50 protein-coding genes and 1 pseudogene (2 of these 51 only partly in view) are annotated in these 56872 nt (G+C 60.1%); 19 read left to right on the top strand and 32 right to left on the bottom strand.

The features are described 5' to 3' along the window. On the bottom strand, window positions 1-787 hold the 5' portion of the coding sequence (gene cls / locus K5R88_RS20955; RefSeq protein ID WP_207284992.1) for a cardiolipin synthase. The gene continues 653 nt to the left of window position 1, outside the view; only the first 787 of its 1440 coding nucleotides appear in the window; the start codon lies at window positions 785-787; its stop codon lies off the left edge, out of view. A gap of 132 nt (window positions 788-919) precedes the next feature. Between cls and K5R88_RS20950 the strand changes: the two genes are divergently transcribed. Then, window positions 920-1441 (top strand): DUF3617 domain-containing protein, encoded by a 522-nt coding sequence (locus K5R88_RS20950; protein ID WP_008027488.1) that lies wholly within the window; start codon window positions 920-922, stop codon window positions 1439-1441. Between the two features lie 79 nt (window positions 1442-1520). Here the strand turns inward: K5R88_RS20950 and K5R88_RS20945 are convergent, their stop codons facing one another. From K5R88_RS20945 to folE2, 7 genes are read right to left on the bottom strand one after another with little or no spacing between them, the layout of a single operon-like run. Beyond that, window positions 1521-2426 carry a His/Gly/Thr/Pro-type tRNA ligase C-terminal domain-containing protein gene (locus K5R88_RS20945; protein WP_226298291.1) on the bottom strand — a complete coding sequence of 302 codons (906 nt, stop codon included), beginning with the start codon at window positions 2424-2426 and terminating at the stop codon, window positions 1521-1523. A gap of 22 nt (window positions 2427-2448) precedes the next feature. Then, window positions 2449-3786, bottom strand: a complete 1338-nt coding sequence (locus tag K5R88_RS20940; protein ID WP_226298290.1) for a dihydroorotase — start codon at window positions 3784-3786, stop codon at window positions 2449-2451. Between the two features lie 2 nt (window positions 3787-3788). Then, window positions 3789-4349 carry a gamma carbonic anhydrase family protein gene (locus K5R88_RS20935; protein WP_223450098.1) on the bottom strand — a complete coding sequence of 187 codons (561 nt, stop codon included), beginning with the start codon at window positions 4347-4349 and terminating at the stop codon, window positions 3789-3791. Next, entirely contained in the window at window positions 4346-5221 is an 876-nt protein-coding gene (locus K5R88_RS20930) for a metal ABC transporter substrate-binding protein (protein WP_226298289.1), read from the bottom strand. The genes K5R88_RS20935 and K5R88_RS20930 overlap by 4 nt, the downstream gene beginning before the upstream one ends. Before the next feature lie 11 nt (window positions 5222-5232). Then, window positions 5233-6099, bottom strand: a complete 867-nt coding sequence (locus tag K5R88_RS20925; protein WP_008041350.1) for a metal ABC transporter permease — start codon at window positions 6097-6099, stop codon at window positions 5233-5235. Then, window positions 6099-6767 (bottom strand): metal ABC transporter ATP-binding protein, encoded by a 669-nt coding sequence (locus K5R88_RS20920; protein ID WP_226298288.1) that lies wholly within the window; start codon window positions 6765-6767, stop codon window positions 6099-6101. The genes K5R88_RS20925 and K5R88_RS20920 overlap by 1 nt, the downstream gene beginning before the upstream one ends. Then, complete coding sequence (folE2, locus tag K5R88_RS20915) at window positions 6764-7660, bottom strand: GTP cyclohydrolase FolE2 (protein WP_226298287.1); 897 nt, start codon at window positions 7658-7660, stop codon at window positions 6764-6766. The genes K5R88_RS20920 and folE2 overlap by 4 nt, the downstream gene beginning before the upstream one ends. Window positions 7661-7745: 85 nt before the next feature. Between folE2 and K5R88_RS20910 the strand changes: the two genes are divergently transcribed. Further along, on the top strand, window positions 7746-8942 hold the full coding sequence (locus K5R88_RS20910) for an N-acetylmuramoyl-L-alanine amidase (RefSeq protein WP_226298286.1): 1197 nt from the start codon (window positions 7746-7748) through the stop codon (window positions 8940-8942). Here the strand turns inward: K5R88_RS20910 and K5R88_RS20905 are convergent. Further along, window positions 8939-9316, bottom strand: a complete 378-nt coding sequence (locus K5R88_RS20905; RefSeq protein WP_226298285.1) for a glutamine synthetase — start codon at window positions 9314-9316, stop codon at window positions 8939-8941. The genes K5R88_RS20910 and K5R88_RS20905 overlap by 4 nt on opposite strands. Before the next feature lie 144 nt (window positions 9317-9460). Here K5R88_RS20905 and zigA point away from each other — a divergent pair, with 144 nt between their 5' ends. After that, the gene (zigA, locus tag K5R88_RS20900) at window positions 9461-10669 is read left to right on the top strand and encodes a zinc metallochaperone GTPase ZigA (RefSeq protein WP_226298284.1); all 1209 of its coding nucleotides are present in this window, start codon (window positions 9461-9463) and stop codon (window positions 10667-10669) included. Further along, complete coding sequence (locus K5R88_RS20895; protein WP_223538713.1) at window positions 10669-11319, top strand: DUF1826 domain-containing protein; 651 nt, start codon at window positions 10669-10671, stop codon at window positions 11317-11319. Before zigA ends, K5R88_RS20895 begins: the two co-directional genes overlap by 1 nt. Window positions 11320-11323: 4 nt before the next feature. On the opposite strand, the gene K5R88_RS20890 is transcribed toward K5R88_RS20895, so the two are convergent. Then, a complete protein-coding gene (locus tag K5R88_RS20890) occupies window positions 11324-11680 on the bottom strand; it encodes a hypothetical protein (RefSeq protein WP_008027465.1) in 357 nt (118 codons plus the stop codon). Between the two features lie 27 nt (window positions 11681-11707). On the opposite strand from K5R88_RS20890, the gene K5R88_RS20885 reads away from it, so the two are divergent. Then, window positions 11708-12673 carry a CobW family GTP-binding protein gene (locus K5R88_RS20885; protein ID WP_226298283.1) on the top strand — a complete coding sequence of 322 codons (966 nt, stop codon included), beginning with the start codon at window positions 11708-11710 and terminating at the stop codon, window positions 12671-12673. Here K5R88_RS20885 and K5R88_RS20880 read toward each other — a convergent pair. After that, a complete protein-coding gene (locus K5R88_RS20880; protein ID WP_008027461.1) occupies window positions 12670-13083 on the bottom strand; it encodes a DUF3301 domain-containing protein in 414 nt (137 codons plus the stop codon). The two genes, K5R88_RS20885 and K5R88_RS20880, sit on opposite strands and share 4 nt — an antisense overlap. 120 nt (window positions 13084-13203) lie before the next feature. On the opposite strand from K5R88_RS20880, the gene pdxY reads away from it, so the two are divergent. Further along, window positions 13204-14076: a pyridoxal kinase PdxY gene (gene pdxY / locus K5R88_RS20875; protein ID WP_008041336.1), complete on the top strand. Its 873-nt coding sequence runs from the start codon at window positions 13204-13206 to the stop codon at window positions 14074-14076. A gap of 107 nt (window positions 14077-14183) precedes the next feature. Here the strand turns inward: pdxY and K5R88_RS20870 are convergent, their stop codons facing one another. Next, a complete protein-coding gene (locus K5R88_RS20870) occupies window positions 14184-14666 on the bottom strand; it encodes an acyl-CoA thioesterase (protein ID WP_008027457.1) in 483 nt (160 codons plus the stop codon). A 201-nt stretch (window positions 14667-14867) separates the two neighbouring features. Here K5R88_RS20870 and K5R88_RS20865 point away from each other — a divergent pair, with 201 nt between their 5' ends. Next, window positions 14868-16631: a cation:proton antiporter gene (locus K5R88_RS20865; protein ID WP_008027455.1), complete on the top strand. Its 1764-nt coding sequence runs from the start codon at window positions 14868-14870 to the stop codon at window positions 16629-16631. Between the two features lie 21 nt (window positions 16632-16652). Here the strand turns inward: K5R88_RS20865 and K5R88_RS20860 are convergent, their stop codons facing one another. From K5R88_RS20860 to uvrD, 4 genes and pseudogenes are all read right to left on the bottom strand, one after another. After that, the gene (locus K5R88_RS20860) at window positions 16653-17060 is read right to left on the bottom strand and encodes an SMI1/KNR4 family protein (RefSeq protein ID WP_003187120.1); all 408 of its coding nucleotides are present in this window, start codon (window positions 17058-17060) and stop codon (window positions 16653-16655) included. A gap of 137 nt (window positions 17061-17197) precedes the next feature. After that, on the bottom strand, window positions 17198-18070 hold the full coding sequence (locus K5R88_RS20855; RefSeq protein WP_192229995.1) for a Tim44 domain-containing protein: 873 nt from the start codon (window positions 18068-18070) through the stop codon (window positions 17198-17200). A gap of 178 nt (window positions 18071-18248) precedes the next feature. Beyond that, window positions 18249-18690: pseudogene (locus K5R88_RS20850) on the bottom strand (EamA family transporter). Window positions 18691-18846: 156 nt separating this feature from the next. Continuing rightward, complete coding sequence (gene uvrD, locus K5R88_RS20845; RefSeq protein ID WP_008027451.1) at window positions 18847-21030, bottom strand: DNA helicase II; 2184 nt, start codon at window positions 21028-21030, stop codon at window positions 18847-18849. 258 nt (window positions 21031-21288) lie between these two features. Here uvrD and K5R88_RS20840 point away from each other — a divergent pair, with 258 nt between their 5' ends. Then, window positions 21289-24156, top strand: coding sequence for an EAL domain-containing protein (locus K5R88_RS20840; RefSeq protein ID WP_008038172.1), 2868 nt, complete (start codon window positions 21289-21291; stop codon window positions 24154-24156). A 59-nt stretch (window positions 24157-24215) separates the two neighbouring features. On the opposite strand, the gene K5R88_RS20835 is transcribed toward K5R88_RS20840, so the two are convergent. Further along, on the bottom strand, window positions 24216-24530 hold the full coding sequence (locus K5R88_RS20835; RefSeq protein WP_008038170.1) for a hypothetical protein: 315 nt from the start codon (window positions 24528-24530) through the stop codon (window positions 24216-24218). Window positions 24531-24882: 352 nt separating this feature from the next. On the opposite strand from K5R88_RS20835, the gene hexR reads away from it, so the two are divergent. Further along, window positions 24883-25749 carry a transcriptional regulator HexR gene (gene hexR, locus K5R88_RS20830; RefSeq protein WP_008027445.1) on the top strand — a complete coding sequence of 289 codons (867 nt, stop codon included), beginning with the start codon at window positions 24883-24885 and terminating at the stop codon, window positions 25747-25749. Window positions 25750-25937: 188 nt separating this feature from the next. Further along, on the top strand, window positions 25938-26147 hold the full coding sequence (locus K5R88_RS20825; protein ID WP_008030742.1) for a PA3496 family putative envelope integrity protein: 210 nt from the start codon (window positions 25938-25940) through the stop codon (window positions 26145-26147). Here the strand turns inward: K5R88_RS20825 and K5R88_RS20820 are convergent. Then, window positions 26089-27051: a LysR family transcriptional regulator gene (locus K5R88_RS20820; protein WP_008038154.1), complete on the bottom strand. Its 963-nt coding sequence runs from the start codon at window positions 27049-27051 to the stop codon at window positions 26089-26091. The two genes, K5R88_RS20825 and K5R88_RS20820, sit on opposite strands and share 59 nt — an antisense overlap. A gap of 190 nt (window positions 27052-27241) precedes the next feature. On the opposite strand from K5R88_RS20820, the gene K5R88_RS20815 reads away from it, so the two are divergent. Both K5R88_RS20815 and oadA read left to right on the top strand, forming a co-directional pair. Next, a complete protein-coding gene (locus K5R88_RS20815; protein WP_008030739.1) occupies window positions 27242-28657 on the top strand; it encodes an acetyl-CoA carboxylase biotin carboxylase subunit in 1416 nt (471 codons plus the stop codon). Window positions 28658-28668: 11 nt separating this feature from the next. After that, window positions 28669-30477 carry a sodium-extruding oxaloacetate decarboxylase subunit alpha gene (gene oadA, locus K5R88_RS20810; protein WP_008038148.1) on the top strand — a complete coding sequence of 603 codons (1809 nt, stop codon included), beginning with the start codon at window positions 28669-28671 and terminating at the stop codon, window positions 30475-30477. A 77-nt stretch (window positions 30478-30554) separates the two neighbouring features. Here oadA and K5R88_RS20805 read toward each other — a convergent pair whose 3' ends face one another. From K5R88_RS20805 to K5R88_RS20795, 3 genes are all read right to left on the bottom strand, one after another. After that, window positions 30555-32888 carry an autotransporter outer membrane beta-barrel domain-containing protein gene (locus K5R88_RS20805; protein WP_226298282.1) on the bottom strand — a complete coding sequence of 778 codons (2334 nt, stop codon included), beginning with the start codon at window positions 32886-32888 and terminating at the stop codon, window positions 30555-30557. A gap of 378 nt (window positions 32889-33266) precedes the next feature. Next, window positions 33267-34103, bottom strand: a complete 837-nt coding sequence (locus tag K5R88_RS20800; RefSeq protein WP_008030736.1) for an amino acid ABC transporter permease — start codon at window positions 34101-34103, stop codon at window positions 33267-33269. Continuing rightward, window positions 34100-34921, bottom strand: a complete 822-nt coding sequence (locus tag K5R88_RS20795; RefSeq protein ID WP_008038142.1) for an ABC transporter substrate-binding protein — start codon at window positions 34919-34921, stop codon at window positions 34100-34102. Before K5R88_RS20795 ends, K5R88_RS20800 begins: the two co-directional genes overlap by 4 nt. A 110-nt stretch (window positions 34922-35031) precedes the next feature. On the opposite strand from K5R88_RS20795, the gene K5R88_RS20790 reads away from it, so the two are divergent. After that, complete coding sequence (locus K5R88_RS20790; protein WP_226298281.1) at window positions 35032-35931, top strand: homocysteine S-methyltransferase family protein; 900 nt, start codon at window positions 35032-35034, stop codon at window positions 35929-35931. Window positions 35932-36043: 112 nt separating this feature from the next. Here the strand turns inward: K5R88_RS20790 and K5R88_RS20785 are convergent, their stop codons facing one another. From K5R88_RS20785 to K5R88_RS20775, 3 genes are read right to left on the bottom strand one after another with little or no spacing between them, the layout of a single operon-like run. Continuing rightward, complete coding sequence (locus K5R88_RS20785; protein ID WP_008030727.1) at window positions 36044-36715, bottom strand: GNAT family N-acetyltransferase; 672 nt, start codon at window positions 36713-36715, stop codon at window positions 36044-36046. Window positions 36716-36732: 17 nt separating this feature from the next. Further along, window positions 36733-37179, bottom strand: a complete 447-nt coding sequence (locus tag K5R88_RS20780; RefSeq protein ID WP_226298280.1) for a GNAT family N-acetyltransferase — start codon at window positions 37177-37179, stop codon at window positions 36733-36735. Window positions 37180-37188: 9 nt separating this feature from the next. Further along, a complete protein-coding gene (locus tag K5R88_RS20775; RefSeq protein ID WP_226298279.1) occupies window positions 37189-37812 on the bottom strand; it encodes an FMN-binding negative transcriptional regulator in 624 nt (207 codons plus the stop codon). A 90-nt stretch (window positions 37813-37902) separates the two neighbouring features. On the opposite strand from K5R88_RS20775, the gene pdxR reads away from it, so the two are divergent. Then, window positions 37903-39453: a MocR-like pyridoxine biosynthesis transcription factor PdxR gene (gene pdxR / locus K5R88_RS20770; RefSeq protein WP_226298278.1), complete on the top strand. Its 1551-nt coding sequence runs from the start codon at window positions 37903-37905 to the stop codon at window positions 39451-39453. A gap of 27 nt (window positions 39454-39480) precedes the next feature. Here pdxR and K5R88_RS20765 read toward each other — a convergent pair whose 3' ends face one another. The 7 genes from K5R88_RS20765 to aspA all read right to left on the bottom strand — a co-directional run bounded on the left by K5R88_RS20765 (window position 39481) and on the right by aspA (window position 52303). After that, window positions 39481-44067 carry a dermonecrotic toxin domain-containing protein gene (locus K5R88_RS20765; protein ID WP_226298277.1) on the bottom strand — a complete coding sequence of 1529 codons (4587 nt, stop codon included), beginning with the start codon at window positions 44065-44067 and terminating at the stop codon, window positions 39481-39483. Between the two features lie 152 nt (window positions 44068-44219). After that, window positions 44220-45320: a polyamine ABC transporter substrate-binding protein gene (locus K5R88_RS20760; RefSeq protein WP_008038136.1), complete on the bottom strand. Its 1101-nt coding sequence runs from the start codon at window positions 45318-45320 to the stop codon at window positions 44220-44222. 5 nt (window positions 45321-45325) lie between these two features. Further along, entirely contained in the window at window positions 45326-46363 is a 1038-nt protein-coding gene (locus tag K5R88_RS20755) for a histone deacetylase family protein (RefSeq protein WP_223450083.1), read from the bottom strand. Window positions 46364-46612: 249 nt separating this feature from the next. Continuing rightward, a complete protein-coding gene (locus K5R88_RS20750; RefSeq protein WP_008030718.1) occupies window positions 46613-47605 on the bottom strand; it encodes an AraC family transcriptional regulator in 993 nt (330 codons plus the stop codon). Window positions 47606-47768: 163 nt separating this feature from the next. Continuing rightward, window positions 47769-48773, bottom strand: a complete 1005-nt coding sequence (locus K5R88_RS20745; RefSeq protein WP_223450082.1) for an asparaginase — start codon at window positions 48771-48773, stop codon at window positions 47769-47771. 152 nt (window positions 48774-48925) lie between these two features. Continuing rightward, the gene (locus tag K5R88_RS20740) at window positions 48926-50377 is read right to left on the bottom strand and encodes an alanine/glycine:cation symporter family protein (protein WP_008030716.1); all 1452 of its coding nucleotides are present in this window, start codon (window positions 50375-50377) and stop codon (window positions 48926-48928) included. Window positions 50378-50878: 501 nt separating this feature from the next. Beyond that, complete coding sequence (aspA, locus tag K5R88_RS20735; RefSeq protein ID WP_008030715.1) at window positions 50879-52303, bottom strand: aspartate ammonia-lyase; 1425 nt, start codon at window positions 52301-52303, stop codon at window positions 50879-50881. A gap of 180 nt (window positions 52304-52483) precedes the next feature. On the opposite strand from aspA, the gene K5R88_RS20730 reads away from it, so the two are divergent. The 5 genes from K5R88_RS20730 to K5R88_RS20710 all read left to right on the top strand — a co-directional run bounded on the left by K5R88_RS20730 (window position 52484) and on the right by K5R88_RS20710 (window position 56263). Beyond that, a complete protein-coding gene (locus tag K5R88_RS20730) occupies window positions 52484-53401 on the top strand; it encodes a LysR substrate-binding domain-containing protein (RefSeq protein WP_008030714.1) in 918 nt (305 codons plus the stop codon). 296 nt (window positions 53402-53697) lie between these two features. Beyond that, a complete protein-coding gene (gene purE, locus K5R88_RS20725; RefSeq protein ID WP_008030713.1) occupies window positions 53698-54189 on the top strand; it encodes a 5-(carboxyamino)imidazole ribonucleotide mutase in 492 nt (163 codons plus the stop codon). A gap of 11 nt (window positions 54190-54200) precedes the next feature. Beyond that, window positions 54201-55283 carry a 5-(carboxyamino)imidazole ribonucleotide synthase gene (locus K5R88_RS20720; RefSeq protein ID WP_008030711.1) on the top strand — a complete coding sequence of 361 codons (1083 nt, stop codon included), beginning with the start codon at window positions 54201-54203 and terminating at the stop codon, window positions 55281-55283. Between the two features lie 110 nt (window positions 55284-55393). After that, entirely contained in the window at window positions 55394-55639 is a 246-nt protein-coding gene (locus tag K5R88_RS20715) for a GlsB/YeaQ/YmgE family stress response membrane protein (RefSeq protein ID WP_008030708.1), read from the top strand. Window positions 55640-55726: 87 nt separating this feature from the next. Further along, entirely contained in the window at window positions 55727-56263 is a 537-nt protein-coding gene (locus K5R88_RS20710; protein WP_008030706.1) for a DUF3299 domain-containing protein, read from the top strand. A gap of 28 nt (window positions 56264-56291) precedes the next feature. On the opposite strand, the gene K5R88_RS20705 is transcribed toward K5R88_RS20710, so the two are convergent. Then, window positions 56292-56872: the 3' portion of a D-hexose-6-phosphate mutarotase gene (locus tag K5R88_RS20705; RefSeq protein ID WP_226298276.1), read on the bottom strand. The gene runs 319 nt beyond the window's last position; only the last 581 of its 900 coding nucleotides appear in the window; the start codon falls outside the window, past its right edge; the stop codon is at window positions 56292-56294.

Genomic DNA, 56872 nt, shown 5'->3' with positions numbered 1-56872 from the left:
GCACCCGCACGTGGGTATCGCGCCAAGGGGCGAGGGGTGGTTTCTCGCCCATGTATTCGTCGCCCACGTTATGTCCGCCAACGAAGCCCAACACGCCGTCCACCACGACGATCTTGCGATGGTTGCGGAAGTTGACCTGAAAGCGATTGAGCCAGCCACTACGTGTCGCGAAGGCTTTGACCTCGACACCGGCATCGCGCAACGGCTGCACATAACTGTGGGGCAGGGAGTGGCTGCCGATGCGGTCGTACAGTAAATAAACGGCGACGCCTTCAGCGGCTTTTTTCAGCAACAAGGTTTGCAGGCGTTGGCCCAGACGGTCGTCGTGAATGATGAAAAACTGGATCAGCACGGCTTCCTTTGCCTGGCTGATGGCCTCGAAAATCGCCTCGAAAGTGGCGTGGCCGTTGATCAGCAGGCTGACTTCGTTGTTCGCAAGGCAGGGCATGCGGCCCAGTTTTGGCATCGCCCTCAATGATGCGTAGGCGTTGGAGGCACGGGCGGTCAGTGCTTCTTCGACCCACGGGCGCCAGTTCAAATCGGAGATGGCCTTGCGCATTTCCTCGTTGGCCTGCCGCCGTGCCTTGATGTAGCCATCGAAGGTGCTGCGGCCAAAGACCAGATAGGGAATGAGCGTGAAGTAGGGAATGAACAGCAGCGACAAGGCCCAGGCGATCGAGCCCTGAGCGGTCCGAACGGTCAACACGGCATGAATGGCGGCGATCATGCCTAACGAGTGCAGCAGGGCGATCAGGTAACCGAAAATATGCGGTCCAAAGTAATCCATGGGGGCAGCCTTGCTCCTGAAGATTCAGTGCTTAACAGACCATGTTCCGTGCAGAATGTCGCTATTTAATTGGCCCATGAACCGAAGCTCGTGGCTGACGTCTAACGGCCACTATCGATCAGGAGTTACTCAATGAACGTTCGTCTGCTGGGTTTGGCCGTAGCTTTAGGTTTAGCACTTCCGGTGGCCGCTCAGGCGCAGATGCTGCAGCCGGGTTTGTGGGAATTGACCTCGAGCAACATGAAAGTCGATGACCAGAACCTGCCGGATCTGCAACTGATCCTCGGTCAGATACAGAGCCAGATGACGCCTGAACAGCGCGCGCAGCTGGAGAAGCAGGGCATCACCATGGGCGGCAAGGGGATCCGGGCTTGCCTGACGCCGGAGCAAGTGAAGACCGACAACATTCCGCTGACGGATCCGCAATCGGGCTGCAAGCAGGAAATCACCGAGCGCACCGGTAACCAGTGGAAATTCCGCTTCAGCTGCCCGAAAGCGCAGGGTGCGGGTGTCGCCACATTCCTCAGTGATCGTGAGTTCACCACCAAGGTGAATGGCACGTTCAACGCCACCGGCATTCAGCAGAAGGGTAGCCTTGATACTCGCGCGGTGTGGTTGGGGCAGGATTGCGGGACTGTTAAACCAAGAGCTTAAAAGCTTCGCGGGCAAGCCTCGCTCCTACGGGGACGGTATAAAACCTGTAGGAGCGAGGCTTGCCCGCGAAGGCGTCATTTCAGACACCCGCAATCCCCGTTGATCTCAGCCAATCACACACCGCCTCAATGGCCATCCGGCCAAAATCCTCCCCGGTGCGACTGCGCACGCTGACAAACCCGCCTTCTTTTTCTTTCTCCCCGATCACCACCAGATACGGCACTTGCTGGCTGTGTTCGCGAATCTTGTGGCGGACCTTCTCGTTGCGCAGGTCCGCACGGGCGCGTACGCCGCTTCGGCGCAAGGCCTCGGTCACCCACTGTGCGTAATCCGTTTGGCGATCATCCATGCTCACGACCATCACGTGCGGCGGTGCCCGCCAGTCGTCCAGTTCCTCCTGGCAAGACCAGCACGTGCCATAGATCCGCTGTGGCGCAAGGCCGCTGATGTGATCGAGTGCGAATGCCTGCAACACTCTGGTTGCCGGAGCATGCGGGCCCATCGACACACATTCGAAGTCCCCGAGCAGGTAGGTCGCAGGTTTTTCCATGTACTTGGAGCGCGGTGACGGCTCGCGCCGGCGGATCGAATGATTGGTCGCCGCCAGGGTCTTCATGCGCGCTTCGATGCCCGCAAGGTCGTCCAGGTTTAACGGTCGTTCAAAGGCAAACTCATAATAGAACCCGTCACCCAGCGCCGATCCGGTCTGCAATTGCGCTTTTGGATAGAGCTGTTTCACGGCCATCGCCAGCATCAATGCGCAGGAGCGGCGCAGTATCTCCAGGCCATCGGGTTCTTGAGGCGTGACGATGCTGACGCGGGCATCGGCCTCGATCAAGAACTGACAGTCCACCAATACGCCGTCCACCCGGCCGGCGACGGCTGCTTTGGCAAGCCCGGGACCAATGCTCGCGGCGAACTCGTACACCGACAACGGTTGGTCGTATTCACGCAATGAACCATCGCTCAGAGTGATGTGGATCATGTCGGTGCTCTCGAGTGCTGCACTAGCGTGTAAACCGTAGCGGTAAACCCTGGCAGCTGTCATTAAGACATTTGTCGTGCCACGCCATTTGCCCCGATACCAACGTAGTGCTCACGCTGTGGCGAAAGCGCCGTTGCGCGAAGGGCGTCCAGCCGCATTGAGACAGGATCGGCTGTTGGGAGACGGCAACGCCACCAGGTTCGGGTTTGATCAACACCAGGTCGGCCCAATACCCTTCGCGCAAATAGCCTCGGTCGGGAATCGCAAACAGATCGGCGACACGGTGACTGGTCTTGGCCACAAGGGTGGTGATCGGTAGAACGTCATCCGCCACCAACTCCAGCAGGGCGGGCAGGGCGTGTTGCACCAATGGCAAGCCGGACGGTGCCTGGCAGTAGGGACGTTGCTTTTCGTCCCAGGTGTGAGGCGCGTGATCGCTGCCGATGACGTCCAGTCGATCACTCATCAGGGCCCGGCGCAAGGTGTCTCGGTCGGCCTGAGTCTTGATCGCCGGGTTGCATTTGATCAAGTTGCCGAGCGTTGCGTAGTCGCGATCGTCGAAGAGCAGGTGGTGCAGACAGACTTCGGCGGTAATGCGTTTTTGTGTCAGTGGCTTGTCTTCGAACAACGCCAGTTCGCGGGCGGTGGTCAGGTGCAATACATGAAGCCGGGTGCCATGTCGCTTGGCCAGATCCACGGCCATCGAGGACGAACGGAAGCAGGCCTCAGCATTGCGGATCAGCGGATGGGCTGCGGCGGGAATATGCTCGCCGAACAGCGCTCGCAGGTTCACCGCATTGGCGTCGATGCTGGGCGTGTGTTCGCAGTGGGCCAACAGAATGGTCGGCACTTCAGCGAATAGCCGCTCCAGAACCTTGGGATCATCTACCAGCATATTGCCCGTGGACGCGCCCATGAACACTTTTACGCCGGCCACTTCGCAAGGATTGAGCGCGGCGACGGTGTCGAGATTGTCGTTGCTCACGCCGAAGTGAAAGCCGTAGTTGGCCACCGAATTGATCGCTGCGCGGCGCTTCTTGTCGGCCAATGCTGCCAGCGTCAGGGTCGCCGGATTCGTGTTGGGCATGTCCATGAAACTGGTGATGCCGCCGGCCACCGCTGCTCGCGATTCGGTGTAGAAACTGCCCTTGTCGGGCGAACCGGGATCGCGGAAGTGCACCTGATCATCGATCATTCCAGGCATCAACCACTGGCCGTCAGCATCGATTTCGACGGCAGCATTTTCCCCTTCGATGCTGCTCGCGATCTTGACGATGCGACCATGGCCGACCAACAGATCACCGTCGAACTCACGTCCTTCATTCACCAGCCGGGCATTGCGAATCAGCACGTTGTTCATGGTCAGAACTCGTTTTGCAGGGCTTTGTAGCCGCGCACCAGATCGACGTTGGTGCGCGCCACGTCTTCGGAAAACTCCGAGGCGCTGACGCTCACCGGCGGGAATTGCGACAAGTCAGTCTTGGGCCCGATGCGGGTGGTAGAGGGCACGTAGAAGTCGGCAGGCAAGTCGCGACCGTCGACCACCGAGTTGTGCCGCACCACGCAGCCATCACCGACGGCGCAGTTGAACAGCACGCTGTTGAACCCGATGAACACCCGGTCGCCCACGGAGCACGGTCCATGAACGATGGAGCGGTGGGCGATCGAGCTGAACTCGCCGATCGTCACCGCCGCACCGGACTTGGAGTGGATCACCACGCCGTCCTGGATGTTCGAGTTGGCGCCGATGGTGATCGGCTCCATCTCGCCCGAGGCGTCGACTTCGTCCGCGCGAATCACCGCGTAGGGACCGACGAAAACGTTCTCGCCGATCACCACTTTGCCGCAGATGATCGCGGTCTTATCGACGTAGGCGGACTCCGCAATCAGCGGCAAATCACCTGAGGGATTCTTGCGGATCATGGCTTGCTCAAAGCCTCGTACAAGGTGTTGAGGTTGTACTCGAACAACCCGGTAAAGGTGCTCGCCGGACCGGTGGCGGCGAGCGCATCGGAGTACAGCGTGCCGCCGATGTGCGCGCCGCTTTCATCGGCAATCTGCTTGAGCAGGCGGGCGTCCTTGATGTTCTCCATGAACACCGCTTTGACCTTGGCCTGGCGAATCTGGGTGATCAGCGCAGCGACTTCGGCGGCGGAAGGTTCGCGCTCGGTGGACAGACCTTGCGGCGCCATGAAGTCGATGCCATAGGCCTGACCGAGATAACCGAATGCGTCGTGGGACGTGACGATCTTGCGGTTGCCCGGTGGCAGCGAACCGAGCTTGGCTTTGGCTTCGGCGAGCAGCGCGTAGATCTGTTTCAGGTAGGCCTGGCTGTTGCGTACATAGTCGGCTTTGTTCGCCGGGTCGGCGGCGATCAGCGCCTTGGTGATGTTGCTGATGTACAGCTCGGTGTTCGCCAGGTTGTGCCAGGCGTGAGGGTCGGGGACGGTCTCGCCATCTTCATCCAGCGAGCGTGGGATGACGCCGTGGCTCGCGCTGATGACCGGGGCTTTGGTCTCGGTGCTGGTCACCAGGCGGTCCAGCCACGGCTCGAAACCCAAGCCGTTTTTGATGATGAGTCTGGCCTTGAGCAATGCCTTGGCATCATCCGGGGTTGGCTCATAGGTGTGAGCATCGGCGTCGGGGCTGACCATGTTGGTGATCTGGATGTGCTCGCCACCGACCTGATGGGTCATGTCGGCGAGGATGCTGAAGCTGGTGACCACCTGCAGTTTTTCCGCCGCAGACAACGACATCGACAGCATCAAACTGAACAGCACGAGTAAAGCGCGCATCGGGAAACACCTCATTGGGATGTGAGCAAGGGCGGGCGGCGCAGCAAGCCGTGCACCGGTCCGAACACCACGGACAGCAGGTACCCGCCGCCAGCCACCAGCACGATCGCCGGGCCGCTGGGCAGCGAGTAGTAGAACGACAGCAACAAGCCGAGCCACACCGAGAGGCAGCCAAGGAGTCCGGCGATGGCCATCAACACGGGCAAGCGTCGACTCCAGAAACGCGACGCGGCGGCGGGCAACATCATCAGACCGACGACCATCAACGCACCAATGGCTTGAAATCCGATCACCAGATTCAGCACCACCAATGTCAGGAATACGCCGTGTGCCAGGGGACCAAGACGGCTGACGGTTTGCAGAAACAGTGGGTCGAGGGTGTCCAGCAACAACGGTTTGTAGATGAGCGCCATGGCGATAAGGCTGAGCCCTGAGACCCACAACATGCCGGTCAACGTCGGACCGTCGACCGCCAACGCCGAGCCAAAAAGCAGGTGCAGCAGGTCCAGGCGTTTGCCGGCGATGCCGAGGATCAGCACGCCGCTGGCGAGTGAGATGGGGTAGATCGCAGCGAGGCTCGCGTCTTCTCGCAGGCCGGTGCGGCGAGTGATCCATGCCGCGAGCCCGGCCATGCTCAAGCCCGCACCGAGGCCGCCGAAGGTCAATGCCGGCAAGCTCAGCCCGGCAAACCAGAAGCCGAGCGCGGCGCCGGGCAGGATGCCGTGAGCAACCGCGTCACCGATCAGACTCATGCGTCGCAGAATCAGAAACACCCCGAGCGGTGCCGTGCTGCAGGCCAACACCAATCCACCGAGCAGTGCTCGGCGCATGAACACGAACTCGTGGAACGGTTGCCAAAGATGGGCAGCGGCGAGCATCAGGCCACCTGCGTCTGTGGTTGTTGGCGGATAAGCTCGGTGCTCGAACCGAGGACGCAGCCGCTGCTTTTGATCAGCAGCGTTTGAGGAATGTGTAGGCGCACGGCGGCGAGGTCATGACACACGACCACCAGGGTTCGACCTTCGGCGTGCCAGGCGTGGATGTTTCTCCACAACAGTGATTGACCGAGTTCGTCGAGGGCAGCATGAGGTTCATCGAGCAACAGCAAGGGCGCTTCGGCGAGGCTCAATCGGGCGAGCAGGGCGCGCTGCAATTCGCCGCCGGAGAGGGCCATCAATGGGCGCTGTTCCAGACCGGTCAGGCACCAGTTTTCCAGTGCGGCTTTAAGGCGTTGGCTTCGGACTTCGGGGGATTGCTTGCTGCCCCAGAAACCCGCGGCGACCAACTCTTGCAGACTGATCGGGAATTGCCGGTCGAGGTGCTGTTGCTGGGGAAGGAACGAGAGTGAGCCTTTGCGTGGAACATCCAGGATCACTTTGCCGGTCAGTGGTTTTTGCAGGCCGGCGATGACTTTCAGCAGGCTGCTTTTGCCTGAGCCGTTGGCGCCGATCACGGCGGTCAGGCTGCCTTGGTTCAGTTCGAAATCTACCGGCGGCGTGAGCGGTTGGCCCGGTGCACCCCAGCGCAACGCCTCGCAGCGAATCATGCGGCCTCCCAATTCCATCGGCTTTCGGCGACGGCGTCGTGGGCGTGCAGGCTCTCGGCGTGGACGACTTTCAAGTGGAAGGCATTGATGCCGGGCGAGCGCCTCAACGCCAGATTCAAACGGCGAGCGGCGTCTTCGCAGAACATCAGGTTTTGACCATTGGCCAGCGCGAAGGCTTGTTCGTCGGCACGCTTTACCGCGGTTTGCACGGCGGTGCCGAGGGCTGCTTCGGCGTCGTTGATCAGCGCAATCAGTGGCAGGTCATCAAGATAATCATCGAGGCGCAGCCTCAACTGCGCATTGCTGCGTTGGCTGTGAGGCGTGGCAACGATGCCTTTTGTGGAGCCGAGCCAAGCCAAAACATCGGCGTGTTGCAGTGGTTGGTTGGCAAAGTCGTCGACGAATTGCTGCTGAATCAACTGCCGCGCCAGTGCAGCTGAACAGGGGCAAGTTGAGGAATAAGGGATGTCGATGTTTAGTTCCACGTGGAACATCGCGTTTTTCAAACGCGCATTGATGCTGACTGGATAGGATTTCCAACCGGACAATGGACTGATCAGCGCTGGTCGTTTGAGCAGTAGATCTGCGTGAATGTTCAGGTAAGCGCTGTTGGATAGACCTTCATGGGTATCGAGAAATCGCTGCAGGACACGCCGCAACAGGGCGGGCGTCAGGCGTTCCTGTTCGAGCATTTCCAGCGCCAGGTACAGCCGCGACATATGAATGCCGCGCGCTTCTCCATCATCGAGGCTCACGCCCGCATCGGCCTTCGCGCTCAATCGCTGGCCATCGAATAAAACTGGAAGAGCAATGCCGCACATGCCCACCCATTCAAGTGGCAGGGCTTGGCGTGAGGCCTGCGCGGCGATATCCGGCAGAGTCAGCGCATTCATGAGCAGGTCCATCGTGGAAGTCGGTTCGACATGTTATGTTATTACATTAAAATCGACTACGCCTTTTTCACGAGCGGCTTTCACCATGCACAGACGTCACTTGCTCAACTTGATCCTGGCCAGCGCGGCCTTCGCATTGCCCTTCGGTGTTGGCGCCACGCAAATTCGCAACGCGCGGCTCTGGCGCTCGGATGACAAGTTGCGCCTGGTGTTCGATCTGAGCGGGCCGGTGCAGTACAAAACCTTTTCACTGAGCGCGCCTGAGCGGCTGATCATTGACCTCAGTGGCGCCGACCTCAGTGGCGACTTCAGTCAGCTGGTACTTGGCAACACGGTGATTCGCTCGATCCGCTCCGGGCACTTTGGTCAGGGCGATACGCGGATCGTCCTCGACCTCAGCGGCCCGGTGCAGCTCAACAGCTTTTTGTTGCCGCCGCAGGACGGGCAGGGTCATCGGCTGGTGCTCGACCTGAAGACAGCGGCACACTTGCAAATAGCCGCCGCGCCCGTGGCAGCCATCGACAAGGCTCACCCAAAACGGGACATCATCGTGGTGGTCGACCCCGGCCATGGCGGCAAAGACCCGGGCGCGGTCGGCGCCAAAGGTGAGCGTGAGAAAGACGTGGTGCTGTCCATCGCTCAGCTGCTGGCCAAACGGCTGAAACGGGAGAAGGGCTTCGACGTGAAACTGGTGCGCAACGACGACTTCTTCGTCCCGCTGCGCAAGCGCGTGGAGATCGCCCGCAAACACAATGCCGATATGTTCATCTCGGTGCATGCCGATGCGGCGCCGCGTCTCACGGCTTCTGGCGCGTCGGTGTATTGCTTGTCTGAGGGCGGAGCGACGTCGGCCACGGCGCGCTTCATGGCGCAGCGAGAGAACGGCGCGGACCTGTTGGGCGCCACCAGCCTGCTCAATCTCAAGGACAAGGACCCGATGCTGGCCGGGGTGATTCTCGACATGTCGATGAACGCCACCCTTGCCGCGAGTTTGCAGTTGGGCAGCACCGTGCTCGACAGTCTGGCGGGCATCACCACGTTGCATCAGAAGCGCGTGGAGCAGGCAGGATTTGCCGTGCTGAAATCGCCGGACGTGCCTTCGATCCTGGTGGAAACCGGCTTCATTTCCAACGCTCGCGACAGTCAGCGGCTGGTCACGGCGCGGCATCAGCAGGCCGTGGCTGACGGATTGTTCGAAGGATTACAGCGCTACTTCCAGAAGAATCCGCCGGTCAACAGTTACATCGCCTGGCAGCAGGAACAGCAAAAAGCGCAGGCCTAGCAGCCGGTGATCCGGCTGCAAGTGAACCTGGCACTGCTGCCACCGGAACTGGAAAACCGGGTGATGGTGGTCCAGCCAACCCGACGGTTGTAGCCCACCCAGGCTTCGCCGTCGGAAGCGATCCCTGTGAAGAATGTCAGTTGCCCGTAGCGACTGTTGGTTTGCGCCCAATAGCGCTTGCCCGCCCGTTCGAAGCCTCGCAAGTAGATCGTGCTGCCGACGGTGTTGACGCTGTAAGCGTTGCCGTCGGCATCCACGCAGGCCAGCAGGTTAGCGCTGCGGGTACAGCTGGCCAGGCTCGGGATTTGCGCCCAGGCGTCTACGGCGAGCAGCAACGAAACGCTCATCAGCGTTAATTTCAAGGCAGTGCGCATGGGGTTTCTCTCGGGGCGAACGGGCTTCAGCATCCTGCCCTTTGTCACTGCCGGCAAGAGGGGAGTGGTCTAATTGCACTGTTATACTATAACATTGAATTAAGCCCGACACTGCGACCGGGCATCTCCTGTGAGGACTACCTGATGCCCAATCGTCTCCCCGTGACCGTTTTGTCGGGCTTTCTCGGCGCCGGCAAAAGCACGCTGCTCAACTACGTGCTGCGTAACCGCGACAACCTGCGAGTCGCCGTGATCGTCAACGACATGAGCGAAATCAACATCGATGGCAGCGAAGTTCAGCGTGATGTCACCCTGAACCGCGCCGAAGAAAAACTCGTGGAAATGAGCAACGGCTGCATCTGCTGCACCTTGCGCGAAGACCTGCTCGAAGAAGTCAGCCAACTCGCCAGGGACGGCCGCTTCGATTACTTGCTGATCGAATCCACCGGCATTTCGGAACCCCTTCCCGTGGCGGAAACCTTCACTTTCCGCGACGAAGAAGGGCAAAGCCTGGCCGACATTGCACGTCTCGACACCATGGTCACTGTGGTCGATGGCATGAACTTTCTGCTCGATTATCAGGCCGCCGAAAGCCTCGCCTCGCGTGGCGAAACCTTGGGCGAAGAGGACGAGCGCTCGATCACCGACCTATTGATCGAGCAGATCGAATTCGCCGACGTGATCCTGATCAGCAAGATCGATTTGATCAGCAGCCGCGAGCGTCAGGAGCTGATCGCGATCCTCGAGCGTTTGAACTCGCAAGCCGAAATCATCCCGATGGTCATGGGCGAAATCCCGCTGAAAAAGATCCTCAACACCAGTCGTTTCGACTTTGAAAAAGCGGCGCAGGCGCCAGGCTGGTTGCAGGAGCTTCGCGGCGAGCACGTGCCGGAAACCGAGGAATACGGCATCGCTTCCACGGCGTATCGAGCACGCAGGCCGTTTCATCCACAGCGCTTTTTCAGCTTCATCGACCGTCCGTGGGTGAACGGCAAATTGCTGCGCTCGAAAGGTTTTTTCTGGCTGGCGAGCAAACCCATGGACGCGGGCAGTTGGTCTCAGGCGGGCGGTTTGATGCGTCATGGTTTTGCCGGACGCTGGTGGCGTTTCGTGCCGAAAACCCAATGGCCCCAGGACGAAGAGAGCACCGCCGGGATCATGGAAAACTGGACCGCCGCCACTGGCGATTGCCGGCAGGAACTTGTGTTCATTGGCCAGAACATCGACTTCAACTTACTCACTGCGGAACTCGACGACTGCCTGCTGAGTGATGAAGAAATGGCGTCCGGCGTCGAGGGCTGGCGATTGTTGCCAGATCCGTTTGGCCCCTGGCATGAAGAGGAAGCCGCGTGATGCTGGCGCCGACCTTGAAGTTACGACCGGTCATTAGTCAGGTTCAGGGCGAGACGCCGCAAGCCCTCGCACGGATTCTGGACGACGGCGTGAACCTCGCCATTTGGCAGCGCCGACTCCCGGTGCACATCGCCGATTTCGGCCGTTTGTTGCTGTCGCTGAACGAGCCATTGGCCGAGTCGCTGGTTTTGGAAATGCCCGCTGACGACACCGAGCCCAATCTGCAAGGACTGGCCTCGGGCTTCAACGATCTTGAGGGCTACGAAGGCTTTATCGCCGACGTTTCCTGGTTGGTCAGCGCATTCGCCTGCCTGTTGGGCGCCAAGCGTATCGGCGTGCGTCTACGGGTTCTGGACAAGGCCATGTGCCCGCGTTTTCACGTCGATCATGTGCCCGTGCGCTTGATCACCACGTACGCCGGAATCGGCAGCGAATGGTTGAAGGAAGGGGCGATGGATCGCCGCCAATTGAGCAAACCCGAAGCCGAACCCACGGATGATTCGCTGATCCAGCACATCGGCAGCGGTTACGTGGCTTTACTCAAGGGCGAGAAATGGCACGGCAACGAAGGCTTTGGCCTGATCCACCGCTCGCCGCAACCCGCGCCGGGCGAGCGCCGTTTGATCCTGACCCTCGACTGGTTGGGTTAGCGGATCAAGGCTTGAGCCAGTTGCCCTGGCTCTGGCCTTCGCAAAACGGCTTCAGGTACGCCGCGTCGGTGGCCACGCCGTAATAGTGAATATCCTGTCGGTAAGGCATATTGGCGACTTGGGCGTTGCTGCACACACCGAATGCGCCGCCGGGGCATTGGTCGACGTATTGCACGTCGACTTTCTGGCCTGCAAGGTTGGGCTGGCAGAACCCGTCGGCGAAGAGCTTTTCCGGGATGTTGCGGTTCTGCTGGCAGACTTTTACGTCGAGTCGCTCAGCCGTGCTATGTACTACGCAAGCCTGGGCCAGCGCCTCGCCGCAAACCAGCGCCAGAAGCAACGTCCAGCCAATCAACCGCATCCTTTACCTCCTCAGAAAACACCGACCATGTTGCAGAACATTCCCACGCACGTCATTGCCGGCCCCTTGGGCGCAGGCAAGACCAGTTTGATCAAGCATCTGTTGGCGCAGCGGCCGGCGAACGAGCGCTGGGCGGTGCTGATCAACGAGTTCGGCCAGATCGGCCTCGACGCTGCGTTGCTGACCCGGGACGCCGATGGTATCGCACTGGGTGAGGTGGCCGGGGGCTGTTTGTGTTGCGTCAATGGTGCGCCGTTTCAGATCGGCCTCGGACGTTTGCTGCGCAAGGCGCGGCCGGATCGGTTGTTTATCGAGCCGTCCGGGCTGGGCCATCCGGCGCAGTTGCTCAGGCAATTGCAAGAGGCGCCGTGGTTGGGTGTGCTGGCCGTTCAGCCCAGCGTGCTGGTGCTGGATGCCCAAGCGCTCGCCGCCGGCAAACCGCTGCCTGTGACGCAGCAGGAGGCGTTGGGCAGCGCCGGGCTGTTGCTGCTGAACAAGTCGGAAAACCTCGACACAGGCGATCGGCAGCGAATCGTTGCGCAGTTGCCGGCGCGGCGCGTGTACTGGACGCAACAGGCGCGGTTGCCATTGAGCGAGTTGCCCGGCCTGGAGGCGAAGGCTGTGGCGGGTGTGGATAACTTCATCCAACCCAAAGGAATGGCGCAGATGCCGACCGTCTGGACCGATCCCGAGGTGCCGATTTGCTTGAGTCAGGAGCAGGAGGGTGGCTGGAGCATTGGCTGGCGCTGGCATCCGAGCCAGACATTCGATTCCGCGCGCGTTGGCCGATGGCTTGAAAGCCTTACGTGGCGACGTGCCAAGCTGGTTATCCACAGCAGCGACGGCTGGGTTTCAGCGAATGCCCTGGATAACTCGACGCTGGATTGGCAGTCCAGCGAATGGCGTCGGGATTCACGGATCGAGCTGATCTTCAGCGAGCCGCAGGAGATTGATTCATTGCAGAGCGCACTGGCCGACTGCCGGTTGAATTAAGGACGCCATTTTGTGTGTTCTTGCCGCCACTGACTAAGCTCAATCACTTCAGCGCGTGGCTTCGCCACGTCGACCACCGGAGGCGTGTCGTCGAACGGCATCGGGTAGGGCGCCAGTTCGATCTGCGCGCTGTGGGCGCCGAACTGGGTGATGGTGCCGTTGTGGCGGGTTTCGCCAGTCACCGTGAACTCGAAGTTATACACGCGGGCCAAGCGTCGCCGCCCGTTGGCATCCTTGATGAAGGCGATTTTTTTCAGCGCCACGTTGCCGTCCAGCAACTCGATCCCGAGCTTTACGCAATGCAGCTTGACCCGCTCCAGCGCGCGCTCGCGCAAGCCATGGTTGTGCCACAGCCACGCGCCGCCAGTGGCGAGCAGCATCAGCACGAAGATATTTCCGAGGGTCAGCATCAACAGGGTGCTCCAACTAGATAGTGTCAGCTTAACTGCGTCGCCGGTCTGTCGTACAGGCTGCGTTTAGTCGCATACTGCGCGGCTTGAATTTCAATCGGTTTACGGAAAACTCACCGCATGAAACGTACGCCCCATCTGCTCGCCATTCAGTCCCACGTGGTGTTCGGCCACGCTGGCAACAGCGCCGCGGTTTTCCCGATGCAGCGGGTCGGGGTGAATGTCTGGCCGCTCAATACCGTGCAGTTCTCCAACCACACCCAATACGGGCAATGGGCGGGCGACGTGCTGGCACCGCAGCAGATTCCCGAATTGGTCGAGGGCATCGCAGCGATTGGCGAGCTGGGCAATTGTGATGCGGTGTTGTCCGGTTACCTCGGCAGTGCAGCCCAGGGCCGGGCGATCCTGACGGGCGTGGCGCGTATCAAGTCGATGAATCCCAAGGCACTGTATCTGTGCGACCCGGTGATGGGCCATCCAGAAAAGGGTTGCAGCGTACCGGCCGAAGTCAGCGATTTTCTGCTGGAAGAAGCGGCAGCCATGGCGGACTTCATGTGCCCGAACCAGCTGGAGCTGGACAGCTTCTCGGGCCGCAAGCCGCAGTCGCTGTTCGATTGCCTGGCCATGGCGAAAGCGTTGCTGGCGCGTGGTCCACAGGCGGTGCTGGTCAAGCATCTGGCCTATCCCGGTAAACCGGAGGATGTGTTCGAGATGTTGCTGGTGACAAGCGAAGGCAGCTGGCACCTGCGACGTCCAATGCTGGCGTTTCCGCGTCAGCCGGTGGGCGTTGGCGACCTGACATCCGGCCTGTTTCTGGCGCGTGTACTGCTGGGAGACAGCTTGGTGGCGGCGTTCGAATTTGCTGCGTCGGCGGTGCATGAAGTGCTGCTGGAGACCCAGGCGTGCGCCAGTTATGAGTTGGAGCTGGTGCGGGCGCAGGACCGGATTGCGCATCCGCGAGTGCGGTTTGAAGCCACCGCGATCAGCCTTTAAAAGCTTCGCGGGCAAGCCTCGCTCCTACAGTTTGTATGCGATCCCTGTAGGAGCGAGCGGTGCGGCGATCCGACTTGCCCGCGAATGCGATTTAACGGTCAAACGTATCAGGCGTCGCCCTTGATCTCCTGATACCGCTTTTCCAGCTCCTGACGAATCTGCCGACGCTGCTGGGCCTGCATGTAGCGGCGTTTGTCTTCGCTGTTCTGCGGTTGCAGCGGCGGTACGGCGGCGGGTTTGCGGTCGTCATCCACCGCGACCATGGTGAAGAAGCAGCTGTTGGTGTGGCGCACCGAGCGCTCGCGGATGTTTTCGGTCACCACCTTGATGCCGACCTCCATGGAGGTGTTGCCGGTGTAGTTGACCGACGCCAGGAAGGTCACCAGTTCGCCGACATGGATCGGCTCGCGAAAAATCACCTGATCCACCGACAGGGTCACCACGTAGCGGCCGGCATAGCGGCTGGCGCAGGCGTAGGCCACTTCGTCCAGGTACTTGAGCAAGGTGCCGCCGTGGACATTGCCAGAGAAGTTGGCCATGTCGGGAGTCATCAGTACCGTCATCGACAGCTGGGCGTTTCCGGGTTCCATAACGTTCTCACGGTTCAAGGCAGGTTTCGGAGGAGTGCACCTCTGCGGGTGCCTGTTCGGTTTTTTCAAACCACAGTTATCGGGACGCCGGGCGGGTGATCGCCGTCACGCCGGATCGATCTGTTTCCATATATTGCACCGCCTTTCTGACGGAAGTCGCGGTGTTAACCTCCGAAAGTCGACCTTAAGGAGCCCCACGCCATGCATGCCATCAGTTTTATTCAGGATCTGGCAGTGATCATGCTGGTCGCAGGCGTGGTGACCGTACTGTTTCACCGCCTCAAACAACCGGTCGTCCTCGGCTACATCGTCGCCGGGTTCATCATCGGCCCGCACACGCCACCCTTCGGGCTGATCCACGACGAAGAAACCATCAAGACCCTCGCCGAACTCGGGGTGATTTTCCTGATGTTCTGCCTCGGCCTGGAGTTCAGCCTGCGCAAACTGTTCAAGGTCGGCGCCACGGCGTTTATCGCGGCGTTCCTGGAAATCGTGCTGATGATCTGGATCGGCTACGAAATCGGCCGCTGGTTCGACTGGAACACCATGGACTCGCTGTTCCTCGGCGCGATCCTGGCCATCTCTTCGACCACCATCATCGTCAAGGCACTCAATGACCTGAAGATGAAAAACGAGCGTTTCGCGCAGCTGATTTTCGGCGTACTGATCGTCGAGGACATTCTCGGCATCGGCATCATTGCCTTGCTGTCGAGCATCGCGGTCAGTGGCACGGTCAGTTCCGGCGAAGTGTTTTCCACGGTCGGCAAGCTCTCGCTGTTCATGATCGTCGCGCTGGTAATCGGGATTCTGCTGGTGCCGCGCCTGCTGGCCTACGTGGCCAAATTCGAAAGCAACGAGATGCTGCTGATCACCGTGCTGGGCCTGTGTTTCGGCTTCTGCCTGTTGGTGGTCAAGCTGGAATACAGCATGGTGCTCGGCGCGTTCCTGATTGGCGCGATCATGGCCGAGTCGCGACAGTTGCTGAAGATCGAGCGCCTGATCGAGCCGGTTCGCGACCTGTTCAGTGCAATCTTTTTCGTCGCCATCGGGCTGATGCTCGACCCGATGATCCTGCTGCAATACGCCTGGCCAATCGCAGTCATCACCGTCGCTGTGGTGCTCGGCAAGATGTTGTCCTGTGGCCTCGGTGCCTTTATCGCCGGCAATGACGGACGCACCTCACTGCGCGTGGGGATGGGGCTTTCGCAGATTGGCGAATTTTCTTTCATCATCGCGGCACTGGGGATGACCCTGCAGGTCACCAGCAACTTCCTCTACCCGGTCGCCGTGGCGGTGTCGGTGATCACTACGCTGCTGACGCCGTATCTGATCCGCGCGGCTGATCCGCTGTCGATCAAACTGGCTGGCGTGATGCCGCAGCGGTTGGGCCGCGTATTGGGGATGTATGGCGAATGGCTGCGCAGCATCCAGCCTCAGGGCGAGGGCGCGCTACTGGCGTCGATGATCCGGAGGATTCTGTTGCAGGTGGGGGTCAATCTGGCGCTGGTGATTGCGATTTTCTTCTCGGGCGCTTTTTTTGCCGAGCGGATGTCGCCCTATTTGCAGGACTGGATCAGCGACCCAAGCTGGCAGAAGGCGTTGATCTGGGGAGGGGCATTGCTGTTGTCGCTGCCGTTCCTCATCGCCGCCTATCGCAAGCTCAAGGCGCTGTCGATGTTGTTGGCGGAGATGGGCGTGAAACCGGAGATGGCCGGCCGTCACACGCAGCGAGTGCGTCGGGTGATCGCCGAGGTGATCCCGATCCTTTCGCTGTTGGTGATCTTCCTGCTGTTGGCAGCCTTGTCGGCCAGTATTCTGCCGACCAACAAGTTGCTGGTGTTGATTGTCGTGGTCGCGGCCGCCGTGGCGGCGCTGCTCTGGCGCTGGTTCATCCGCGTGCACACGCGGATGCAGGTGGCCTTGCTGGAAACCCTGGACAATCACAAGGAATCTTCGGGGCATTGACCACGCGGCGCGTCAGACGGCTCAGCTTTCCAGCCAGACGTCTCGTGCCCAGTGCCACACCGATTCCCAGGTTTCTTCGGCGATCAGCTCTTCTTCGGCTTGCCACAGCACTACAGTGCCGTCTTCTTCGACGCAGTAGTAGTCGTCACCGTCCTGGCAGATCGGGATCAGGCTGCGATCGACACCGGCGTCCCAGGCGTTGGCGGCAACGTCCGGCAGGTAGGTGTGGGATTGCGGGTCGGTGACGGTCACCGGCTCCAGGCTGCCGTAGACCACGTCGCTGACGGTCAGCAAAAATTCTCTGAAAACAAATGGGATGTCGATGAACAGTTGTTCTTCGATTTCGACCAGCAGATCTTCGTCGGGCAGCTCCAAGGGGACCGGTACCGGTTCGTTGGCTTCACGCAGTTGTTCGATGATTTCTTCCACGTCCGGGATCCTCTTGCTTGTATGGCGCGGTTTAGTTGGGGCGGTTTATACAGTAGCTCGCTATAGATGCAACCGTGAAATAGAAAACCCCGGCCGAGGCCGGGGTTTTTGTTGCGACACATTTAACGCAGGTCGGTTCAGCCGTTCTGGCGGATACCGGCAACCAGCCAAGGCTGGTTTTCACCCTGTGGACGTTCCATGTTCCAGCTTTCGCTGAACACTTCGCCCTGGTCGAAACGCGAGGTTTTCGACACGCCGCTGAAGGTCAGGGTGGCGATGGTCTTGTCGGCGCGATCATCGACGCCATCCAGTTGAACATTGAGGTTATCAATGTAGGTGGACTGGAAACCCTCACCCAGATCGGCACGTTCGCGCTTGAGGAACTCAAGCAGCTGCGGGGTCACGAACTCGGCGATCTTGTCCATTTCGTTGGCGTCCCAGTGTTGCTGCAGGGACTGGAAGTGGTTGCGGGCCGCTTCAATGAAGTTCTTTTCATTGAACCAGGCTGGCGCGTTGATGACCGGACGAGCGGCAGCCGGAGCGGCCGAACCACCGAAGATCGAACCCATGGCGCTTGGTTTCTGCTCGAACACTTCACGCTGCATCGGGGCGCCAGCCGGAGCCAGGTGCTCCTGTTGCTTGCGACGACGAGCGGCGATGAAACGGAAGACCAGGAAGGCAATGACGGCCATGATCAGGATGTCGAAGATCTGCATGCCTTCGAAGCCGCCGCCCATGAACATGGAAGCCAGCAGGCCACCGGCCGCGATACCGGCCAGAGGGCCGAGCCAGCGCGAAGCACCGCCGGCCTTGGCGGCAGCGCCAGCGGCACCGGCCGCGCCCGCAGTGGCAGCAGCGCCACCTGCAGCAGAAGAAGGAGCCATTTGGCTGGTCTGGTGAGTCGGCGCAGCGCCGGAGCTCTTGCCGCCACCAAAGCGCTTGGCGTTGGCGTCGAGGCTCATCGTCAGGCCGATGCACAACGCCATGGCGATGCTAAGAAAACGTTTCATAAAGGGAATTCCCATTTGTGGATGGCACGCGCGCCATGTTGCACAGCTGAAGTGTTACTGGCTAGCGGCAGAGTGTTTCGGGCTTTTGCCTGACAGGTCGTGTTCAGCTTCAGTCAGGGCAATAAGGCCTGTTAACTTCGGTCCGTAGGACGAGTGGATAGGTTCTGTAGGAAGGGGCCTAGCGTCGTAGCGCAAGCATGACCACACCGGCCGTGATCAGGCCGATTCCGCCCCATTGGCGCAGGTCGAGTTTTTCACCCAGCAAGATCACGCCGAGCACCGCCACCAGCACCACACTGAGTTTGTCCACCGGAGCGACCAGCGAGGCCGGCCCCAGTTTCAATGCGCGGAAGTAGCAGATCCACGAGGCGCCGGTGGCCAGTCCCGACAGCAGCAGGAACAAGTAGCTCCTGGCCGAGATCGATCCTAATGACTGATATTGGCCCGTTGCGTACAAAATCAAGGCCAGGCTGACCAACACCACCACGGTGCGCAGCAACGTGGCGAAGTCGGAGTTGACGTTTTCGATGCCGATTTTGGCAAAGATCGCGGTCATGGCGGCAAAAGCTGCCGACATTCAGGGCCCAGAATGTCCAGGAAGAAAAGAAACCTGAGCCCATGGTTCGCGCCTTTATAAGATCAACCTGCCGAAGTGGATTAACCACAAACCCCTGTGGGAGCGAGCCCCCTCGCGATAGCCGCACCACGGTTTTCCGGATAAACCGCGGCGCCCTCAATCGCGAGCAGGCTCGCTCCTACAGAAAAGCCGATAACCCTTAGATCGCTTCCAGTTTGGCGTAGCCCAACATCAGCCACTTGCTGCCTTCGCTGAAGTTCACCTGCACCCGGGCCTGCGCGCCGGCACCTTCGAAGTTCAGGATCACGCCATCGCCAAACACCGAATGCCGTACGGTCTGACCGAGGCTGAACCCGGTGTCGGGAATCTCGCTGCCGCCAAACAGGCTGCTGGAACTCTGCTGCTGGCCGCCGCCAAACGGGCGGCTGACACTGTTGGACAGGCGCACTTCCTGAATCAGGCCTTTCGGCACTTCACGTACGAAACGCGAGACCTTGTTGTAGGTTTCGCTGCCATACAGGCGTCGGGTTTCAGCATAGGTCATCACCAGGTTCTGCATCGCCCGGGTAATGCCGACGTAGGCCAAACGACGTTCTTCCTCAAGACGACCCGGCTCTTCCAGGCTCATCTTGTGCGGGAACAGGCCTTCTTCCATGCCCACCAGGAACACGTAAGGGAATTCCAGGCCTTTGGCGCTGTGCAACGTCATCAGCTGAATGCTGTCTTCGTGCTCATCGGCCTGAGTATCGCCAGCCTCCAGCGACGCGTGACCGAGGAACGCCGCCAGTGGGGTCAGGTCTTCGTCTTCTTCAGCGTTTTCGAAGTTGCGTGCGGCGCTGACCAGTTCCTCAAGGTTTTCTACCCGAGCCTGGCCTTTTTCGCCTTTTTCCGCTTCGTGATAGGCAATCAGACCGGACTGCTCGATGACGGTCTGGGTCATCAGGTGCAGCGGCATTTCCATGCACTTGGCGGCGAGGTTCTCGATCAGCTCGATAAACGCGCCAAGCGCACCCGCTGCGCGACCGGTCAGGCCTTTATTGGCAACCAGCAAGCGCATGGCTTCCCACATCGACACATCACTGTGGCGCGCATGGTCGCGAATCGCTTCAACGGTTTTCTCGCCGATGCCGCGCGCCGGAACGTTGATCACCCGCTCCAGCGCTGCATCGTTGCCACGACCTTCCAGCAAACGCAGGTAAGCCATGGCGTTCTTGATTTCAGCCCGCTCGAAGAAGCGCTGACCGCCATAGATGCGGTACGGGATACGCTCGCGCAGCAAGGCTTCTTCCAAAACGCGGGATTGGGCGTTGGAGCGGTACAAAATCGCAATATCGCTGCGAGCCAAGCCGGTTTTCAGCGCGCTTTCGATGGTTTCCACCACGTAGCGTGCTTCATCGTGTTCGTTGAACGCCGCGTACAGATTGATCGCTTCGCCTTCGCCGCCGTCGGTCCACAGCTCCTTGCCCATGCGCCCGGTGTTGTTGGCGATCAGGGCGTTGGCTGCCTTGAGGATGCCGGCGGTGGAGCGGTAGTTCTGCTCCAGACGAATGGTCTCGGCGTCCGGGAAATCGTCGGAGTACTGATAGATGTTCTCGATTTTCGCGCCGCGCCAGCCGTAGATCGACTGATCGTCGTCGCCCACCACCATCAGGCTGTCGCCGCCCTTGGCCAACAGTCGCAGCCAGGCGTACTGCACGGCGTTGGTGTCCTGGAACTCGTCCACCAGGATGTGCCGGAAGCGCTTCTGATAGTGCGCCAGCAAACCCGGGTGATCGCGCCACAAGTCGAGGGCGCGCAGCAGCAATTCGGAGAAATCGATCACGCCAGCGCGCAGGCACGCGGCCTCGTAGGCCTCATAAATGCTGCGCATGGTGGCCAGGAACAGGTCGCCGCTGGCTTGAATGTGTTGCGGACGCAGACCTTCGTCTTTCTGCCCGTTGATGAACCACTGCGCCTGACGGGCTGGCCAGCGTTGCTCGTCCAGCCCCAATTCGCGAATAACGCGTTTGACCAGGCGTTGCTGGTCGTCGCTGTCGAGAATCTGGAAGGTCTGGCTCAGGCCGGCTTCCTGCCAGTGCGCCCGCAGCAAGCGGTGCGCCAGGCCGTGGAAAGTGCCGACCCACATGCCGGCCGGGTTAATACCCATCAACTGCTCGATGCGATGACGCATCTCGGCAGCGGCCTTGTTGGTGAAGGTCACCGACAGGATTGAGTGGGGCGAGGCGTTTTCGACCTGGATCAACCAGGCGATACGGTGCACCAGCACTCGGGTTTTACCGGAACCAGCACCGGCCAGGACCAACTGACGACCCACGGAGGCAGCTACGGCCTGGCGTTGGGCATCGTTGAGGGAGTTCAGCAGAAGGGAGAGATCATCGCGCATCGGGGCATTCTAGGGGGCGGCGCCACACCGGGCAAACCCCGCTTTGCTTTAGCCGATGAAAGATACGCGAAGGACGACCGGTCGGTCACTGGCTGCAGGCGTTGGTGGGGCTCGCTTCCAGCGTTTTCAGGGGGTAAAAGGGCTCCGGACTTTTGCAGAAATTATGATCTGGAGCAGTTTGGTAAGGGCATTGGCTTGTGTATGCTCCGTCCACGTTTCGGGCTCATGCTCATCATTATAAGAACAAGAACATTGCCTATGACCCTCAGCTCCGACCTGTCGGGCCCCACTGTGGAGCCCCGGGTTATCCGCAAACAGTACGCCATGGAAATGGCGGTCGAGCGCACGCGCCTGCTTTATCAAGGCTCGCTGCTGCCGACGCTGTTCATGCTGATCAATGGCCTGGTGTGTGCGGGATTGCTCTGGAGTCCGCAGCGCTACTTCCTGGTCAGCGTCTGGCTGGTGTGGCTGTTGTCGCTGGTGGCGCTGCGGGTGATTCAGGTCGCCGCTTTCGATTCGGCCATTCCCAATCGCCAGGCCCATCCGGTCTGGCGTCGCATGTTTTTGCTCGGTTCGGCCATGACCGGCCTGACCCTGGCCGGCGCCGGCATTGCCCTGGTGCCCGCCGACAATTTCATCCAGCAAGCCTGGGTGTTCGGCCTGATCGGCGCGGCAGCCCTCTCGGCCAGCGTCGCTTATGCCGTCAGCCTGCCAGCCTTCCTGTCCTTCACCTTGCCGTGCCTGTTACCGGCCATCGCCTACCTGTTCTGGGGCGGTGACGAGCAGGAGCAGGGCTGGGGCTGGTTCGGCCTGATTTTGCTGGGAGCGTTGAGCGTGGTCGCCTGGCAGGTCAATCGGCTGATTGATCGCGGGTTGTTGCGCCGCTTCCAGAATCAGGCATTGATCGAGCACTTGCAGCAGGCCCAGAGCCGCAGCGACCAGCTGAACCATGATCTTGCCAAAGAAATCGATCAGCGCCGTCGTGCCGAAGACGAGTTGCGAGAAATTCAGATTGGGCTGGAAAGCCGCGTCGCCCAGCGCAGCCTGGAGCTGGATGCTGCCAACCAGGCCCTGAGCAAAAGCGAGGCGCGCCTGGCGCTGGCGTTGAAGGCCAGTGAACTGGGGCTGTGGGACTGGAACCTGCAAACCGACGAAGTCCATCACACCCATATTCAGGAGTTGTTCGGCCTGGAGCCGGAATTCGTGACGGCCATGTTGCGTCACCTCAAGCCGCGCCTGCATCCCGAGGACTTGCCGTCGCTGAGGCGCGCACTGGTCGAGCACCTGAAGGGCCGCAGCGAGGACTATCAGATCGAATACCGCGTGCGCCATGGCGATGGTCATTGGGTCTGGATCGAGGACCGCGGTCGAGCGGTGGAGCGCAGTGACGGCGGTCGGGTGATCCGCATGGTCGGCACCCGCCGCGACATCAGTGCCAGCAAGATGCTGGAAGCCCAGCAGCAACTGGCGGCGACGGTGTTCGAGGCCGCCAGCGAAGGCATCATGATTTTCGATCCGAATTACGCACTTATTGCGGTAAACCAGGCGTTCAGCCGCTTAACGGGCTACGACATCGACGACATGCTCGGGCGCAACGTCGTGGAGCTGCCGTGCAGTCGCGATGCCCGTCGCCACTACGGGGCGATTCATCAGGCGCTGGAGCAACACGGCAGTTGGCAGGGCGAGCTGGTGGAAACGCGCAAGAACGGCGAGTTGTATCCGCAATGGCTGCAATTGAACGCCGTGCGCGATACGCGGGGAAATGTCAGCCATATCGTCGGCTTCTTCGCCGATCTCTCGGCGCGGCGCGAATCCGAAGAGCGCATGCGCTACCTGACTCACTACGATGAACTGACTGGCCTGGCCAACCGTTCGTTGTTCCGCGAAAGGTTGCGTGAAGCCCATCAGCGCGTGCGCCAGGGCGGGCGCAGTCTGGCGTTGTTGCACATCAATCTTGATCGCTTCAAGTTGCTCAACGACAGCCTTGGCCATGAAATCGCCGATCAGCTGTTGCAGAAAATGGCCCGGCGGCTGGTCAACGCACTGCCGGAAGCAGACACCATCGCCCGATTGTCCGGCGATGAGTTCGCCGTGCTGTTCGACGCTTACGGCAACCTTTCGAGCCTGGCGCGGGTGGCGACTCGCCTGTCGGCCAAGCTGCGTTTGCCGGTGACCGTCGAGGGGCATGAGCTGGTGGTCAGCGCGTCCATGGGCATCAGCATGCTGCCGGACAACGCACGGGAAATCTCCGCGCTGGTGAGTCAGTCGAACATGGCCATGCAACACGCCAAACACTTGGGCGGCAACAATTTCCAGTTCTACACCGACAGTCTGCAAGCCAGCACGCTTGAGCGCTTGCAGCTGGAAAACCAGCTGCGTAAAGCCATCGAAGAAAAACAACTGAAAGTGTTTTACCAACCCAAGCTTTGCCTCGCCACAGGCCGGCTGAATGCCGCCGAGGCATTGGTGCGCTGGGATCACCCGACCATGGGCCGCGTGCCGCCGTCGGACTTCATCGGCCTGGCCGAGGAAACCGGGCTGATCGGCCCGATCGGCGAGTTCGTGTTGCGACAGGCGTGCTGGCAAGCCTGCGAATGGCAGCGTCAGGGGCTGGAACCGATTCGGGTATCGGTCAATTTGTCGGTGCATCAATTGCGCCAGGGCAAGCTGGTCAGTCTGGTGCGTCAGGTATTGGAAGAAACCGGGCTGGCGCCGCACTACCTCGAACTGGAGCTTACCGAAAGCCAGTTGCTGGACAGCGTTGAGCACATCATCGCGACGTTCCAGCAGCTGCGTGATCTTGGGGTGAAGCTGGCCATCGACGATTTCGGCACCGGCTATTCGTCCCTGAGCTACCTCAAGCGCATCCCGGTGGATTACGTGAAGATCGATCAGGCATTCATTCGCGGCCTGGGGGAGGGGAGCGTGGATGCGGCGATCACCCGGGCGATCATTGCGATGGCCCACGGGTTGTCGTTGAAGGTGGTGGCTGAAGGCGTGGAGCGGTCGGAGCAGCTCGAGTTTTTGCAGGCTGAGCGCTGCGATGAAGTGCAGGGGTATTTGATCAGTCGCCCGATAGAAGCGGGTGGGTTGGCGGACCTTCTGCGAGCGCAATCCGCCTACTGAAGGTGTGTCGCACAATCACACCTTCCCGCCACTAAAATGACGGGAAGGTGTTTATAGGCTTAGTTTGTAATCAGAACTTTATCGATGTGGTGAATTTTTTCACCTTTATAAAAGATGCTCACGCCGGAAACATTAGAGTCCCCCAGTGCTTTATATTCGACAACTTTGTCTGTTTCAACTTGCAGCGAAATTTCGTTGGAGTTTTCAAGAATCAACTCCAGTCGCAGATCAAAGGATTTATCCTGAAGATCGGTCATTACCAGCTTGGGGGTAATGCCTGTGTGTGCAACGGTTACGGTGCCGAAAGCGCGGAAAGAAGCTGCGCCAGGCATACGGTCAATTTGTGCGGTCCAGTCTTTGGTTTTAATGCTCATAGTGTGTAACTCCTTTAATTAAGTTTGATTGCTTCCTGCACGATCAAGGTAACTAGGTGAAGTTGTTTTTGGAAGAGGGTTGTTATTTGCATTTGTAAGTTTGAGTGTTTTGTTTTTTGCACTTGTAGCAACTAAGACCCTGCTGCTTTGAGTGAGTCGATCAGGGAGGGTTGTTAGCCTAAGGGTGTGCTTCGGTTGCGCTGCGGCTCTGATAATGAGTGCTACATGAAGCGCGCACGCCTGAAAACGAGGGATTCGGTTGCGCATTGAGCAGGCAAAAAGCCAATTCATGTAGTATAACTACAAGCTTGCTACATCCCCGGCGCCTGCCAATAACAAAGAGTCCAGCCCCTTGAATCTGCTGCAACACATCGCCCAGTCACGCCACCTGTTACGCAAGTCGGAGCTCAAGGTCGCCGACCACGTGCTGCTTGACCCGGCGGCGGTGATGCACAGCTCCATGGCCGACCTGGCCCACAGCGTGGGCATCAGCGAGCCGACCATCGTGCGGTTCTGCCGCGCCATCGGTTGTTCCGGGTTTCAGGATCTGAAACTGAAACTGGCGCAAAGCCTGGCGGCCGGTGCGAGCTTCGGCCAGTTCGCGATCCATGAAGACGATTCGGTCGCCGACTACAGCCTGAAGATTTTCGACACCACACTGCACACCCTGATGGAGGTTCGCGAGAAGCTCGACCCGGTGGAGTTGCAGCGAGCGGTATCGCTGATGTCCCAGGCCCAGCGTGTCGAGTTTTATGGCTTTGGCGCATCAGGCGCGGTGGCGGCGGATGCCCAGCACAAATTCTTCCGTTTGCTGCTGACGGCAGCCGCGTATTCCGACCCGCACATGCAGGCGATGTCGGCGGTCACCTTGAAGCCGACTGACGTGGCGATCTGCATTTCCCAGTCCGGGCGTTCCAAGGATCTGTTGATTACCGCGAATCTGGTGCGTGAAAGCGGTGCCTCGCTTATCACCTTGTGTCCGAGCCAGACACCGTTGGCCGAGCTGTCGACCGTCAACTTGGCCATCGACGTGCACGAAGACACCGAAATCTATACACCGCTGACCTCGCGCATCGCTCATTTGGTGGTGATCGACGTGTTGGCGATGGGCGTGGCCATGGCGCGCGGGCCGAGCCTGGTCAACCACCTCAAGAGCGTCAAGCGCAGCCTGCGCAGTTTGCGGTTGTCGCCCAAGTCGGTGAAAGCCCTGGACGACTGATTCGTCTTGGGGGCGTCTTCGCGGGCAAGCCTCGCTCCTACAGACAGCGCATACCCGTAGGAGCGAGGCTTGCCCGCGAAGGCGTCCTCAAACATGACAACTTTCATCTGCCTGTAACGCACAAGCCGCCAAACCGTCATCCCTCGCGCCCATCCTGTAACTCCCGTAATCGCCTTGGGAGACTCGAAATGGCCCAGCCCTACGAAGAACGCAACAGCGCCGTCAAAACCCGTCGTCAGCAAGAAGACCAGCGCCGCATGGAATTCCGCCGCGCTATCGAAGATCGCTGCGAACGCCGCCAGTTGCTGGCCGAGATCGGTGATTTTCCCGAGCTGGAACTCAACTACTGGCAGGCAGCTCCCGCAACTTCCCGTCGAAACGCTCAACCAGGGCGCTGATCTGCACCCGTTCGCTGCGGATAAACGCAAGGAATGCGTGGGCCACCGGCGACAGCCGTTTGGCCTTGGCCTGCACCAGGCACCAGCTGCGAAACAGTGGCAGTTCTTCGACCGGTAACTCGATCAGTCCGCCGGTCGCCAACTCCAGGTTCAGGGCGTGGCGCGTCAACAGCGCGACGCCCAGACCCGCCAGCACACATTCACGCTGGGCTTCGGCCGATGCGACCTCTTGGGTCTGGTTGAAATGCACGCGCTTCTCTTTGAAATACTCTTCGCACGCCAGTCGCGTACCCGAGCCGGGCTCGCGCAATAGCAGCGTGTAGGGTTCGAGGTCCTGCAAGCGCAACGGTCCCATATGGCACAGCGGATGATCCGGCGGCGCCACGGCCACGATCGGATTGTTGAGGAACGGCAGGAACTCCAGCCCCATGTCCTGCGGCACCATGGACATGATCACCAGGTCGTCGCGGTTGTCGGAGAGACGGCGGATCACTTGCCCACGGTTGACCACTGTCAGTTGCAGGTTCACTTCCGGATGCTGGCGCTTGAACGCGGCAAACAGGTGCGGCACGAAATACTTGGCGCTGGATTCCACCGCCAGCTTCAGTTGCCCCTGCAGTGATCCCTGCATGTCCGACAGTTGCATGTCGAGGTTTTCCAGGCGCCCGAAAATATCCCGGCTGGCCCGCTGAAGCGCTTCAGCCGCTTCGGTCATGTAGAGTTTTTTGCCGACGTAATCGAACAAAGGCTGACCAATCAGCTCCTCAAGTTGACGAATCTGCAGGCTCACGGCAGGTTGTGTGAGCGACATTTCGTCCGCCGCACGGCTGTAAGACCGTAAATCACAGACCTCATTGAAGATCTGCAATTGACGCAATGTCATACGCATCAATGACTTACGCATTATCTGAAAGCTCCTGCCGCAGGCTGATGCATCAACTATAAGTCTTTACTTATGCCTGACCCAATAATTAATCATTTTTGTTAATCCCTTGCGGGGGCTAGTGTGGGCCTGCGACTGAATTGAAACATTTGGTCACGCGTCGACCTGGTCTAGCAGGTCGTGGGTACCACCGGCTCAAGGGAAACTCCAAGTGATAACAAAGATCCTGATCGCCAACCGTGGTGAGATTGCCGTACGAATCGTGCGAGCCTGCGCCGAGATGGGCATTCGCTCGGTTGCGATCTATTCCGACGCCGACCGCCATGCCTTGCATGTGAAGCGTGCGGATGAAGCCCACAGCATCGGTGCCGAGCCACTGGCCGGTTACCTGAATGCGCGCAAGCTGGTGAATCTGGCGGTAGAAACCGGTTGTGATGCGTTGCATCCCGGCTACGGTTTCCTCTCGGAAAACGCTGAGCTGGCAGATATCTGCGCAGAACGCGGCATCAAGTTCATCGGTCCATCGGCTGAAGTGATTCGCCGCATGGGCGACAAGACTGAAGCCCGTCGCAGCATGATCAAGGCTGGCGTGCCCGTCACCCCGGGTACCGAGGGCAACGTCGCGGACATCGCCGAAGCCTTGGTCGAAGGCGACCGCATCGGATATCCGGTGATGCTCAAGGCGACTTCTGGTGGTGGTGGCCGTGGTATCCGTCGCTGCGACAGCCGAGAAGAACTTGAACAAGCATTCCCTCGGGTCATTTCCGAAGCCACCAAGGCCTTTGGTTCGGCGGAAGTGTTCCTGGAAAAATGCATCGTCAACCCGAAACACATCGAAGCGCAGATCCTCGGCGACAGCTTTGGCAATGTGGTGCACCTGTTCGAGCGTGACTGCTCGATCCAGCGCCGCAACCAGAAGCTCATCGAAATCGCTCCGAGCCCGCAACTGACCCCGGAACAGCGCGCCTACATCGGCGACCTGTCGGTGCGCGCAGCCAAGGCAGTGGGTTACGAGAACGCCGGCACCGTGGAGTTCCTGCTCGCCGAGGGCGAGGTGTACTTCATGGAGATGAACACCCGGGTGCAGGTGGAACACACCATCACCGAAGAAATCACCGGCATCGACATCGTGCGTGAGCAGATCCGCATCGCGTCCGGCCTGCCGCTTTCGGTGAAACAGGAAGACATCCAGCACCGCGGTTTCGCGCTGCAATTCCGGATCAACGCCGAAGACCCGAAAAACAACTTCCTGCCGAGCTTCGGCAAGATCACCCGTTACTACGCACCCGGCGGTCCTGGCGTGCGTACCGATACGGCGATCTACACCGGCTACACCATTCCGCCGTTCTACGACTCCATGTGTCTGAAACTGGTGGTGTGGGCGCTGACCTGGGAAGAGGCGATGGACCGTGGCTTGCGCGCCCTCGACGACATGCGTCTGCAAGGGGTCAAGACCACCGCCGCGTACTACCAGGAAATCCTGCGTAACCCGGAATTCCGTAGCGGCCAGTTCAATACCAGCTTCGTTGAAAGCCACCCTGAACTGACCAATTACTCGATCAAGCGCAAACCCGAAGAGCTGGCCCTGGCCATCGCCGCCGCCATCGCCGCCCACGCAGGCCTGTGAGGAATAGAACAATGAGCAAGCAAATCCACGTTACCGACACAATCCTGCGCGACGCCCACCAATCGCTGCTCGCCACCCGCATGCGCACCGAAGACATGCTGCCGATCTGCGACAAGCTCGACAAAGTCGGCTACTGGTCGCTGGAGTGCTGGGGCGGCGCGACGTTCGACGCCTGCGTACGCTTCCTCAAAGAAGACCCGTGGGAGCGTCTGCGCCAATTGCGCGCGGCGTTGCCTAACACCCGTTTGCAAATGCTGCTGCGTGGCCAGAACCTGCTGGGCTACCGTCATTACAGCGACGACGTGGTCAAGGCCTTCGTCGCCAAGGCGGCGGTCAACGGCATCGACGTGTTCCGTATCTTCGACGCCATGAACGACGTGCGTAACCTGCGCGTGGCCATCGAAGCGGTGAAAGCCGCCGGCAAACACGCCCAGGGCACCATCGCCTACACCACCAGCCCGGTGCACACCATCGAGGCATTCGTGAACCAGGCCAAGCAAATGGAAGCCATGGGTTGCGATTCGGTGGCAATCAAGGACATGGCCGGCCTGCTGACCCCATATGCCACAGGCGAACTGGTCAAGGCACTGAAAGCCGAGCAGTCGCTGCCAGTGTTCATTCACTCGCACGACACCGCTGGCCTGGCTGCGATGTGCCAGATGAAGGCCATCGAAAACGGTGCCGACCACATCGACACCGCGATCTCCAGCTTCGCCTGGGGCACCAGCCACCCTGGCACCGAGTCGATGGTCGCCGCCCTTAAAGGCAGCGAATTCGACACTGGCCTGAACCTGGAATTGCTGCAAGAGATCGGCCTGTACTTCTACGCCGTGCGCAAGAAGTACCACCAGTTCGAAAGCGAATTCACCGCCGTCGACACCCGCGTGCAAGTCAACCAGGTACCCGGCGGCATGATCTCCAACCTGGCCAACCAGCTCAAAGAGCAGGGCGCGCTGAACCGCATGAGCGAAGTGCTGGCCGAAATCCCGCGCGTTCGTGAAGACCTCGGTTTCCCGCCGCTGGTAACCCCGACCTCGCAGATCGTTGGCACCCAGGCGTTCTTCAACGTGCTGGCTGGTGAGCGCTACAAAACCATCACCAACGAAGTGAAGCTCTACCTGCAAGGCGGCTACGGCAAGGCGCCAGGCACCGTAAACGAAAAACTGCGCCGCCAGGCCATCGGCAGCGAAGAAGTGATCGACGTTCGTCCGGCTGACCTGCTCAAGCCGGAAATGACCAAGCTGCGTGCCGAGATCGGCGCCGTGGCCAAGTCTGAAGAAGACGTGCTGACCTACGCGATGTTCCCGGACATCGGCCGCAAATTCCTCGAGGAACGCGCTGCCGGCACCCTCACTCCAGAAGTGCTGTTGCCGATTCCGGAAGCGGGCGGCGTAGCCTCTGCCGGCGGCGAAGGTGTGCCGACCGAGTTCGTCATCGACGTCCACGGCGAAACCTACCGCGTCGACATCACCGGTGTCGGCGTCAAGGCTGAAGGCAAGCGTCACTTCTACCTGTCCATCGACGGCATGCCGGAAGAAGTGGTGTTCGAACCACTCAACGAATTCGTCAGCGGCGGCAGCAGCAAGCGCAAACAAGCCACGGCACCGGGCCACGTCAGCACCACCATGCCGGGCAACATCGTCGACGTGCTGGTCAAGGAAGGCGACGTTGTGAAAGCCGGCCAGGCCGTGCTGATCACCGAAGCGATGAAGATGGAAACCGAAGTGCAGGCAGCCATCGCCGGCAAAGTCACCGCCATCCACGTGGCCAAGGGCGACCGGGTCAACCCGGGTGAAATCCTGATCGAGATCGAAGGCTGAGTTAACAGCCTCGATACAACGCTTTAAACCTCGGGGGGCATGTGCTCCCCTTTTTTTTCGCCCGGGATTTATGGGGATTAGAAGGTCATTCGCCATTGACCCGTGACACCATGATTTCGGCTGTCGGTGCCGATCTCTCCGGTGACGCCAACGCCCAGCGTATGCCGCGCCGAAAGAGACAGGTCGATCCCGGCATTGAGCATCACGCTGTTACGATCCAGCGACGCACCTTCCACGGTGAAACGCCTGCCTCCGGTCGCCAGTTTTTGCCGGGTGTGGCTTAAGACCTCTCCGTAGGTGTGTTTCCAGCCAGCGCTCAGATGTGGGGTCAACTTGATTCCGTTGTTCAGCGTGTTGAGCTTCGCCACGCGCAGGCCGAAGGTACTGTTGACGTTGTTCTGCGTTTGTCCCAAGACTTTCAGGGTCGCGTCCCCACCTTTTTCCGTATAGCCGTCGCGTTGATAGCGTTGATAGCCGAGGCTGGCGAACGGCTCGATGGTATAGACGTCGCGACCCACGTTGTAACCCACTTCCGCAAAGGCTTGCTGCGTATTGGCGTCGTACTGACCTTTGGGGTTGTCGCTGAATCCGTTGAAGGCTACTCGACGTTTGGTGCTGCCATCGTGGCTGCTATGGGAGAGCCCCATACGAAGCGACATCGGTCCATTCTGGCGCAGTGCATAGACCCCCAAATGCCAGCTATCGAGGCGACCATCGAGTGTGCGGCTATCCAGGCGAGTGTCGGATTTGCCGCCGATCACACCCAGGCGCCATTCCTCATCAACTCTCCAATCAGCGCCCATTACCAGACCCTTGGTGGAATGTTGCAGAGCGTCAAAATCACGATCCACTTTTCCACCGTGCCCCAGTGCTTGCAGCCAGACTCTGCCTTCGTTTTCGCTACCGGCAGCCAGGCGAGGTGAGCTGCTTCGCCTGCCGGGTTTGCTATAGGCGTTATCCAACTGACGCATGGCCGAAAGCATGCTGGCGCTCACCGGAGCGTCGCTGTTCAGCGTTGTCTTGGCCAGATTGGCGGTGCTGTAACCAGAGAGTTGATCGAGGGCATTGGCCGCAGTATCCACGGTCGAACCGAGCAGGGCAGTAATGGCGGCATTTGCCGAGGCGGCAGGCTCCACAACACTCAGGGCAAAGTTTTCACTGTTGTCGTCGAGGGCGAAGTCATCCAGTGGCACTTCATTGCGAGCGTATTGCAGCATCACCTCGGTTTCGGACTGGAATAGTTTTGGAGTCAGGTACGCCAGATTACTGGTGACACGATCGAATTCACCGCCCACTTTGCTGGCTCGGAGCAGGGTGTATACGTTGCTGGTTGAATAGCTGCCCGGCAGTGCAGCGACATTCAGAGAGGCGTTCCAAAGGTCCGCAACACCGTCGACCACAAGGGTTGGCATTTGACCGGCAGCGGTTACTGCGTACGACAGTGTGGCGTTTCGCGTAAGGATCAGGTCTCCTTTGACGTGTGGCGCCCCCAGCGCCTCAGTGACCATTAACGTGCCCCCTACGAACAAGTCGCGAACTTCACCGTGCCCACCGTAGGTGCCACCCTCGAGAACGTCGACATCACCCGCGATACTGCCCATGTTGAACAGCTTCGCACCGTTCAACACTTCTGCTCCTACATCAAAGTCACCTTTGCCGGTCAAGGACCAGGCACCTCGGGCAACTCGCAATCCAAGGAAGTTACGGGTCTGGCCGAGTACGCCGCCTTCGGAAGAGTCCAGGAGTATGCCGTTCACCCCGTCGCCGCCCTGTATTTCCCCTGAAAAGCTGGCGCCCTTGTTGATTATCAACAGGTCATTTGCGTCCCCTAGCGCCAGTGAGACGCCGTCGATGCTTGCGTATCGCCCTGAAGCAGTAGTGCGCTTGGTTGTGTCGGCTTTTGCAAAGTCCTCGAACGTGAGCGGGACGTCGTCGTTTACCGGTTCGGAAGGTGTGTCAGGTGTCTCTTGGACCTGATCATGCTGTTCCATCGCAGGGACCAATTTCCCGGTCGCTAACAGGTCATTGGTGACCGGTTCGGCGGCGATGCGCTCTGCGACTTTTTCGGGCAGGTTTGGTAAGCGTGAATCGTTGGGAGTTTCGGGAAACTCATAGAGGTCTGCGTAAAGATCCACAGGTTCTGGAGCCGGTGGTGCGGATACCACCGGAATGGACGATTCTATCGGCTCAGGCGCAGCGGCGTTGGCGGCATGCGACATAGGGCCAATGAAGTTTTTGATCGCCAGAAGGTCATCTCTTTTAGGCCAAGGCGTTGCACGAGCCTTCTTGGCGGGGGCTTCGATGACGGTATCGAGCTCTGCTTGCTGAGCCGTGGACAACTCGATGCTGCCGAGTGTGAGGGCGACCGCCAACGCGATTCGGTGCGGGCGATGAGGGTAAGGCTTGGGCATTGAGTACGACCTCGTTTTTCAGAAGGTCGAACTTTAGGAGGCAGGCCCTGGCCTTGAATGCCGGGCGTTTCCGGCATTTTTGCAGGGTCTTGGACATTCGGTTGTAGCTAAAATTTAGCCCTGAAGTCTAATCGCGCAGTGGCCTTCATGAGCGAGCGTTTTTGCCTACAGCATTTCAGGACTGGTCTGTTTGTTACTGCCTGGAAACTCGTCTACCCACAGCTCATCGCGTTGAGCCAAAGGCTGTGACGCCCTCGATGTATTGCTCTGGAGATACTTGTAGGAGCCGACTTGCCGGCGATGGCGTCCTTGAGATCGCCATCGCCAGCAAGCCAGCTCCTACAAGGGTTGCGCAGGTTCGAAAGCTGCAATCCTTTCCTAGCTTCGACTCAAATACGCCTTCCCATAATGCCGCTCCATCCGCGCCTGAATCAGCTCCAGCCCAATCGACATCACCCAGTAAATCACCGCCGCCGTCGTCAGCATCTCGATGTAGCGATAGCTCGAGCGCCCATACGACTGCGCCAGAAACATCACCTCCCAAACACCCATCACCGAGATCAGTGACGAGTCTTTGAGCATCGAGATGAATTGATTGGTGGTCGGCGGGATGATGGTGCGCATGGCTTGCGGCAGGGTGACGCGCCAGAAGATCACGGTTTCGCGCATGCCCAGTGCCAGCGAGGCTTCACGCTGGCCGTGGGGGACGCCGAGGATGCCGGCGCGGAAAATTTCGCTGAGGTAGGCGCCGTAGTTCAGCGACAGGGCGATGATGCCGGCGACGACGGCGCCCGGCACGATGCCGAGTTGCGGCAGGCCGAGGTAGATCAGCAGGATCTGGATCAGCAGCGGAGTGCCGCGAAAGAACGAAGCGTAGAAACTTGCTATGCCGAAGGCCACGGCGCTTTTCGACAGCCGTGCGAGGGCGGTGATGAAGCCCAGCAGCGACGACGCGACGATTGAGCACAGGCACAAAAACAGGGTCAGCGCTGCGCCTTGCAGAAAGCCGTTCGGCGCCAGGTGCAGGCCGATCAGGTTGGGCAGTTTGTCGAGGATGATCGAGAACTTCAGGTCGAAGCTCAGGAAGAAACTGGCGAACAGACCCAGCATTGCCGCCCAGGTCAGGTACAACCGCGTGCGAAAACCGAAGATCCGTTGCAGCCGGGACTCAGCCACTGGTTGTGGCGGCTGAGGTGGGTTGGGAAAGGAAGTCATTTGCTGATGTCGGCGCCGATCCATTTTTGCGAGAGTTTGCTCAGGGTGCCGTCCTGTTTCAGTTGCGCGAAGACGTCACGCACCTTGGCGTCCCACTGAGCATCGCCTTTTTCGATGGCCACCGAGTTCGGCTCCGAGTACAGCGGTTCGCCGGCAAGCTTGAAGCGTTTGTCTTCGGTCAGGCGTGGCTGCGCGGTGACCAGGTTGGTGAGGACCGCATCCAGTCGCACGCCAGCGCCCAGCCCCAGGTCCTGGAACGCCACGTTGTCGGTGTCGTACGGGGCGATCTGCACGTTTTCAAACGGGTACTGCAACTGCGTGTCTTCGGCGCCTTCGATCACCAGGTTTTTGTTCAGGTAGCTTTCGTAGCTGGAAGCACTGGTGAGGCCGACTTTCTTGCCGCTCAGGTCCTTGGCGCTGTGGATGCTGTCGTCCTTGGCGTTGACCACGATCACCGCCGGCGAGGCGTAGTACTCGACCGGGAAATCAAAGACTTCGGCGCGGGCCTTGCTCGGAGTCATGGAGCAGATGCAAATGTCGTAGCGCCCGCTCCAGCGGCCAGCGGCGATCACGTCCCAGGACGGTGTTTCGAGGCGCAGTTTGACCCCGAGTTTATTGGCCACGGCTTTGGCCACATCAACGTCGAAGCCGTCGAGCTGGTTCTGGTCATTGAGGAACGAGAAGGGCGGATAGCTTTCCATCAGCACGCCGACCAGTTCTTTCTTTTGCTCGATGCGGTCCAGCGTGGCGCCGCCGAAGGCTTGGGTGGAGGCAGCCAGAATCGTCAGGCCCAGGGCCAGTAGTGGTTGAAGTTTCACAGTCGAGCCCTAAAAAAAATGGTTGTTATTAACCGGATGGTGCGTATTAAATAGTTATAAGAACGACTCTGATAGTGAGTTATTTTCATAAGCATATGAGTGAAAAGCATATGAGCGCAGCAAGCACAGTGATTCTGGATGGCGGCATGGGTCGTGAGTTGCAGCGCCGCGGTGCGCCGTTCAGACAGCCGGAATGGTCGGCGCTGGCCTTGAGCGAAGCGCCGCAGGCCGTCGAGGCGGTGCATGCGGCTTATATCGAAAGCGGCGCGAACGTGATCACCAGCAACAGCTACGCGGTGGTGCCTTTTCACATTGGTGAGGAACGTTTTGCGGCTGAGGGTCGAGCCCTCGCGGCGCTGGCCGGGGAGTTGGCCAGGCGTGCGGTGGACGCTGCGGGCAAACCGGTGCGTGTGGCGGGTTCATTGCCGCCTTTGTTCGGTTCCTATCGGCCGGATTTGTTCGACGCGACTCGGGTGACGGAATTGCTCGCGCCGCTGGTCGAGGGGCTGGCCCCGCATGTCGACCTGTGGCTGGCCGAAACCCAAAGCTCCATCGTGGAAGCGCGAGCGATTCACGCCGGTCTGCCGAAGGACGGCAAGCCGTTCTGGCTGTCGTTTACCCTGAAGGATGAGGACACGGACGAAGTCCCGCGCTTGCGTTCCGGCGAACCTGTGGCCGAAGCCGCTGCGGTGGCTGCGCAGCTGGGCGTCGAGACGTTGCTGTTCAACTGCAGCCAGCCGGAAGTGATCGGTGCGGCGATTGATGCGGCGCGGGCAACGTTCGAGCGTCTGGGGGTGAAGATTCACATCGGCGCGTACGCCAATGCCTTCCCGCCGCAACCGAAAGAGGCGACAGCCAATGATGGTCTGGACCCGTTGCGCGACGATCTGGACCCGCCGGGCTACCTGCATTGGGCGGCGGACTGGAAAGAGCGCGGTGCCAGCCATTTGGGTGGGTGCTGCGGGATTGGGCCGGAGCATATTGCGGTGTTGGCCCAGAAATTGGCGTGATGCCATTCGCGGGCAAGCCTCGCTCCTACAGGTTTGTTGGAGCGTTCAAATTTGCGCAAAACCTGTAGGAGCGAGGCTTGCCCGCGAAGGCGTCCGTCGGGGCGCCGCTTATTTACCCGCGACACTCAGCCAGAGTTTTCACCTGCCCCGACCCCGTCTGATTCTCATCACTCAACCACCGCTCAAACCCCGCCCCAACCACCGGCCATTCCGAATCCAGAATCGAATACCAGGCCGTATCCCGGTTCTGTCCCTTCACCACCATGTGCTGGCGGAACACCCCTTCAAAACTGAACCCCAACCGCTCCGCCGCGTACTTGGAACGCGCGTTGCCGTTGTTGCATTTCCACTCCAGACGCCGATAGCCCAGCGCGAACGACTCTTTGGCCAGCAGATACACAGCCTCGGTACTTTTCGGCGAACGCTGCATCGGTGCACCGAAGGTGACGTGGCCGATTTCAATACGGCCCTGAGACGGAACGATCGACATCAAGCTGAGAATGCCTTGCACATCGCCGCTGGCACGGTCGATCACGCTGAAGAAATACGGGTCGCTGTTGGCCGCGTGATTGTTCAGCCAGTCGTTGAAAACGCTGCGCTCCGGGAAAGGACCGTAAGGCAAATAATCCCAGAGTTTCGGGTCGGCGCCCGGGCCTTGCAGGGCTTTGAACAAACCGTCGCCATGGCGCGCCGGGTCGAGTTTTTCCAGGCGGATGAAGCGCCCTTCGATGGTTTGCACCGTTGGCGCCGGGACGCCTTTCCAGTCTGCGAGTGAAGTCGTCATGTCGTTCTCCTTGAACCTTAAAGGGCTTTGCGGTACTGGATGAAACCAGGGCGCTCGGCGATGCGCTCGTAGAGCTGGATCGCGGTGGCGTTGGTTTCGTGGGTCAACCAGTGGACCTTGCAGCAGCCGTCCGCTTTGGCGGTCGCGTAGACAAATTCGATCAGCTTGCGGCCGACGCCGGTGCCGCGGGTTTCGGGTATTACCAGCAGGTCTTGCAGGTAGCAGGAGTTTTCGATGCTCCAGTTCGACCGATGGTAGATGAAGTTCACCATGCCGACCGCTTTGCCGTCACTCCACGCCAATGCCGAATGAGTCGGTTCATTCGAGTCGAGCAGGCGTTGCCATGTGCTGTCCGTGACCGTCTCAGGCAGTTCGGTGTTGTAGAAGCGCAGGTAGGCTTGCCACAACGGCAGCCACGCAGCGTGATCAGCAGCGGTGACCTGGCGGATTTCAATCTGACTCATGTTCAATCCTTAGCGCATCAAGTGGGCGAGGGCCTGGTCGTGCACGTCGGGGCTGGCGGCGAGCCCCTCGCGCACACCGGCGATGTCTGCGGTGCTGCGGTTCTGGCTGAGTTTGCGTTTGCCTTCCAGGCGCTGGATCGGCAGGGCAAACCCGACGATGGCCTTGAGCATGCCGTCGATGTAGTCGGCGGGTGCATCGGCAACCTTCCATGGTTGGTCGCGACCGGCTTCATGGCGATCGGTCAACGCACTGACCAGGTTAAGCAGGCGGTCGGCGTCGGTGAAAACCTCTGCGGTGCCGTAAGCGTGTACGGCGACGTAGTTCCAGGTCGGTACGACTTTGCCGTGCTCGGCTTTGCTCGGATAAAAGCCCGGGCTGATGTACGCGTCGGCACCGGCGAAAATGACCAGCGCTTCGGCACCGTTTTGCAGTGCCTTCCAGTGCGGGTTGGCCCGGGCGAAATGACCGTACAGGGTGCCATTCGGACCTTGGTCAGGGCTGAACAGCAACGGCAGGTGACTGGCTTGCAAGCCTTGCTCGTCGTGGGTAATCACCACGGCAAGACGCGTGTCGAGTATCTGCTGCTGCAGTTCATGCAAATCTTTGATGGCAAAGCCGCTGGGGTTGTACATGGAAAAATTCCTTGGCGAATGCATCCATCCTAGGCAGGCTATTGGTCTGTTGTAAGAGCCATTAACGACCAATTTCATAGGTCCATTGCCATGAGCGAAGCGCCGCTTTCCCTGTCGTTCAACCCCGCCGGTATCGAACTTGACCGCCGTCAGGGGCTTAGTCGTCAGCTCTATCAGGCCTTGCGCCTGCGGGTGCTCGACGGGCGATTGGCCAGTGGCACTCGATTGCCGGCCAGCCGGGATCTGGCGGCGGCGTTGGCGATTTCCCGCAACAGCGTGGTCCGCGCCTACGATCAGCTTTACGCAGAGGGCTTCATCGAGGGGCGTGTCGGGGACGGGACTTACGTCGCGCAATTGCCTCAAGCGGCGTTGCCCACGAAAAAACTATCCACAAAAGTATCCACAGGGTTGTCAACAGGGTTACCCACAGCCTTATCCACAAATTGGCTGGATTTACCTGTGGTTTCATCCAGTAAAGTTATCCACAGCGGAGCGCTGGGGCGCGTTGAAAAGAACCATTTGGCCACGCCGCCCAGCGGTCCGCCTCGGGCTTTTCGGGTGGGCGTTCCGGCGTTCGACCTGTTTCCCTTCGAGGTGTGGGCCAAGCTGAATGCGGCTTTCTGGCGTAAACCGGATTTGCAGCAGCTGTGTTATGGCGATCCGGCGGGTGATGCGCGCTTGCGCGGCCTGATCGCCGCTTATTTGCGCAGTTCGCGGGGGATGCAGTGCACGGCTGAGCAAATAGTGATCACCAGCGGCGCGCAGCAGGGGATTAGCCTTTGTGCACAGCTGCTGGTGGAGCCGGGCGACGGCGTGGCGATTGAAAATCCGGGGTATCGGGCGGCAGGTCATGCGTTCGCCGTGGCCGGGGCGAAATTGCATGGGGTGGCGGTGGACGGCGAGGGCATCGACTGCACTGAACTGGCCCGGCTCAGCGATTGTCGACTGGCCTATGTCACGCCTTCGCATCAATACCCGACCGGCGTAGTGATGAGCCTGGCGCGGCGTCTTGAATTACTCGCTTGGGCGGAGCGCAACCAAGGCTGGATCGTCGAGGACGACTACGATGGCGAATACCGTTACAGCGGCGCACCCCTGGCGCCGTTGGCGGCACTCGATCGGCAGGGCCGGGTCTTGTACGTCGGGACCTTTGGCAAAGTTGCATTCCCGGCGTTGCGCCTGGGTTATCTGGTGTTGCCGCCGGCTCTGGTGCAGGCGTTTTCTCAACGTCGAGCGGTGGACGTCCGGCATTCCGAAGTCAGCACCCAGGCAGTGATGGCCGAGTTCATGGCCGCCGGGCATTTCCAGCGGCACATCCGCCGCATGCGCCGTGCTGCCCTGAGTCGTCGCAATACGTTGCTGGCGGGCTGGCCGCAGAACATCCCCGGCATCGGCAGCCTGCCAAGTGTCGCGGCAGGGTTGCATCTGACGGTGGTGGTCGACTCACAGGCGCGCGAGTACGAGCTGATAGAAAAAGCCGCCAGCGTCGATGTCGAGATCAATGCGCTGAGCAGCTATTGGTTGCCGGACTCGCAGAAACCGGTGGACCAGCGTGCCGGGCTGGTCCTGGGTTTCGCGGCCGTGCCCGAGGTGGCCATCAGCACCGCACTCGGACGACTGGAAAAGGTCTGGCGCCGTTAGCGGTTACGGTTCACCACGACGCAAGACTTACGATTTTGAGGCCGACGGCAGCACCTTCGCGAAAAACAGTGCAGTCGCCAGTTGTGGGCTGATTTCGCTGCGATAAATCGCAATCGCGTGCAGGTCGTCATTTGCACTGCGCGCCTCGGATGCGCCGCCCAGCAGCCGTTGCTGCACGGTTTTTAGATGCGCCGCCGTGAACGTCTGGACAGGCGACGCGGGCTGCGCGTAGTGAAAGTGTGCATACCACAGAACATTTTTGCTGGTGTGGTCACGGACCTCATATTCCTCGAGGTAGTCTTTTTTACGGCTTTTGAGCAAGCGTCTGCCGGGGTTTCTGACGATATCGACCTGACCTTCGCTTTGCAGCCACTGGACCCGCTCTGCCGTCGGCGGCTGCAGTTTTGTCATGCTGATTCGCGTTGCGCGTCCCTGGCTGTAGAGGCGGGTTGCTCCGTCATTCAGCTGCTTGACCAGTGTCACGGCAGACCCCGGACCGTCATCGGTGGCGTTGTTGGAAATCAGCGCTTCGTCGATTGCCTTGGCGGCCTCCTGCAGTCGATGGGCCTGCTGATGGAACATTTCCTCGATTTCCACGGGAATTCGCCGCGCTCCTTTTGAATGGGCGTCCGTTCGGTGGATGAACGCTTCCAGCCCGTCCAGCATTGCCTGACCTTGAACAATGCTTGTCCCCAAATCGGGTTGGACGACGGCAGGGGAAACCGGTTTCGCGGCCACTCGTTCAACCCAGACACCCGGGGTTTTCTCATGAAAGGTCGAGATGACTTTGCCTGTCAGCGTCGAGGTTACGTCGACCAGTTCTGATCCGTCCGCCACGGCATCGGCGCGTAGTTGGCCGACCACCGTGCCGTTGTAACGGGTCTTGATGATGCGTTTGACAGGAGCGGTCGGCAGACGGGAAGGACCAGGTTGCGGCTCAAGCGCCTGGCGCTCGCGCAGCAGGCTCGCCAGGTGCTTCACGGTGCGCTGTTGAAACGCGTCGATGCGTTTGCGCATCAGGTCGAGCGCGGGTTGCAGGAACTGACCGGGGAACTCGCCGGGCAGATCGATGATGCGCTGATCGGTGACCGTGAGTTGCTCCACCAGATCACTGAGCCCCTCGATTCGCTCCGGCAAGCGCAACACGTCTTCGTCAGCGGCCAGATCCAGTGAAGCCTGGATGGCGAGCGCTGCGTTTTCGACAACGCTCTCCAGCGCCGGGCGTGCTTCATGCGTGAGCGCAACCGAGGGTGCGAGGCACAACTCCTGGGCCAGCGTGATCTGGAACAGTTTGAGGTCCTGTAAATCGAACGTCGGTATGTTGGCCTTGACGTCGCGGATCACTTCCACGGCTTCTTTGCCGAGCAGGTTCAGTTGCTCGAAGCGCGATTGCGCGAATTCGATTTTGTTGATGTAGCCCTCGGTCAGATCGCTCATGTGTTGAAAGGTCTGTCGGGCGGCCTGCGTGTTTTCCGTTGGTTGTGTGTCGAGAAGATTGAGGGAGAGACGCATTTGATTGTCGAAAACAGGACGCTGGTGGTCGAACCATTTCTCCAGCAGCGATAGCTGGAAATCCAGACGGCTGATCATCGCTTTTCGGAAATTGGGAATGGCTTCGCGAGCATTGAACGCTTTCATCTGCTCAATGTTGGCGCCGATGAGTGACATCTGCGCATCGAGCATTTCAAGGTACAAGCGGCGATGGGTGTCGGTGGCGCTCGCTGCCTTCGCGTTTTTTTCAGCTTCCTTGAGTTCTGTTTCCCGGCTTTTGACCTGGCTTTCGAACGCTGTCATTTGCTGTTTCAGTTCAGCCAGACGCACTTTGTTTTGCTGTTCCAGCCGCTGCCTCTCCCTGCCCCCGCCCCGCAGCCTCAGCCGTGTATCGATAAACCATTCGCCGCTGGCGTTCTTGATCAGCAACGGCCCGGTGCGCGGGGGGGACTGGCGTGAGTCAATGATCTGCACGTCGTTATTGTCGTTGGGGGTGACTTCGAACCATCGCTGGCCGACCTTCGCATACCATTTTCCGTTTAGTGAACTGAGGTGCTGGTGAGGGCCGGCCACGCTGGAGGCGACGGCCATTCCCTTGGGTTCGGCAATGGCCAGTTCATCCAGCAAGGTGCCCAACGCTAGAGGCGGCAGTGTGGCGACGGCGTGCAAAGACGTCTCATGGTCGTGAGGCAGTTGATTAAGGTCGGGCAGGCGAGTGACCGTGATTTTCTGCGCAGGCTTGATGGGCGGTGTGACCGGTGGTGGCTCGAGTTTCTCGGCTAATCGCGAGACCGGTTTATGGCGAGCGGCAGCCCGATGAGCCAGTACCATGCCGAGCATCAACAGCAAATCGGTCACGGCAGACCAGGCAAGTTGGCTGTCTTCGCTTTCTGCGGCATCGGTGATTTCCTGCAAGTCGTCCATGATCTGCCAGATCCACGCGGCAACCCCGGCAGTGCGCCCGAGGAAGGGCAAGGCGACGTTGAACAGCATCCATGCACCGTGCTTGAGCGTTTCCCAGCGAGCTTGTGCATTGGACACTGATTGACGGTCAGCCAACGTCATCATGGCGTTGGCATTGGCTTTGAACAGCGGCGCCAGTGAATCATCATCAAGGGCTGCCGCACTGAGCGACACCGCGCCCATCTTGCCCAGCGCCGAGGTGGGATCGACCAGCAATTGGGTCAGGGTCCAGACCGAAGGCAACTCACCGGAAAACACGTACTGGGAATAGTTGAAGCGCACGTCGTCGGCCAGCCATGCCAGGACCGATTGGCGAAGGGGTTTTTCGTGCTTGATCGCGTACAGCAGATTGGCTTCGTTCGGGTACTGCGTCAGCGAGGGCACGAGCAATGGCCGGTAGAGCAGGCACGGTCCTTGATCAGTGGAGCGTGGGCCGATGACGAACATATTGGCGACTTCGTCGCCCTTGCTGTCGGCGCTTTCACTGCTGATAAAAGCCAGCGGGCGAATGACAATCTCCTGCCCATTCACCCGGCGGTCGGCCGCGCTTTGCTGCAGGGCTGCGTTGACGTATTGGTAGCCTCGTTCATCAATGCCGGCTTCGCCGCGCATCTTGTGTTGCAGCGCCTGCAAGGGCAACTGGGTGCGCAGATGACGCGTGTAGAGCGTTTGTCGGCGCAACGATTCTCGCGAGTCATCCAGCAGCTTGCGCTTGATCAGTGCCGGGTAGACCGCGCCGATATCGACCTGGGTCACGAGTTCTTCCAGGTAGGCGGGTGTCATCCAGGCGGGCACAGGGTCGACGTTTTTGTACTGCACCGTCTTGTTGCCCAACGGAACGGCTATCAGGTTTTGCAGTGCCAATTCGATCAGCGACAACGTAACGGTCTGCGTCTTGCCGGGGACCACGAAAGTGCCCAGCACGATGAGGCTGGTGATGCTGATTTGAATGTCTTTCAGATTCAGGTCCGCTGCCGTTGGATGATCCTTGATCATCTGCTCTCGCAGGGTTTGCAGGGCAAACTCCGGCAGTGAAGCGATGCCTTCGTCGAAGGTTTTTCCAGCGTCCTGCTCTCGCAACTGCGCCAGGTCCATCAGGTGTCGGCTGTAACGGGTCAGGTCCGCTGACGATGCATTGCTCAGCCAGCCTGTCAGTAACCCCTGAACCTGGTTGAAGCGCGACGAAGGCAGGGCTTCAAATTCAGTGAAACTCTTCGCCGCCGCGCTGATTTGCGGTGAAAGCCTGGTTGGCGTAGTGCTCTGGAATGTATTGAAGGCACCGATGGCTTCGGCTTCGAGTGCGATCAGCGCACACGCTTGATGATGGAAGAAGTTGCCCTCGGGTTCATACAGTCGCCATTGCAGGGTCTGCCCGGTGCTCGACGCCCCAGGGTTTGCAAACAATGTTTCGCCCAGCGCCGCAACAGAGTCGTAACGCCTGAACCCTTCGGTAATCGAGTGGGTCAGCACCAGTGTTCGGGTGCCCAACGTGCCCACAAACACCGCGATATCCAGAACCCGCAGATGTTTGCTCTGCGCGCTTTCAACGTGTTCGGTGTCGATCAGGCAGGCCTTGGTCAGGTATTTGTCCTGTGAGCGCCGTGCTGCCCGATCCGGCTGAGTGAACACGGCAAGGGCCATTGCTTTTTGATCGGCATCCCAGTCGGTGGTCGCATCGAGGTTCCAGATGTCCTGCAGCGCCTGCGAGAGCTGATGCCAGCGTGGGGTCGAAGGGCTTGTCTGCTGATTCCAGTAATCCAGTTGCTGTTGCTGGTAGGCGATGAATAGCTGCGGTGCGAGCGTATTAATCAGCGAACCGATGGCCGTGATGTTCACGGGCAGTTGAGCCGGCGGGGCAACGCCCGGTTGCAGGGTCAGGAAATGCTCGCCATCGATGAACGTCACCGTCGAACCCGACAACCCGAGCCGCACCAACACGTCGGTGAGCGATTCATACAGATTATTGCCCGGCACGACATCGCTGCCGGTATCGACCCAGGTCGGAGTGACGACCGTGGCGAGCGTCGGATCAATCTTCAAGTGCGGGTAAAGCGCGTTGAGTGCAGGCGCCAATGCAGTCGCTGCAACCTCTCTGATCGAGGGGCCGGTGACCAGTTGGGTCAGTACATTTTCTGCACTCGGGGAAAGGGTATCGGACATGGTCGTCTCCTGATTAAGGGTGCGCTGTTGTTGATTGCGCAGCGCTGGATCAGGGGACGGTATCGGGCGGGCCCCGGTGTCTGGCGGTACATAAATATCGCAGGCAAAAAAAGACCCGCATCACGGCGGGTCTTCAGTTTTCAGAGGTGGTTTCAGGTCCCTGACTTGATTTTGGTCCAGGCCCGCGTGCGCGCACGTTCGGCATCACGCGGCAGCGGTTGCAGGGTGTAAAGCGTGGCCATGGCCGTTTCGGTCGGGTACAGGTTCGGGTTGTTGCGGATCGCCGGGTCGACCAGTTCCGTGGCGTCCTTGTTCGGGTTCGGGTAGCCGACGAAGTCACTGACCGGCGCGATCACCTGCGGTTGCAGCAGGTAGTTGATGAAGGTGTAGGCGTCCTCGGTGTTCTTCGCGCCCTTCGGAATCGCGAGCATGTCGAACCAGATCGGCGCACCTTCTTTCGGCAGACGCATGTCGACGGTCACCCCGTTCTTCGCTTCCTTGGCGCGGTTGGCCGCCTGGGAGAAGCTGCCGGAATAACCGACCGCGACGCAGATGTCACCGTTGGCAATGTCGGCCATGTACTTGGAGGAGTGGAAGTACGTGACGTACGGCCGGATCTTCATCAACAGCGCTTCAGCCTTTTCGTAGTCCGCCGGCTTCTTGCTGTTGGGGTCCAGGCCGAGGTGTTGCAGGGCCAGCGGCAGGATTTCCGAAGGCGAATCGAGCAGGGCGACGCCGCACTGCTTGAGCTTGCTGATGTTCTCTTCCTTGAAGATCAGGTCCCAACTATCCACCGGCGCGTCGGCGCCCAGCGCGGCTTTGACCTTGTCCGGGTTGAAGCCGATCAGGATGGTCCCGTACATGTACGGCACGGCGAATTTGTTGCCGGGGTCGTTGGCTTCGATCAGCTTCATCAGCTTGGGATCGAGGTGGTTCCAGTTCGGCAGTTTGCTGCGGTCCAGCGGCTGGAAAACACCGGCCTCGATCTGCTTGGCGAGGAACACGTTGGACGGCACCACCGCGTCGTAACCGGAGTTGCCGGTCAGCAGCTTGGCTTCCAGCGCTTCGTTGGTGTCGAAAATGTCGTAGATCAGCTTGGTCTGGGTGTTCTGCGCCTTGAAGTCTTCCAGCGCTTTGGGGGTGATGTAGTCGAACCAATTGTAGACGCGCAACGTGCGCTCTTCAGCGTGAGCGGCCCCGCTGAGCACCGTGGCGCAGAGCGCGGGCACGATGAAACGCTTGAGTGTGTTCATTGTTGTTATTTCCCTTGGGCGCTTTCAAAACCTTCAAGAACGTTCACGGCATTGATGCCGATTTCTTCGACCGCGTAACCGCCTTCCATCACGAACAGGGTTGGCACGCCCAGCTTGGCGATGCGCTCGCCCATCGCCAGGTAATCCGGGCTGTCGAGCTTGAACTGGGAGATTGGATCGTCCTTGAACGTATCGACGCCCAGGGACACGACGACGATCTCGGCGCCGTACTTTTCGATCTCTTTGCAGGCTTGTTCCAGCGCGGCGCTCCAGGCATCCCAACCGCTGCCGGCGGGCAACGGGTAGTTGAAGTTGAAGCCTTCGCCCGTGCCTTCGCCGAGTTCGTCTTCATAGCCGAGGAAAAACGGAAACTCGGCTTCCGGATGGCCGTGGATCGAGGTGAACAGCACGTCGCTGCGCTCATAGAAAATCGATTGGGTGCCGTTGCCGTGGTGGTAATCGACGTCGAGGATCGCGACTTTCTTGTGGCCCTGATCGAGGAACGCCTGAGCGGCGATGGCGGCGTTGTTGAGGTAGCAATAACCGCCCATCAAGTCGCTGGCGGCATGGTGTCCCGGTGGACGGCACAACGCGAAGGCACTGCGCGCGCCACGCTGGATTTCGGCCTGGGCGGTGAGCGCCACTTGGGCTGCGCTGTACGCGGCTTGCCAGGTGCCGGCGGTGATCGGGGCGCCGCCGTCGAAGCTGTAATAACCCAGTTCGCCGTGCAGGCTGGTGGGTTTGATGCGGCGCAAGGTACGAGCCGGCCAGGTGTAAGGCAGCAAGTCGCCGTCGGTGTTGAACTCGGTCCAGCGTGCCCAGGCGCCCTTGAAGAAGTCGAGGTAGTCGCGGCTGTGGATGCGTGCGATCGGGTCGAGGCCGAAATCCTTCGGCGCTTCTACCGGGCCGAGCTTCTGGTTTTGCACCCGTGACAGCACATGGTCGGCGCGCGAGGGCATTTCGAAGCAGGGCTTGAGTTGCCCGTCTATCAATTCACAACGGCCGTGGTGCAGGTGGTGATCGTCCGAGTAGATCGTCAGCATTTCTTGTTCTCCGCAGGCTGATTCGGTTGAACACAGTCTTGCGGCGGATGGCGATTCGGAGAACGGCAGGAAAGGCCAAAAGGGGATCGATGTGGCCAAAATAGTTGACCGAAATTAGCCCCTTTTCGACACCGCAACGGCCCCGAACGACCCGATCCCTGTAGGAGCGAGGCTTGCCCGCGAAGCTTTTTGGCGTTCTCGAGGACGCCTTCGCGGGCAAGCCTCGCTCCTACAGGGATCGGCTCGTTTTCAAGGGCGGAACTGGCTGGGCGCCACGCCGCTCCAGCGCACAAAGGCATGGCGGAAGCTCGCGGTCTCGCTGAAGCCCAGCACTTCGGCGATCCGGTAGATCGGCATCTGGTCTTCGCAGAGCAGTTGCTTGGCCTGCTCGAATCGCAGCTCATCCAGCAACTCCTGATAACTGCACCCCAGGTCCTTGAGGTGGCGACGCAATGTCCGCGCCGAGCAATTCATCTGCTCGGCCAACCCTTCGAGCCCCGGTGCAGCATTCAATTGCGCACTGAGCAACTGGCGAATCCGCCCCAGCCACGCCTGACGTCCGGTGAACTCGAGGTTCTGCTTGCGGCAGCGTTCGGCCATGGCCTGATGGGTGATGACATCCGCGAGCGGCAGGGGTTGGTCGAGCCAGCGCTTGTCGAAAGCAAAGGCGTTGTCCCGCGCTTCGAAGTGCAGCGGGCAGTTGAAGTGTGCGGCGTAGGTCGCTTGATAGTCCGGCGCGGCATGTTCGAAGCGTGCGGCGATCAACGGCAGCGGGTGACCGAGCAGGTCGTCGCAGGTGACTTTCAATGACACCAGGCAGAACTCGGCATTGAACACCGCCATCGCCGGGCTCTCCCGGTAGTCGGCGGCGACGAACCAGATGCGTTCGCCGTCGTCCTCCAGGCTCAGCTCGAAAAGTGTTCCCAACAGCGCCGGAAAACGTATCGCCAGGCGCAAAGCGTCACCGAAGGTGGCACTGGTGAGCAGCGCATAACCGAGCATCCCGTAGCAGGAAACGTGCATGCGCCGACCCAGCTCCAGGCCGATGTCACGCTTGAGCGCGACCGCGTTGGCGCAGACCTGCATTTCCTGGTTGGTGGTGATGCGCGTGTCGGCACGGTTCAAGTCCGCTGCGCTGATGCCGCTCCCCGCGAGCAAGGCGTCGCTGGACAGGCCTTCGGCCTTGAAGGCGTTGAGCACCAGAGAGACAGCATTGAGGGTGGTGAGGTGGGAGTGCAGCATGAGCGGCTTCCAGCCTTGGGATGGCTGGAACGCAGCAAGTTATGTGCCCAATGAAGATCCTGTGGGAGCGAGCCTGCTCGCGATGGCGTCGGCACGTCCAGCAGCAATGTGTCTGACATACCGCTATCGCGAGCAGGCTCGCTCCCACAGGTGTCGGGTGGTATCAGCTAAGTTCGCCGCAGAGGTCGAGTTCGACGAGGCGGCGCACTTCAGCGGTGTCCAGACCTGCACCCAGCAACCCATGCAGCTTGCCGAACGCCGCCTCACGGGTCATACCGCCACCGGACAATACACCGACACCACGCAACCGGCTGCCGGCCTCGTAAACGTCCAGCTCAACGCCACCTTCATGGCACTGCGTCACTGCAACGACCACCACGCCGTTGTCCCGTGCCCGCGAAAGCGCGGCGAGAAACTCGGGGTTGTCGCTCGGCCCGGTGCCGCTGCCGTAGCACTCAAGCACCAGGCCCTGGATGCCGCTGTTCAGCACGCCATCCAGTTGCTCGGCGCCAATGCCGGGGAACAGCGGCAACACAGCGACTTTCGCCAGTTGCTTGCTCTGGTTGTAGTTCAACGTTGCTGGCAGTGACGGGGCCTTCGCTCCTCCGCCTTGACGCTCCAGGCGCTTGAACGGATGCCGACCGAAACTGCGCACCTTCGCGCAGCGGGTTGGCGCCAGCAGCTCGCCGTGGAAGTACAGATGCACACCCGGCGCCAGACCTTGGCCCAAAGCAACCAGAGCACCACCGAGGTTTTCCCAGGCATCGCTGTCGGTCACGCCGGCCGGCAACATCGAACCGGTGAAGCACACCCGCGCATTCAGGCCGAGCAATTGAAAGCTCATGGCCGCCGCGCTGTAGGCGAGGGTGTCGGTGCCGTGCAGGATCAACACGCTGTCGCAGCCCTGAACGTCGACGGCATCGACCACTGCTTCACGCAGTTGCTGCCAATAGGTCGGGGACATGTTGGCGCTGTCGATCAGCGGCGACATCTCGCGAAAGCGCCACTGCGGCACCACCAGCTCAGGCTGGCTGTGCAGGTATTCACGCATCCGCGCTTCGAAACCGGAGGCCGGAGCCAGGCCATGTTCGCTGGCTTGCATGCCGATGGTGCCGCCGGTGTAGAGCACCATGACGTGCTGGGCGGCAGGGTAGGTCGAGGAATTCATGGAGATGCTCCGAGAACGATGAGTTCCCCTTGTAGGAGTGAGACCGGCTTGCCGGCGATAGCGGTCTATCAGCCAGCATTAATGTCGCCTGACACGCCCTCATCGCCGGCAAGCCGGTCTCACTCCTACAGGGTTTTTCGCACTTTAACCGATCAGCGTTGCGCTGCGGGTATGCCTTGCGCTTCAGCTTCAGCCTTGGTGGCAGCAGCTGGCGGGTTGGCTGGCCAGGCGTTCAGGTCCAGATCCAGGTCCGGGAACTTGCTCGAATCGAACACCGGTGTCTTGATGCCGGCAGCGCGCTGGTCATCGTAGTCACGCAGGATGCGCATGCCGACCTTGAACAGCAGGAACAACGCGATCAGGTTCACGAACGCGAGCAGAGTCATGGTGATGTCGGCAAACGCGAACACTGTGCCGAGGTTCTCGATCGCACCCCAGAAAATCAACACCAGTACCAGCGCGCGGTAGCCGATCAGCGCCTTGCGGTTTTCACCGATCAGGAAGCGCAGGTTGCTCTCGCCCAGGTAGTAGTTGTAGAGAATCGAGGTGAACACGAACAGCGCCAGTGCCACGGAGATGAACATCCGGCCCCAGTCACCGACCACGGCGGCCAGAGAGTTCTGGGTCAGGGCAATGCCGTCGCCTTCGAAGCCCGGGGTGTAGAAACCCGAGAGCAGGATCAGCAACGCGGTGCAGGTGCAGATTACAAAGGTATCGAGGAACACGCTGAACGCCTGAACCACGCCTTGTGAAACCGGGTGTTCAACCGACGCCACGGCCGCTACGTTCGGTGCACTGCCCAGGCCTGCTTCGTTGGCGAACACGCCACGCTTCACGCCCATGACAATGGCGCTGCCGATCAGGCCGCCGAAGGCCTGGTCCAGACCGAACGCGCTTTTGACGATGGTCATCAGCATCGCCGGTACGTGGTCGAATTGCAGCACGATCACGTAGATGGTCACGCCGATGTACACCAGGGTTTTCACCGGCACCAACAGGTCAGCGACCTTGGCGATGCGCTTGATCCCGCCGATGAACACCAGGCCCAGCAACACCGCCAGGGCCAGACCGGTCCAGGTGGTGTCGAAGCCGAACGCGTTGTTCAGCGAGTGAGTCACGGCGTGGGATTGCAGGCCGTTGAAGGCAAACCCGAAGGTGATCAGCAGCAGGAACGCCATGATCATGCCCAGCCAGCGTTTCTGCAGGCCGTGCTGGATGTAATAGGACGGGCCGCCACGGTAAGTGCCGTCGGCGTCGGCGCGTTTGTAGAGCTGGCCGAGGGAGCATTCGAAGAAGCTGCTGGACATGCCGACCAGCGCGGTCACCCACATCCAGAACACCGCACCTGGCCCGCCGAGGGTCACGGCAATGCCGACACCGGCGATGTTGCCCGCACCGACGCGGCCGGCGAGGCTGAGCATCAGGGCCTGGAAGGAGCTGAGTTGCCCGGCGCTGCTTTTGAGGCTGTCGCGGAACACCGCGAACATGTGGAAGAAGTGACGCAATTGAACGAAACGCGAGCGGATCGTGAAGTAGCTACCGAGCCCGACAATGAGCACGATCAGTACTTTCCCTGAGAGGAAGTCGTTAATGACTTCGAGCATGGATTATTCCTCGCTGTTTTTTTTGTGTAGGCAAATGCTGGACGGTCGGAAACATCGCGTTACACCGCTGTGCGCACGGCACAACAGGCGAGGCGAAGGTTCGTCCCGATTTCATATTGCGGGTTTGTTATTAGTTCGGGTTTCGCATGGGTTTGGGCCTCGTTACCGACGACCGCTCACGCGAAGAGGGGCGGCACTATACCGATGACAGTGCCGTCCGTCTGCACGATTGTGGTGCATTCGGTGAAGCGAAGCCTTTGAAACACCCGACGTTACCGGCGTCGGGCTCTTGTAGGAGCAAGCTTGCTCGCGATGCAGACGCTGCGGTCTTTCAGGTAAACCGCGTTGTCGTTCATCGCGGGCAAGCCCGCTCCCACAGGTTCTGGGTTGTTGCAAAAGAGTTAAAAAAAAGGGCCTGGGGAGTAAATCCCCAAGCCCTCAAAAGGTGAGAGGTGTCTAGTCCCTCGACCTGGTGAGCGGTGCTACAAGTAACGCGTCGGTTCAGGCTTTAAGCGGAACCAGACGTGGAGCAATCATGTTTTCCGGGCGCAGGATGTCGGCGAGCATTTCTTCGTCGAGCAGACCTTCTTCGCGCACCAGTTCCAGCACGCCACGGCCGCTTTCAAGGGCGATACGGGCGATGCGGGTGGCGTTTTTGTAGCCGATGTACGGGTTCAGTGCGGTGACCAGACCGATCGAGTGTTCGACCAGTTCACGGCAGCGCGCTTCGTTGGCGGTGATGCCGACGATGCAGTGCTCGCGCAGCATGTCCATGGCGCGTTGCAGCAGGCGGATCGAGTCGAGGATCTTGAAAGCGATCAGCGGCTCCATCACGTTCAGTTGCAGTTGGCCGCCTTCGGCTGCCATGGTCAGCGCCAGATCGTTACCGATGACCTGGAACGCAACCTGGTTCACGGCTTCCGGGATCACCGGGTTGACCTTGCCTGGCATGATCGAGCTGCCTGGCTGACGCGCCGGCAGGTTGATCTCGTTGATGCCGGTGCGTGGGCCGCTGGACAGCAGGCGCAGGTCGTTGCAGATCTTCGACAGTTTGACCGCGGTACGCTTGAGCATGCCGGAGAACAGCACGAAGGCGCCCATGTCGGAGGTGGCTTCGATCAGGTCGGCCGCTGGAACCAGCGGTTGACCGCTGATCAGGGCCAGACGCTGTACGGCCAGGGCCTGATAACGCGGGTCGGCGTTGATGCCGGTGCCGATCGCGGTGCCGCCCAGGTTCACTTCGGTCAGCAGTTCCGGGGCCAGCGTCTTCAGACGGGCCAGGTCTTCGCCCATCGTGGTGGCAAAAGCACGGAACTCTTGACCCAGGGTCATCGGCACGGCGTCTTGCAGCTGGGTACGACCCATCTTCAGGACGTGGTTGAATTCTTGACCCTTGGCCGCGAATGCCTGAATCAGGCTGTCGAGGCTGGCCAGCAGAGCGTCGTGACCCAGCAGCAGACCCAGGCGGATCGCGGTCGGGTAGGCGTCGTTGGTCGACTGCGCCATGTTCACGTCGTCGTTCGGGTGCAGGTACTGGTATTCGCCTTTCTGGTGACCCATGGCCTCCAGCGCGATGTTGGCGATGACTTCGTTGGCATTCATGTTGGTCGAAGTGCCAGCGCCGCCTTGAATCATGTCCACCACGAACTCTTCGTGGAAGTCGCCGCGGATCAAACGTGCACAGGCTTCGCTGATGGCAGCGTGCTTGGCTTCGCTCAGGTGACCCAACTCACGGTTGGCGTCAGCAGCGGCCTGTTTAACCATGGCCAGGCCGACAACCAGTTTCGGGTAGTGCGAAATCGGAACGCCCGAAAGGCGGAAGTTATTCACCGCTCGCAGGGTCTGGATACCGTAATACGCTTGAGCCGGTACTTCGAGAGCGCCAAGCAGGTCATTTTCTGTGCGGAATGATGCAGCGGAGGACATGATAGAAATCATCTCAATATGGACCCGGTCTGTGCCGGAACACCGCAAATGCTAGGCTTGTAGAGAATTTTCGGCCAATGCTGTTAAACACTGGCCTATGCATATTCGGCATAATGCCCGTGTGACGCCGTGTCTGTGGCGAACGTGTGACCTAATTTGGTGCGTGTCCGGGAGGACTTGATGAATTTGGAAAGCAAATGGCTTGAGGACTTTAGTGCTCTGGCCGCCACTCGCAGCTTCTCCCAGGCTGCCGAACGCCGCTTCGTGACGCAGCCGGCGTTCAGCCGACGGATCCGCAGCCTTGAGGCCGCGCTGGGGCTGCAACTGGTCAATCGTTCGCGCACGCCGATCGAGCTGACGGCGGCGGGGCAGTTGTTCCTCGTCACCGCGCGGACCGTGGTCGAACAGCTCGGCGAAGTGCTGCGCCATCTTCATCATCTGGAAGGCGGGCAGGGCGAAGTGATGCAGGTCGCGGCGGCTCACTCGTTGGCGTTGGGTTTCTTTCCGCGCTGGATCGCGCAGTTGCGTAATGAAGGTTTGAACATCGCCACGCGGTTGGTGGCGACTAACGTTGGCGACGCGGTGCATGCCTTGCGCGAAGGCGGTTGCGACTTGATGCTGGCGTTCTACGACCCGGACGCCGCGATGCAGATGGACCCGGAAATTTTCCCGTCGCTGCACCTGGGACATACGGAAATGTTGCCGGTGTGCGCAGCAGATGCCGACGGCAAGCCGCTGTTCGATCTGGAAGGCGAAGCCAGCGTTCCGTTGCTCGCCTACAGCGCCGGCGCCTTTCTCGGGCGTTCGGTGAACGGCTTGCTGCGCCAGCGTGCGCTGCGGTTTACCACGGTGTATGAAACCGCCATGGCCGACAGCCTGAAAAGCATGGCGCTGGAAGGGTTGGGCATCGCCTGGGTGCCGCAACTGAGTGTGCGTGCCGAACTGGCCCGCGGTGAGTTGGTGGTCTGCGGCGGCCCGCAATGGCATGTGCCGCTGGAAATTCGTTTGTACCGCTGCGCGTTGGTGCGCAAGGCCAACGTACGGTTGTTGTGGCGCAAACTCGAAGGCGGCGCCGCCCAGACCCCCACCGGACTGTAGGAGCCGGCTTGCTGGCGATCCAGACAACTCGGTGTATCAGACAAACCGCGTCGACTGGATCGCCAGCAAGCCGGCTCCTACAGGGGATTTTGATTGACCTTCAGGTCAATAAAACCGGGGTTTTGCGCTGTATGACAGATGGTCGCATCGGGGGCTGTTTATCTGCTTCATTGAGGTATACTGCGCGGCCTTCGGCCGGTTCGTCCGGCCATTTTTCGTACAATCAAGCCACGCATTTTGCGTGGCTTGTTGTTTTTTGACGCGCCTGCGGGCGCCCAGAGAGAAGAGGCACGACGATGAGTGCACTGGTTGGCGTGATCATGGGCTCCAAGTCCGATTGGTCCACCCTTAGCCACACCGCCGATATGCTGGAAAAGCTCGGCATCCCTTACGAGGTGAAAGTGGTCTCTGCCCACCGCACCCCGGACCTGCTGTTCCAGTACGCCGAAGAGGCCGAGGCGCGTGGCATCGAGGTGATCATCGCCGGTGCCGGTGGCGCGGCCCACTTGCCAGGCATGTGTGCGGCCAAGACCCACCTGCCGGTGCTGGGCGTGCCGGTGCAGTCGGCGATGCTCTCGGGTGTCGATTCGCTGCTGTCTATCGTGCAAATGCCAGCAGGCATTCCGGTTGCCACTTTGGCCATCGGCAAGGCCGGCGCGATCAACGCCGCGCTGCTGTCGGCGAGCATCCTCGGCGCCAAGCACCCGCAGTTCCACGAAGTGCTGAAGACTTTCCGCGCTGAGCAGACAGACAGCGTCCTGGACAATCCAGACCCACGCATCGCCTGAGGTTGTTGACGATGAAGATCGGTGTAATCGGTGGCGGCCAGTTGGGTCGCATGTTGGCGCTGGCGGGCACTCCGCTGGGCATGAACTTCGCTTTCCTGGACCCCGCGCCGGATGCTTGCGCAGCCGCGTTGGGCGAACACCTGCGGGCCGATTACGGCGATCAGGATCACCTGCGCCAACTGGCCGATGAAGTCGATCTGGTGACCTTCGAGTTCGAGAGCGTCCCGGCTGAAACCGTGGCGTTCCTGTCGCAATTCGTTCCGGTCTACCCGAGCGCCGAAGCCCTGCGCATCGCCCGTGACCGCTGGTTCGAGAAGAGCATGTTCAAGGACCTGGGGATTCCGACCCCGGCGTTCGCCGACATCCAGTCGCAAGCCGATCTGGACGCCGCCGTGGCCTCCATCGGTCTGCCGGCCGTGCTGAAAACCCGCACCCTGGGTTACGACGGCAAGGGCCAGAAAGTCCTGCGCACTGCTGAAGACGTGGTGGGCACCTTCGCTGAACTGGGCAGCGTTGCCTGCCTGCTGGAAGGCTTCGTGCCGTTCACCGGCGAAGTGTCGCTGATCGCCGTGCGCGCCCGCGATGGCGAAACGAAGTTCTACCCGCTGGTTCACAACACCCACGACAGCGGCATCCTCAAGCTGTCCGTGGCCAGCACCGACCACCCGCTGCAAGCCTTGGCCGAAGACTACTCCAGCCGTGTGCTCAAGCAGTTGAACTACGTTGGCGTGATGGCGTTCGAGTTCTTTGAAGTCGACGGTGGCCTCAAGGCCAACGAGATCGCCCCGCGCGTGCACAACTCCGGGCACTGGACCACTGAAGGCGCCGAGTGCAGCCAGTTCGAAAACCACCTGCGCGCCGTAGCCGGCCTGCCGTTGGGTTCGACCGCCAAGGTCGGCGAGAGCGCGATGCTCAACTTCATCGGTAAAGTGCCGGACACCGAGAAGGTCCTGGCCATCGCCGATTGCCATCTGCATCACTACGGCAAGGCGTTCAAGGTCGGCCGCAAGGTTGGTCACGCCAACCTGCGTTGCGCGGACCGCGAGACGCTGGCGGCACAGATCCTCAAGGTCGAAGCCCTCATCGCCGAATAAATAGTTTCATGTGGCAGCGGCGGAACCATTCAGGGGCCGCCGTTCTCTCATGGCAGGATGCGAAAGTCTGACTAGGCTTCTGCATAGCCACTTACTCAGAGGGAAATGCCATGGGAATTATCGGAACCATCTTTATCGGCTTGATCGTTGGCCTGCTGGCGCGGTTCCTGAAACCGGGCGATGACAGCATGGGCTGGATCATGACCATCCTGCTCGGTATCGGCGGTTCGCTGGCGGCCACTTACGGCGGTCAGGCCCTGGGCATCTACCAGGCCGGTCAAGGCGCGGGCTTCATCGGTGCGCTGGTCGGCGCCGTGGTGTTGCTGGTGATCTACGGCTTGATCAAAAAGAACTGATTCAGGCGACAAAGTCCTCTCGGCTGCGCAGTCCGGGAGGACTAGAATGCTCGGCGACTTATCGTCCTTCCTTTACCGAGCACCTCCATGCGCCGTCTTCTATTGACTGTCCTTTTACTGGGTTCGGGCCTTGCCCATGCCGGCGAACTGCCGGAAACCGACTGGCTCGAACTGATGCCCAAGTCGGACCAGAAAGCCCTCGAGGCCATGCCCGAAATCGATCACAACTCCCCCGAAGCCAATGGCACCTTTACCGAAAAGGGTGGCATGAAGCAGAGCAAGGGCTTGCCGGCGGTGATGTACTCGACCAAGACCGTGGCGTCGATGAACGACAAGAACATCCGCATCGGTGGTTATCCGGTGCCGCTGGAGTCCGACGCCAAGGGCCGCAGCACGCTGTTCTTCCTCGTGCCGTATCCGGGCGCCTGCATCCACGTGCCGCCACCGCCGCCTAACCAGTTGGTGCTGGTGCGTTATCCGAAAGGGTTGAAGCTCAATGATATCTACACGCCGCTGTGGGTGACCGGCACGTTGAAGATCGAGAAGGTCAACAACGACCTGGCCGATGCAGCGTATGCGCTGGATGCGGCGCAAGTGCGTGTGGTGAAGGAATCGGATTTGTAGGCGGTAAAAACTGTGGGAGCGGTGTTGCTTATAGCGGGGTGCTGGCGATGCTTACGCCAAGGGTATGACTCGCACCCGGCGCCAGCGTCACCACATCATCCATCACATTCGCCGTCTCGATGCACAGCATCCGTTGCCAGCCATCATCGGCCATGTCGCTGAACGCCGCTGCGCGATCAATCCACGGGTTCCAGATCACCGCCGAGCGCGAACCACAGCTGGTCAGCTCGATGCGCCGTTCCCAGGCCGGGTCGACAATGCTCAGCTTCGCCGGGGTATTGAGGTAGATGCGATCGGTCTCGCCGGCAAAACGCAGGTCGCCGGTCTGAGTCTTGGTTTTCCAGTCTTCCAGCGTCTCGATGTACTTCAAGCCATCCAGCCCATCAACATGCACATTGCGCACATCGCTGACCGCGAAATAGCTGTGCAGCGCCTGGCTGATCGTGACTTTTTCCGAGCCCAGGTTGTGGCTGGTCAGGCTGATGTGCAGTTGCTCATCCAGACGAATGCTCAACTTCAAATCCACCTGATGCGGCCAGCCGGGGAAGCCGCCATCGGGGTAGGGCAGGACGAATTCCACCTTCAGGCTTTCACCTTCGGTTTCGATGC

Source organism: Pseudomonas sp. MM213 (assembly GCF_020423045.1).
GTDB lineage: Bacteria > Pseudomonadota > Gammaproteobacteria > Pseudomonadales > Pseudomonadaceae > Aquipseudomonas > Aquipseudomonas migulae.
This window is presented reverse-complemented; position numbering and strand designations above follow the sequence as displayed.

What these genes read in the sequence shown, in the direction of transcription:
- K5R88_RS20950 (WP_008027488.1), top strand. Translation starts at nt 920, where the DNA reads ATGAACGTTCGTCTGCTGGGTTTGGCCGTAGCTTTAGGTTTAGCACTT.
- K5R88_RS20945 (WP_226298291.1), bottom strand. Translation starts at nt 2,426, where the DNA reads ATGATCCACATCACTCTGAGCGATGGTTCATTGCGTGAATACGACCAA.
- K5R88_RS20940 (WP_226298290.1), bottom strand. Translation starts at nt 3,786, where the DNA reads ATGAACAACGTGCTGATTCGCAATGCCCGGCTGGTGAATGAAGGACGT.
- K5R88_RS20935 (WP_223450098.1), bottom strand. Translation starts at nt 4,349, where the DNA reads ATGATCCGCAAGAATCCCTCAGGTGATTTGCCGCTGATTGCGGAGTCC.
- K5R88_RS20930 (WP_226298289.1), bottom strand. Translation starts at nt 5,221, where the DNA reads ATGCGCGCTTTACTCGTGCTGTTCAGTTTGATGCTGTCGATGTCGTTG.
- K5R88_RS20925 (WP_008041350.1), bottom strand. Translation starts at nt 6,099, where the DNA reads ATGCTCGCCGCTGCCCATCTTTGGCAACCGTTCCACGAGTTCGTGTTC.
- K5R88_RS20920 (WP_226298288.1), bottom strand. Translation starts at nt 6,767, where the DNA reads ATGATTCGCTGCGAGGCGTTGCGCTGGGGTGCACCGGGCCAACCGCTC.
- folE2 (WP_226298287.1), bottom strand. Translation starts at nt 7,660, where the DNA reads ATGAATGCGCTGACTCTGCCGGATATCGCCGCGCAGGCCTCACGCCAA.
- K5R88_RS20910 (WP_226298286.1), top strand. Translation starts at nt 7,746, where the DNA reads ATGCACAGACGTCACTTGCTCAACTTGATCCTGGCCAGCGCGGCCTTC.
- K5R88_RS20905 (WP_226298285.1), bottom strand. Translation starts at nt 9,316, where the DNA reads ATGCGCACTGCCTTGAAATTAACGCTGATGAGCGTTTCGTTGCTGCTC.
- zigA (WP_226298284.1), top strand. Translation starts at nt 9,461, where the DNA reads ATGCCCAATCGTCTCCCCGTGACCGTTTTGTCGGGCTTTCTCGGCGCC.
- K5R88_RS20895 (WP_223538713.1), top strand. Translation starts at nt 10,669, where the DNA reads ATGCTGGCGCCGACCTTGAAGTTACGACCGGTCATTAGTCAGGTTCAG.
- K5R88_RS20890 (WP_008027465.1), bottom strand. Translation starts at nt 11,680, where the DNA reads ATGCGGTTGATTGGCTGGACGTTGCTTCTGGCGCTGGTTTGCGGCGAG.
- K5R88_RS20885 (WP_226298283.1), top strand. Translation starts at nt 11,708, where the DNA reads ATGTTGCAGAACATTCCCACGCACGTCATTGCCGGCCCCTTGGGCGCA.
- K5R88_RS20880 (WP_008027461.1), bottom strand. Translation starts at nt 13,083, where the DNA reads ATGCTGACCCTCGGAAATATCTTCGTGCTGATGCTGCTCGCCACTGGC.
- pdxY (WP_008041336.1), top strand. Translation starts at nt 13,204, where the DNA reads ATGAAACGTACGCCCCATCTGCTCGCCATTCAGTCCCACGTGGTGTTC.
- K5R88_RS20870 (WP_008027457.1), bottom strand. Translation starts at nt 14,666, where the DNA reads ATGGAACCCGGAAACGCCCAGCTGTCGATGACGGTACTGATGACTCCC.
- K5R88_RS20865 (WP_008027455.1), top strand. Translation starts at nt 14,868, where the DNA reads ATGCATGCCATCAGTTTTATTCAGGATCTGGCAGTGATCATGCTGGTC.
- K5R88_RS20855 (WP_192229995.1), bottom strand. Translation starts at nt 18,070, where the DNA reads ATGAAACGTTTTCTTAGCATCGCCATGGCGTTGTGCATCGGCCTGACG.
- uvrD (WP_008027451.1), bottom strand. Translation starts at nt 21,030, where the DNA reads ATGCGCGATGATCTCTCCCTTCTGCTGAACTCCCTCAACGATGCCCAA.
- K5R88_RS20840 (WP_008038172.1), top strand. Translation starts at nt 21,289, where the DNA reads ATGACCCTCAGCTCCGACCTGTCGGGCCCCACTGTGGAGCCCCGGGTT.
- K5R88_RS20835 (WP_008038170.1), bottom strand. Translation starts at nt 24,530, where the DNA reads ATGAGCATTAAAACCAAAGACTGGACCGCACAAATTGACCGTATGCCT.
- K5R88_RS20825 (WP_008030742.1), top strand. Translation starts at nt 25,938, where the DNA reads ATGGCCCAGCCCTACGAAGAACGCAACAGCGCCGTCAAAACCCGTCGT.
- K5R88_RS20820 (WP_008038154.1), bottom strand. Translation starts at nt 27,051, where the DNA reads ATGCGTAAGTCATTGATGCGTATGACATTGCGTCAATTGCAGATCTTC.
- oadA (WP_008038148.1), top strand. Translation starts at nt 28,669, where the DNA reads ATGAGCAAGCAAATCCACGTTACCGACACAATCCTGCGCGACGCCCAC.
- K5R88_RS20805 (WP_226298282.1), bottom strand. Translation starts at nt 32,888, where the DNA reads ATGCCCAAGCCTTACCCTCATCGCCCGCACCGAATCGCGTTGGCGGTC.
- K5R88_RS20800 (WP_008030736.1), bottom strand. Translation starts at nt 34,103, where the DNA reads ATGACTTCCTTTCCCAACCCACCTCAGCCGCCACAACCAGTGGCTGAG.
- K5R88_RS20790 (WP_226298281.1), top strand. Translation starts at nt 35,032, where the DNA reads ATGAGCGCAGCAAGCACAGTGATTCTGGATGGCGGCATGGGTCGTGAG.
- K5R88_RS20785 (WP_008030727.1), bottom strand. Translation starts at nt 36,715, where the DNA reads ATGACGACTTCACTCGCAGACTGGAAAGGCGTCCCGGCGCCAACGGTG.
- K5R88_RS20780 (WP_226298280.1), bottom strand. Translation starts at nt 37,179, where the DNA reads ATGAGTCAGATTGAAATCCGCCAGGTCACCGCTGCTGATCACGCTGCG.
- K5R88_RS20775 (WP_226298279.1), bottom strand. Translation starts at nt 37,812, where the DNA reads ATGTACAACCCCAGCGGCTTTGCCATCAAAGATTTGCATGAACTGCAG.
- pdxR (WP_226298278.1), top strand. Translation starts at nt 37,903, where the DNA reads ATGAGCGAAGCGCCGCTTTCCCTGTCGTTCAACCCCGCCGGTATCGAA.
- K5R88_RS20765 (WP_226298277.1), bottom strand. Translation starts at nt 44,067, where the DNA reads ATGTCCGATACCCTTTCCCCGAGTGCAGAAAATGTACTGACCCAACTG.
- K5R88_RS20760 (WP_008038136.1), bottom strand. Translation starts at nt 45,320, where the DNA reads ATGAACACACTCAAGCGTTTCATCGTGCCCGCGCTCTGCGCCACGGTG.
- K5R88_RS20755 (WP_223450083.1), bottom strand. Translation starts at nt 46,363, where the DNA reads ATGCTGACGATCTACTCGGACGATCACCACCTGCACCACGGCCGTTGT.
- K5R88_RS20750 (WP_008030718.1), bottom strand. Translation starts at nt 47,605, where the DNA reads ATGCTGCACTCCCACCTCACCACCCTCAATGCTGTCTCTCTGGTGCTC.
- K5R88_RS20745 (WP_223450082.1), bottom strand. Translation starts at nt 48,773, where the DNA reads ATGAATTCCTCGACCTACCCTGCCGCCCAGCACGTCATGGTGCTCTAC.
- K5R88_RS20740 (WP_008030716.1), bottom strand. Translation starts at nt 50,377, where the DNA reads ATGCTCGAAGTCATTAACGACTTCCTCTCAGGGAAAGTACTGATCGTG.
- aspA (WP_008030715.1), bottom strand. Translation starts at nt 52,303, where the DNA reads ATGTCCTCCGCTGCATCATTCCGCACAGAAAATGACCTGCTTGGCGCT.
- K5R88_RS20730 (WP_008030714.1), top strand. Translation starts at nt 52,484, where the DNA reads ATGAATTTGGAAAGCAAATGGCTTGAGGACTTTAGTGCTCTGGCCGCC.
- purE (WP_008030713.1), top strand. Translation starts at nt 53,698, where the DNA reads ATGAGTGCACTGGTTGGCGTGATCATGGGCTCCAAGTCCGATTGGTCC.
- K5R88_RS20720 (WP_008030711.1), top strand. Translation starts at nt 54,201, where the DNA reads ATGAAGATCGGTGTAATCGGTGGCGGCCAGTTGGGTCGCATGTTGGCG.
- K5R88_RS20715 (WP_008030708.1), top strand. Translation starts at nt 55,394, where the DNA reads ATGGGAATTATCGGAACCATCTTTATCGGCTTGATCGTTGGCCTGCTG.
- K5R88_RS20710 (WP_008030706.1), top strand. Translation starts at nt 55,727, where the DNA reads ATGCGCCGTCTTCTATTGACTGTCCTTTTACTGGGTTCGGGCCTTGCC.